Raw genomic sequence first — 56,987 nt, 5'->3', positions numbered from 1 at the left:
GTACGGCGAGGTGATGATCCGTCACGCGCGTATGGTGCTGTCGAATCTGAGCCAGGCGCACGACGAAATCTCGGCGCTGCGCTCGGGGCTCGCCGGGCAGGTGCGCATCGGCGTGATCGCCGCGGCGGCCGCGACGATGGTGCCGCGCGCGATCGCGAGCGTGAAGGAGCGCTATCCGCAGTTGCAGGTGTGGGCCGAGGTCGAAACCTCGGATGTGATGCTGCCGCGCCTCGCCGAGGGCGATCTCGACATCATGATCGGCCGGGTGCTGGAGCGGCAGAACCAGTTCAAGACCGACGTGCACTACGAGCCGCTTGCCGACGAGCCGCTGTGCGTGGTCGCGCGCCCCGGCCATCCGCTCGAAAATGAAACAGGTTTGACGCTGCGCGGGATTGTCAACGCAAGCTGGGTGCTGCATCCGCCGGGCAGCGTATTGCGGCATCGTTTCGATCTGATGTTTTCGCAGATCGGGCTCAATCCGCCGCAGAACGTCGTCAATACCAACAATTTCCTCGCGATTTCGAGCCTGCTGCTGCAAAGCGACATGTTGGCGGTTTTGCCTGACGAAGTGGCGCGTCAGTACCAACAGTACGGCGTATTGAAGCGTGTACCGATCGATTTACCGTGCAGGATGGATACATTCGGTATCATCACGCGCCAGTCGCATCTGCTGTCTCCGGCCGCCGCCGTCGTGCTCGACGCGTTGCGGGAGGCGGCTCGCGACGTGTACGGCACGGCCTTCGAGTCTGCCGTGGCGCGCTAAATGCTTGCTCTCACGTCATAAGGCACCGGCTGACGGCGCGGGAGGAGACAGGCGATGTACAGCAAACATGGAAAACGGCAACGCGCCGTCGATGATTCTTTTTCGATTCGCTCCGGTGGAGCGAGCGTCTGGTTCAGCAACGGAATGGCTCTTAAATCGACGATTTACAAGGCGGAACTGCAGATCGCGGACATGGACCGGCACTATTACGCCGACCATTCGCTGACGATCGCCCGTCACCCCTCTGAAACCGACGAACGGATGATGGTCCGCGTCGCCGCGTTCGCACTGTTCGCGCAGGAACGGCTCGAGTTCTGCAAAGGTTTGTCGGATGTGGACGAACCGGACCTGTGGCAGAAGGATCTGACCGGCGCGATCGAAACGTGGATCGAAGTCGGTCAGCCCGACGAGCGGCGCATCGCGAAGGCGAGCGGGCGCTCGAATCAGGTGGTCGTGATCGCGTACGGCGGGCGGACCTCGGAGATCTGGTGGCAGGGTGTGCGCAACAAGGTCGAGCGCATGCGCAATGTGACGGTATGGACGCTCGGCGAAGACGTCGCGGCATCGCTCGGCTCGCTCGCCGAACGGACGATGCGGCTGCAATGCACGGTGCAGGACGGCGAAGCGTGGCTCGGCAGCGCCGAAGCGGATGCGGTGAAAATCGACTGGACCGTGTTGAAGGCTCCTGCCGTCGCGTAATTCTCAGGTCTGAAACACTTTCGGCGCGTTGCGACTCTCTTTATAGCGACGTGACCCGCGCCGCCTCCGGGGGCCCCTTCAGTTCGACCATATTGCCCTCGGGGTCGAACAGATACAGCGACGGCCCGAAACCGTCGGCGCCATATCGCACTCCCTGTTCGCCGATGCGCGCGCCGTGCGCGCTCAGATGCGCCTTGAGCGCGTCCGCATCGAACGAGTCGACGCGCAGACACAGGTGATCCATATTGCGACCCGTGCCCGGCGCGCCGTTTTCCGGACGATCGATCTTCGCGCCAACCTGCAGCAGATCGATCAGCGAGCGGCCGGCGCGCAACTGCGTGAGCCCCAGCTCGCGTTGTTCCTTTTCGAGACTGCAGCCGAGCACGTCGCAGTAAAAGCGCGCGAGCGTGTCGACGCTCGTCGCCCGAATCACGACGTGGTCAATTTCGCGGATGTGGATTTTCATGTCGAACGCCTCTGGCCGAATCGAAAACCAATGATTAGCCAAGTGTAGAAGAAAGGGCGAGGGCGCGCGGAGGAGGGAAAGGAAGGACTGATTCCGGGGCCGCCAGGCGGAAACCGGCAAAACGCGGGCAAAAAAAAGCCCGCTCAAGTGGAGCGGGCTGAATCCATATCAGGAGGAGACATGGAGGAGACAGTTCCTAATATACACATCGGCTTGGTGCGACGCAATAACTTTTTAAGGGAAAACCCGATATCTTGCGAAATTGCCGCAGTTTGGGGCAAAACGCCCGGCCGGCGAGCCTTTCGCGGCGGTTTTGGTCGCTCGAATCGCGATTTTCCGGGTTTTGACCCCACGAAGAGTAGGGCCAAGCGAGGCGGAATGACAGAGCAAGAACCGGGGCGTAGTGTGTGGGCATCGGGCCTACATTGATGAGCATCGACATTGCTTGCCCCATGCGAGTCCATGCGGGGCCCACAGGATCATCATGAACGCCATCACCCGCCATTCCGCCGACCGTCATACCACGGTTACCACCGCCGACGCCGATGCGGCTTACTGGGGCAGCGACGACGACCGTTGGGACGCCGTCACGCGCCGCGACCGCGAGGCCGACGGCGCCTTCTTCTACGCCGTGAAGACGACCGGCGTGTTCTGCCGGCCGTCGTGCGCGTCGCGCCAGCCACACCGCGAGAACGTCGCGTTCTTTACCGACGCCGACGCCGCCCGCGCGGCCGGATTTCGCGACTGCAAGCGCTGCCAGCCTGGCGGCTTGCCGCGCGAGCTGGACATCGTCAATCGCGCATGCGCCGCGCTCGATGCCGACCCGCAGCAACGTCTGACGCTCGCTCAACTGGGCGACGCCGTGCACGTGAGCCCGTTTCATCTGCAACGCCTGTTCAAGCGGGTGGTCGGCGTGTCGCCGCGTCAGTACCAGGCCGCGCAGCGCGGCGCAGCGTTGCGCGACGCGCTGAAGGGCGGCGCCGACGTCACGCGCGCGACGCTCGACGCCGGCTTCGGCTCGCCGTCGCGGATGTACGACAGCGCGCCGGCCGAACTCGGCATGGCGCCGTCCGCGTACCGTCGCAAAGGGGCGGGGCTCATCGTGCGCTACGCCAGCGCGCCGACCTCGCTCGGCTTCGTGCTGGTTGCCGCCACCGACAAAGGCATCTGCAAGATCGGTTTCGGCGACGAGGCGACACCGCTGATCGACGAACTTCGCGGCGAGTTCGCGAACGCCGAGTTGCGCGAGGACGCCGGCCAACTCGCACCGTTCGTCGCGCAGATCGACGCGTATCTGCGCGGCACCCGCCAGGACTTCGATTTGCCGCTCGATATCGCGTCGACCGCTTTCAAGCAGCGCGTGTGGGATGCACTGCGGCGCATCCCGTACGGCGAGACACGCAGCTATTCGCAGATCGCCGAAGCCGTCGGCTCGCCACGCGCCGTGCGCGCGGTGGCGAGTGCGTGCGCGACGAATCCGGTTGCGCTGGCGATTCCCTGTCATCGCGTCGTGCAAAAAGGCGGAGCGCTCGCCGGGTATCGCTGGGGACTGCCGCGCAAAGCCGCGTTGCTCGACAATGAAGCGCAGCACGCTGGTGGCGGGTCGAGCGTTTCGCCCGGTCAAGCGGAGCGCCAGCCGGCATCCCGCGCCGATGCGGGCACCAACACCACCCATCACCCCACCCGACTGGATCACGCCGCGTGAGCACGCTTAACGACGTTGCAACACTTGAATTGCCGTTCAAACCACCGTTCGACTGGCCGCGCCTGCTGCGCTTTTTCAGCGGACGCGCGACGCCGGGCGTCGAGGCCGTCGAAGACGGCGCGTATCGCCGCGCGATCGACTGGCGCGGCGACAGCGGCACGCTGAGCGTGCGGCTGCATCCGCGCAAGCGCTGCATCGTCGCGAGCATCGAAGGGCCGGTGAGCCGTCATGCCGATGCACTCGCCGCACCGATCTCCAGGATGTTCGATCTGCATGCCGATCCGAAGAAGATCGGCGCCGGACTCGCCGTGGACCCATGGCTCGCGCCGCTCGTCGAGGCGGTGCCCGGCCTGCGCGTGCCGGGCGCGTGGTCAGGCTTCGAGCTGGTGGTGCGCGCGATCGTCGGGCAGCAGGTCAGCGTGAAGGCCGCGACGACGATCATCGGACGGCTCGTGCAGCGCGCGGGAGAGCGCATCGACGGACATCCACACGAGAACACCGCGTGGCGTTTTCCGACGCCCGCGGCACTTGCCGAAGTGGATCTGGCACAGATCGGCATGCCGGGTAAACGCGTAGCCGCGTTGCAAGGCTTCGCGCGCGCGGTCGCAACGGGCGACGTGCCGCTCGATAGCGACACCATCGACGCAACCGGTCTGCGCGCCGCGTTGCTCGCGCTTGCGGGCATCGGGCCGTGGACCGTCGAGTACGTCGCGATGCGTGCATGGCGTGACCCGGACGCGTGGCCCGCATCGGACCTCGTGTTGATGCAGTCGATCACCGCGCGTGATCCGTTGCTCGTGCGGCCCACGCAACAGCGCAGCCGCACCGATGCGTGGCGGCCGTATCGTGCGTATGCGGCGATGCATCTGTGGAACGAGATCGCGGATCGCGCGGGCGCGGCACGCGGCGGATGATTGCGGTTGTCACAATGCGCTGAACAATGAGTCGTCGCAGTTGATGCGCGCGACGACACATCCGACGAAACACCGAAGCGCACAAGGCACGGCATACGCCGAATCCGCGCAAACGATCACATCAAAAACGCAGCGCAAAGGCGCCCGGACAGACGAGTCGCCGCGCGGACAGAGCAGCGCCGACACCCCGCCGAAGCAGCCGCAAGCAGCGGTTCTGGCGAGATGTTAAAGTGCCCGCTACTGAAAATTCCGCCGAACGTTGTCGCCGAACCGTAGCATCGTATTGCCAGCGAAACATCAGGCGATACAGAGCGGCCGGCAACGCGCGACTCGCATCAATGCCAAACACCAAACCTTCCCGCACGACCGACGCGTTTTCGCACCGCCTGTCCGTGTTGACCTCGGGACCGCAGCGCGATGTGCTGACGCGCGGCCTGCGCGGCATCGAAAAGGAAAGCCTGCGCGTGACCCACGACGGGCAGCTTGCGATGACCTCGCATCCGCGCGCGCTCGGCTCGGCGCTCACGCATCCGTCGCTGACCACCGACTACTCCGAAGCGCTGCTCGAACTGATCACGCCGGCCGAGCAGGACGTCGCCGATACGCTCGCGCAACTCGACACATTGCATCGTTTCGTCTACGCAAAGCTCGGCGACGAGATCCTGTGGAACAACTCGATGCCGGGCCTGTTGCCCGCCGCCGACGACGGCATTCCGATCGCGACGTACGGCACGTCGAACATCGGCAAACTGAAGCACGTGTATCGGATCGGTCTCGCGCTGCGCTACGGCCGCACGATGCAGTGCATTGCCGGCATCCACTACAACTATTCGCTGAACGAAGAGGTGTGGCGCCTGCTGCACGCCGATCAGCAATCCACCGCGAACGCCGTCGATTTCCAGTCCGATCGCTACCTCGCGCTGATTCGCAATTTCCGCCGCACCAACTGGCTGCTGATGTATCTGTTCGGCGCATCGCCCGCGCTCGACCGGCGCTTCCTGCGCGATCGCCAGCACACGCTCGACACGCTCGATGCCGACACGCTGTATCGCCCGTACGCGACGAGCCTGCGCATGAGCGATCTCGGCTATTCGAACACCACCGCGCAAGCGGCGCTGCGCGCGGACTACGACACGCTGCCCGGTTATCTCGACGCACTCGCGAAAGCGGTAAGCCAGCCGTATCCGGCCTACGAGCAGATCGGCACGCAACGTAACGGCGAGTGGGTACAGATCAATACCAACGTGCTGCAGATCGAAAACGAGTTCTATTCGACGATCCGGCCGAAGCGCGTCACGTATCCGGGTGAACGGCCGTTGCATGCGCTCGCCGCGCGCGGCGTGCAATACGTCGAAGTGCGTTGCATGGACATCGACCCGTTCGAGCCGACCGGTATTTCGCTGGAGACGTCGCGCTTTCTCGACGCCTATCTGCTCGTCTGCGCACTCGACGACAGCGCGCTGCTGCCGCCGCCCGCGTGCGCCGAAGCGAACCAGAATTTCGGCCGCGTGACGATGGAAGGCCGTAAGCCTGGGCTTGAATTGATCCGCGATGGCAAGCCGATCGCGATGCTCGATTGGGCCAACGAACTGCTCGTCAAAATCGATGCGGCAGCCGCCGTGCTCGACAACCTGCATGGCGGTGACGAACATGCGCGTGCGGTTGCCGCGCAACGCGCGAAGCTCGCGGACGTATCGCTGACGCCGTCCGCGCGCGTGCTGCAAACGATGCGCGACAAGCAGCAAAGCTTCATCGCGTTCGCTCTCGCGCAAAGCGAAGCACACGCCGCGTATTTCCGCGCGAGTCCGCTCGATGCCGCGCAAACCCAGACGTTCACCGATCTCGCCACGCAATCGCTCGACGAACAGGCGAAGCTCGAACGCGAGGAAGTCGGTTCATTCGACGCATTCGTCGCCGCGTATCGCGCGTATACGCTGAATCGCTTCAGCGTCTGAGCGTTCGAACCGCGAGCGCATCGCAGTAGGAAAAGCGGCCCACGTGGCCGCTTTTTCTTTGCCGCGATCGTTCGTGAATAGAGCGCAGGTAAGCTCTACGCGCCGTATTGCCGATGCCCGCGAGAAATCGGCAAATTCTCCGCGCATTCTCGCGATTCTCTGACCTGGATGAAACACCGCTTCGACGCTGTGGTCCAAATTGATATGACACGCTCCACAGCGGGAGGTATCGACGTGAACAACAAAGCTCTGTTAGCTGCGCTGTGTCTGGCGGCGACGGCAGGGTGCGCGACCCAGGGGCAGGTCGATCCGGATGTCATGCAGGTCGCGACCAAACCGTTGACGTGTTCGAACAAAGCGGAATGCGATCTGTGGTGGCAACGCGCACAGTCGTGGGTGTCGAGTCATTCGAAGTACAAGATCGAAATCGCCACCGATTCGCTGATCCAGACTGCCGGCCCTGATGGCGGCAAGCGCGCGCTCGCGTATCAGATCACGCGCGCCGTGAATCCGGATGGCACCGCGACGATCGGCTTTTCCGCGCATTGCGATGGTTCGCTCGGCTGCAAACCGAATCCATGGGAGGCGGGCGCCGATTTCAAGCAGTATGTGAGAGGCGCGGGCGCCAGTACCGCGCAGGCCGGCGCCGTGCCATCGCAGGCCGCTCCCGATGCAACGCATCCGGAAGTGATGCCAGGCAAGCCGGCCACGACACCCAACAATGGCGAGGCGATGTCGCAGTAGTAGTTCGTGTGGATGCGAATGAAGCGCCGAGCTAACTCGGCGAACTAAAGCGCGGTGCTTGAGCACGTGCGCGTTCGTTCGCCACACCGCGCATCACGGATTCACGTCATCAATGCCCCATCGAAGGCCCCGCGCCCTTACGCGGCTTCGTGATCCACACCAGGACCGCGAGCACCACGAACGCCACGCACGAAATACGGAAGAAATCGTTGGTGGCCATCATATAAGCCTGACTGGTCACCACCTGATTCAACTGCGCGGTCAGGCTGTCGCCGGCGAATCCCGCACCAGAGAGTGCGTTCGTATACGCGTTGGTATTCGATGAATACGCGTTGACCGAATCGACGAGCATCGCGTGATGATAGATCGTGTCGTTCTCCCAGAACGTCGTGCTGATCGCGGTGCCGATCGCGCCGGACAGCGTGCGGAAAAAGTTCGACAAACCGGATGCGCTCGCGAGCCGCTCGTCGGGCACACTCGACAGCGTGATCGTCGTCATCGGCACGAAGAAACACGCGACGCCGATACCTTGCACGAGCCGCGGCAAAACCACCTGACCGAACGGCACATCGAGCGTAAACGTCGAGTTCCACAACGACACGATCGCGAACACGATGAACGCAAAGCTCGCGACCATGCGCAGATTCAACCGATGCATGTTCTTGCCGATCATCGGCGACAGGAACAATGCAAGCAGGCCGACTGGCGCAGTCGCTAAGCCCGCGAGTCCCGCGGTGTAGCCCATCACCGTTTGCAGCCACAACGGGAAAATCACCACAGAGCCGAAGAAGGCCATGAAGCCGAACGAGATGATCACGACGCCGAGCGCGAAATTGCGATCCTTGAACAACGACAGATCGACGATCGGCTCTTTCTCGGTCAACTCCCACACCAGCAGGAACGCAATCGCGACGAGCGCGATCACCGCGAGCGTCACGATGAAGGTCGAGTTGAACCAGTCGCGATCCTTGCCGAGGTCGAGCATCATCTGCAAACACGAAACGCCGGTCACGAGCAGCACGAGGCCGACCGCGTCGATGCGCTGCCGGGTCGTCCGTGTCTCGCGGCCGCGCAGCAGCAAATACGAGCAGAACGCCGAGAACAGGCCGATCGGTACGTTGATGTAGAAGATCCACGGCCACGTGAAGTTATCGGTGATGTAGCCGCCCATCACCGGGCCGAAAATCGGCGCGCAGATCACCGTCATCGCCCATAAGCCGAGTGCAAGCCCGCGTTTCGCGGGCGGGTAGGAGCGCATCAGGATCGTCTGCGACAGCGGCACCATCGGCCCGGACACGAGCCCTTGCGCGAGCCGGAACGCGATCAGCGATTCGAAGTTGTGCGCGAAGCCGCACAGCGCCGACGCGATCGTGAAGAGCAGCACCGACAACGTGAAAAGGCGCACCTCGCCGACACGCCGCGCGAGCCAGCCGGTCAGCGGCACGGCGATCGCCGACGCGACCGAGTACGACGAAATGACCCAGGTGCCCTGGCTCGACGCGACCCCGAGGCTGCCGGAAATGGTCGGCACCGCGACGTTCGCGATCGAGGTATCGAGCACCTCCATGAAGGTGCCGAGCGCGAGTCCGACGGTCAGTAGCGCGAGCGCACCGCCCTGCAGCGGCGCGGGCTCGGCCGCGGGCGGCGGGGCGTTGGGAGCGTTGGGAGCGTTGGGAGCGTTGGGAGCGTTGGGAGCGTTGGGAGCGTTGGGAGCGTTGGGAGCGTTGGGAGCGTTGGGAGCGGTGGCATCCATCTATTCTTCTCCTCGATTGGGAAAGCTTGTCGCGGCAGCTTTATCGCGTGTGGTTAGCATCGTGCTTATATGCCGAAACATCCTCTGCCCAGACAGATATCTGAAACCAATGGCGCCTTTGAATAACGCCCTCGTGTGCCGCTGTTCGTGTCTCGTCGTTAAGCGTCGTCGCCTTGTGCCGGCGGCAGCTTCACCGACGCTGCCTGCGCTTCGTCCAGTTGCCGCTCGAACCCGCCGCACATGCCGGCCTCGCCATCGAGACCGTTCGCGATGAAACGGCTGAGCAGTTGAATCAGCGTCGCATGGTCATCCGCGGTAAAGCCACGCAATTGCTCGTTCAGCACCGCCGCGCCCAGGGCCGGCAACTGCCGCGCCGCGTCGTGCCCTTGCTGCGTCAACTCCAGCTTCACCATGCGCCGGTCGTCATTGCTGCGCGAGCGCACGATAAAGCCCTTCTTTTCAAGGCGATCGAGCAGACGCGTCATCGAGCCGCTGTCGTATGACATCGCTCGCGACAACTCGAACGGCGTGCTCGCTCGCCGCGACGACAGCATCAGGATCACGCCGATCTGCTGCGCGGTCAGCCCGAGTGGTTTGACTGCTCGGTCGGTGCGCTCGACCAGCACGTTACGCGCTTTCGTCAGGTAGTAGCCGAGACTCGTCGTCAGCTCGATCTCGTCCGCTTTGTATGGACCATCGGCCATTTGGGTATCCGCCATCCACAAACAGGAACGAAGTGTAGCTGCCTAAGCAGGAAAATAAGCTGCCAAATAAACAGACAAGTCAAATTTCATTGCCACGACATATCGCTAGTTCAAAAAACAACAGTGAGGCCCTGAATGCGCGACAGTATCTTGAAATTTGATTGCATAGTCAATATTATCTTCGGCAATGAGTTTCGCGCGTGATGCGCCTTTCGAGACCATGTTCTGACCGATCATCCGCACGTCGCGCCCGCGACGCGCGAAAAAGGATTCTCCTCCGATGCTGTACCTCAAAAACACGCTTGGCGGCCTGAGCCGCTCACTGACCGATTCCGCTCTGAACAGTTTTCGCGGCCCGCACCGCTGGTGGAAGCTCGCATTGTTCGCCGGGCTGATCGTGCTGCCGGGTGGCTCGGTGGCGGTCGCGCTGTTCGCGTGGGTCGAGCATCGGCGGCAGACGAAGCGTGCGAAGAAGGCGGCAGCGGTAGTGGAAAGCAGTGCGATCGTGCGACCCCTCGCGCTGCCCGACGTGGTAGCCCAGCAAACCCTCACCGTTGCCGCGAAAAGTATCGCCATTGCGACAGTCAAAGCGGTTAGCGCGGTCAATGCAGACAACACGACTGGCACGTCCATCGCGATAGCCGGCACGGCCTGCCAGTCACGCGGCGGTGCGTCGTCCCGGGCAGGCGCCGGCAAGCTGGCACGCCGTCAGGGACAGCAGAGCAAGTGCGCCGATGCGCGGCATTAACGCGTGAATTCGACGGCGCACGCCTAACGAGCCGGTCTAACTCGCGGACTCAATCCAGGCACCGGATCCCCTCCGTGCCCTCAGCCATCTGACACCTGCAAGCCGCGGCGCCGCGCGGTAACAACGCGTAACCATCGCGTGGTCGCCAGTAACACACCTGCGTGCATCCGCACATTAACCTTTCACCTTTCAGTTTCCCGCGCTCGGGCGTTCGCGCGGGCTCATACGCTAACATTCCGGCAGACCAAGATCTCGCCCGGGCGATGGCGCCGCTATCGGCCGCATCGCGGCGTCCAGAAGGAATTCATTGCATGCAGTCTGATCGAATCTCGCGCGCGCGGCTGCTTGCGCCGCGCGCCCTGACCCTCGCCGTGAGCGCGGCCTGCGCGACGCTTATCGCCGCCTGCGCGGTCGGTCCCAACTATCAGCGGCCGGCCACCGAGATTCCCGCGTCGTTCAAGGAAGCCGCGCCCGGCTGGAAAGTCGCGCAACCCGCCGATCAGCACGATCGCGGCGACTGGTGGACGATCTACGAGGACCCGAAGCTCAACGAACTCGAAGACAAACTGAACACCGCGAACCAGACCGTTGCGCAATTCGCCGCGACCTACCGGCAGGCGCGCGCGCTCGTCAGTGAGGCACGCGCCGCGTACTTCCCGACGATCGGTGCTTCGGCGGGTGCGACGCGTTCCGGCAGCGGCGTGTCGTCCACGGGCAACTCGACCACCCCGACACGTCGCGCGGGCATTAGCAACAGTTTCAACCTCGAACTCGACGCGAGCTGGGAGCCCGACCTGTGGGGTTCGGTCACGCGCACGGTGAACGCGCAGAAAGCCGGCCAGCAGGGCGCGGCCGCCGACCTCGCAAACGCGCGCCTGTCCGCGCAGGCCACGCTCGCGCAGACCTACTTCGCGCTGCGCGCGCTCGATTCCACGCAAAAGCTGCTCGACGACACCCTCGAAGCCTATCAGCGCTCGCTGCAACTCACGCAGAACCAGTACGCGGCCGGCGTCGCCGCGCGTTCGGACGTGATTCAGGCGCAAACGCAACTGCAATCGGCGCAAGCCTCCGCGATCGACAACGGCGTGCAGCGCGCGCAGGACGAGCATGCGATCGCGGTGCTGATAGGCGTGCCAGCGTCGGTGTTCTCGCTGCCGCCGATGCCGCTCACCGCGACGCCGCCCGTCGTGCCCGCGCAGATGCCGTCCGCGCTGCTCGAGCGGCGTCCGGACATCGCGTCGGCGGAACGCAAGGCCGCGGCGGCGAACGAGCAGATCGGCGTGGCGATCGCCGCGTTCTTCCCATCGCTTACTTTGTCCGCCAACGGCGGCTTCGAAAACTCGGTGTTCTCGCAACTGCTGACCGCGCCGTCGCGCTTCTGGACGCTCGGCCCGCAACTCGCCGGAACGATCTTCGACGCTGGCCTGCGCAAGGCGCAAACCGACGCCGCTCGCGCCACCTACGACGCGGATGTCGCGGCCTATCGGCAAACCGTGCTCGCCGCGTTCCAGGACGTCGAGGACAACCTTGCTTCACTGCGTATCCTCGAACAGGAAATCGTCGTGCAGCGCCAGGCGGTCGACTCGGCGCGCCAGGCGCTCACGATCGTCACGAACGAGTACAAGGCCGGCACGGTGGGCTACGTCAATGTGCTGACCGCGCAGACTACCGCGTTCATCGCCGAGCAGAAGCTCGAAAGCATCGCGGGGCAGCGGATGGTGTCGTCGGTGGGTCTCGTGAAGGCGCTCGGCGGCGGCTGGGATGCGTCGCAGATGAATCGCGAGACGGGTGATGTGGCGGCTCCGGCGCCATTGCCAGCGTCCGCGCCTGCTGCTGCCGCAGTCCCTCCAGTGGTTGCCACCGCGGCGAATAGGAAGGAGGCGGCAATGGCAGCCACGCCGCTCGCGCAAAACCCGGTGCCGCAGTCGCAGTTGCTGCAATCGCAGAGTAAATAGCGCCACCACACTGGTCGCGAGCGAAAGCCGCACGCACGCAGAGCTGACGGGTGCGGCAGACAAAGCGGAGAAGGTCATCTCGCCAACGCCGGCATCCCCAGCAGCAACCACCGCAGTGCTCGCTGCAGCAATCGTCAAGCCGCCCACGCAAACGCGGCGCAAATCGAACCACAATCGAATCGAACCGCACCAGACAAAAGAGGCATGACCGCGAACCCGCGGCCATGCCTCTTTTTTCATCCACCCTACGCGTGCCACGCGCGCATCCGCGCGCCGCTCAATGCACGAACGTCAGCGTCACCGTATCCGGTCCGCTCGGCCGGCCCAGCAGATTCAGCAAGCCGGCGAGATTGTCGTGCTGCTCCGGCGCGGCGCTCGCGGTGCCATGAAACGACGTCGACGCGGAAGACACGGTGCCGTTGCCGTTCAGCATCAACGGTCCCTTGATCGTCGTCAGATCGAGCGCCGACGACGTCCCCTGCGCCTGAAATTTCACCCGGTACGAGCCGAGCGGCTTGACCAGCGAAACTCGCGAACTCACGTCGTCCAGCGTCATCGTCAGCTGACCGAACGCTTTGCCACTGAAGCTGCGCCAATCGGTCCACGACAGCAGCACGTTGCCCTGCAGATCGAGCGTATTGAACGGCGCACCGAGCCCGGCGAGCAGCGACGCGGGCACCGCGAGTGCACCCGGCGTGACCGTCGCGCCGCGCGGCGTCGCATCGACCGTGATCGGATCGGGCATCGCCTCGCTTTGCCGCATGACCATCCGCACGCGTCCGGTGAAAAGCGGCCAGAACGCGGTATGCCATTCGATCCGGCCAGGCAGCAGCGTCGCCGCGCTCATGTCGGAGCCGGCGGCCAGCATCAGCGTGGCCGAGCCGTGCCACAGCGAGCCTTCCGCATCGACGAGGTTCACGTGCCCGTTCGTTTGCCGCGCGAATTGCGGCGTAATCCATGCAGCCGGCAGCAACGCGAGCATCACGGCCGCGACCGACAACACCGCGACCACCAGCCACGGCAGCGCCACACGCAGGCGCCACATCCAGTAATTCATTCGAGATCCTGTAGCGAGCGGCGCGTTCTTATTTGGCGGTCGACGGCTGCAACGACACCGTCAGGTCCACCTGGCCGTCGTCTTTCAACGCGGTGATATGCGCCTCGGAAACCTGCACCTTGAACTGCCGGCGCACGTCGTCGACCCACGCGGTCCAGGCGGGAAACGACGCGTTCTTCATCTGCACCTGCACCGCGCTGCCGGCGAACTGCACCTGCGTCGCGGCGAGGCCATGCTCACCGAGCGACGCGGTGAGCGCGTCCTTCAGCGCCGCGCCGGTCGGCGCGACACCTTGCGCGGCCGCCGCCAGCGAGTGCGCCTCGTTCGCCTGCGCGGTCATTTGCGCGAGTTGCCGCTGCAGGCTCGGCAGCGATTCCTTCAGACGCGAGCGGGCGTCCTGCGCCGGCGCCCACAGCAGCGACCAAACGATCACCAACGCGAGCGCGCCGCCGCCCCATGTCAGCAGCCCCTTTTCGCGATCGGTGCGCTGGCCCCAGAAGGCAGCCCAGGTTTGAGCGAGTTCAGCTTTCATTGTCCGTTCCTGATGGTCCACTTGCCGGTGCTGCTATCGATCGCGCCGTTCAGGCCGTTGCGCGCGAGGCGCTTCGTGAAGTCGGCGTCGACCTTGACTTCCGGCTTGAAGGTCACGTCGAGCCGATGTTCGTGATAATCGAGCGCGGCGATACCGTTGACCGGCAGCGGCGACAGCGAGCGCGCGAGACCATCGGCAAGCGACAGGAAATCTTCCGGTGACAGTTCACCCGCCGCGACGCGCAGCTGCTGCAACTGGCGCGACATCTGATCCGGCGCATCGAGCACGACCGTGGTCTTCGGGAAGGTATTGAGAAACAGCTCCGTCATCTGCGTGTTGATCGCGTCGCGCTGACGCGCGAGCATCAGCCACTGCACGTTCGCGCCGATGACCGCGATGATCAGCGCGGCGGCCGCCAGTGCGATCGGCAGACGCAGACGCCGCAACGTCGCACGATCGAGCCGCCACGGTTGCGACGCGAATTCGAACTGGCACAGATCGAAGCGGCATTCGAGCGCGCGCCGCGCTAGCTGTTCGAACGGCAACGGACTCGCGCCGTGGACATGCGCGGCGAGCCGGCCGGGGCTCGTCGCGGCGAGGCTCGGCTCGTTACCGGGCACTTCGGTCAGCATATACAGCGACACCGGCGCCGCGCCCGCGAGCGCGGCGAGCGTCGCGTTCACCGCGTTGGCCGGCGCCGCGAAACCTTCGCCCTGCGCACCGCGTGCAATCGCGAGTTCGACACGCGGCACGCCACTTTCGACCGCGCTTTCTACCGCGCCTTCCAGCAGCAGCGCCGGCGCGGTCTGCACGACGGCGCCAAGCACTGCGGCCACCAGCGGCACGATCGACGGCACGTCGGGTGCGAGCACCGGCGCGTCGGCCGGCGGCGAAGCCGCAGCACTAGTCGCACCGGCCAGCGCCGGTTCGCGCACCTCGGCCGCAGCCGTCTCGGCAACATCGGCCAACGTCTCGACGACAGCCGCCTGCGGCAGACAACGCGTGACCGGCACCGCGCGCAAACTGCGATGGCCGGCCGCCGTGAACGCCTCGCAAATGAAGCGGAACCAGCCGCGATCGGCGATCGCGAGCAGTTGCCGGCCATCGGCGAGCGGCTGCGGATCGACCGCGATATGGCAGGTCTGCGGATCCTGGATCAGTTGATCCTCGACGATATTCGGCAGCGCCTGGCGCAGCTTCGGTCCGCGCAGCGGCGGCAGCATGGCCGGCATCAGCAGCAGGTCGCGCGCGGCGACCATCAGCACCGTCGTGCTCGCGCGCGGCAGCAGCGCGAGCGCCGAGCGGCCCGCTCGCTGCGTGCGCCCGCTCTTGTCGAGCAGGGTGAACGGCAGCTCGGGCAGTTGCCATTCCTGCGATGGCACCGCCGGATCACGTGGCGGCAGTAGAACGATCAGCGTGCTCAAAGGCCACTCTCTCTGTGAATTGCGTGGTTCAAAGTTGGTCTTGTACTCGCACGATACGCGTAGTGTGAGTCAGCGGATCGCGATACACGAGCGTCGTACGATCGACGACCGCGCGCTCGTGCTGCACGTTGCCATGGACCACGAAATAGCTCGAATTGACGTCGAACTGATTCGGATCGATCGACACCGATTGCACACCGGCGGCGGTCAGCGCGAGCTGCACGTCGCCGACATTGCGGAAAAACACGGTCTGGCGGCGCGCGACCAGCGCTTGCGCCTGCGACAGGCTCATACCCGGCACGGCGGCCGCGATCACCTCGGCCGACGCGGTGTTCATATTGATCGCGGTGGTGGTCGGCAGCACGGTGACGAACGGACGCAGCCGCGCGACCATTTCCGGCGTGTAGCCGGGAATGTCGAGCAGCGAATCGACACTCGTCATCAGCAGCGGCGCGACCTTCGGATTGTCGCCGTCCTCGCCGCCAATGCCAGGCTGGTTCGTGAAGCTGCCGCCCGTCGTATCGCCGCCGCCGCCGACCGCAGGCACGCCGCTCGCCGACGTCGCGCCGTTGGCCGACGTGCCGGTCTGGAAGCGCGTGGCCGATTGCGACAGGCTCGCGCGCACCTGCAGCGCGGTCACCTTGGCGAGCTGGCCGCTCAGTCCGAGCGAGATCAAAAGGCGCTGATACGCCGCGGTCTGCTCCGCGCTCAGCTGGATCACACCGGGCGCCGGGCTCGCGACGAGATTGCGCAGATTGAACTTCGCCTGCGCATCTTCGATCGACCCGGACAGATACGTAGCCGCGCCTTCCTCCGCGCGTACCTCGCCGATCTGGCCAAGAAAATCCGACAGGCGCGTCTTCGCGATCGGCACGCCCCACAGCCCGCCCAGATACGTGATGCCCGCCGACGTATCGCCTTCGGAGCGCAAGATCAGCCGCGTCCAGTCGAGCGCGCCGCGCGCGACCCATTGCGCCTGCGAAAGCAGGCGCTGATTTTCGATGCGGCGAATCTGCACCTGCTGGCGCCACAGCATCCCGGACACGAGAATCGCGGACAGCGCGACGACCAGCAGCGCGCTGATGATGGCGGCGCCGCGCTCATGAACACGCCCATGTACGTGCTTGCGGCGCGCGTTGCGCCCGGCAGTTCGGGCACCCGCCGCAATCCGCGATCTGAACAACGAGGAGAACGTCATCTCATTCCCCCACCAGAAAAACGCGCTTGATCGGCCGCGCGAGCGACGTCGCGCCGATGCTGACCTCGAGCCCGCTCACCGCGCGCGCGAGCGGCGCATTGCCGAGCTGCGGCACCTTCAGATTGTTGACACCCTCGATTATCGCGCTCTGCACGTCGTCCATCTGCGTAGTCCAGCCGACCTTCGGCACGTACAGGCGCGCCGTGATCGCGCCGACGCCGCCCATCAGCGGCACCACGCTCCAGCCTTCGTCGCTGCCGTGCAGCGCGCGCCGCAATTCGCCGGCATTGCCGAGCGGCGGCGACGCATAGCGCACCACATGCCCGGTCGAGATCTGATAGCGCACCACCTGCAGACGCGGCGCCGTGCCGGGCAGCACCATATGTCGCACGATCTGCAGCGTGTTGCCTGATACGGAAATCGCGGCCTCGCCGCCGGCTTCGTCGTCGCTGGCGGCCTGGCGCGCGTCGATACGCATCTGGTCGAACAGCTGCGCGAACACGCGCTCGTCTTCCATCGCGTTCGTGATTGTCGTGCGGCCGCGGATGATCTGATCGAGCCCGCGCCATGACAACACCGCGATCACCGCAAGGATCGCGATCGCGACCAGCAGTTCGATCAGCGTGAAGCCGCGTGCGCCGGAACGGCGGCGGCGCTCAGAGCGAGCGGTTGTTTTCATTCGCGACCACCGTGACCATCTGGGCGAGATTGGTGGAGCGCCCAGGCATCGTCACCACCACTTCAACGCGGCGAAACACCGGATTCGGCGTCGCCGTCACATGCTCGGTACAGAGCAATTGCAGATTGCCTTGCGAGCAATCGAAACTCGTGTCGCCGACGTTCGGCCATGAATGCGTCAGACGCAATTGCGCGAGCGTATTGTCCGCGCTCCAGCCGGCGAGCAGACGCCGGTGCAAATCGGCCTCGCCGGTCGCGAGACTGCCGACCGCGCGAAGCGAAGCGGCGAGCGCGACCGCGATGATCGCGAGCGCGACCAGCACTTCGATCATCGTGAAGCCGCGCTGCGAGCGACGCGAGATCCGATGCATCGGCAGGAGGGAAGGGGCTCGAGTAGTTCCGCGACGACGCATTCGCATGTCAGCGCACCTCGTAGCGGCCATTGCCGGTGCTGACGATCTTCACCTGGCCGGCCGCCGAAAACAGCGTGACTTCGACCGGTACGTCGATCGCCTCGGTGCCGAACACGATGCGATCGGCTTGCGAATCCGAGCCCGGGTAGCTGATTGCGACACTGGTCACACCGCCTTCCCACTGACGCGGGCCGAGCAGATCGTCGTGCAGCGGACGCCAGCCATCCTGCGTGTGCTGATCGAAACGGAAGCCGCCTTCGTACGGCTGCCACGCGATCGGCCGCGCGCGCACCTGCGCTTCGTCGCCGGCGGATTCGAACAGCAGCGCGAGACGCTGCGCTTCCTCGTTCAGATCGGTGCGCGGATTGCGGGTCATCGTCACCGCGGTCAGCGATACGAGCAGGCCCGCGATCACCAGCACGACCATCATTTCGAGCAGCGTGAAGCCGGCCGCGCGCCGACGACTGCGGCTTGCGCGCATCGCAGACGCCGGCGGCGATTGCCGCACGCCGGCGCACTCCATGCGCGGCCGCGAAGCCGTACACAGAGTGTCCACGGGGGACTTGCAAGCGGACATGCGCATAGTGCCGGCCATCGACGATCAACGAAAAATCAAACAGCAACGTATCGGTGAAGCACGCTCGCTTCGCCACACCGCGCGGCCGATGGCCATGCGGAAAATACGGGGAACGAAGCGCTCGCGTGCGGGAACATCAGGTGACTTCCAGGTATCCGATACGGACTTATTGCCAGGAGCCGACGTCGGCATCGTTGCCTTCGCCGCCCGGTTTGCCATCGGCGCCGTAGCTGAACACATCGATCTCGCCGTGCACGCCCGGATTCAGATACTGATAGGCATTGCCCCACGGATCGTTCGGCAGACGCTCGAGGTAGCCGCCGTCCTTCCAGTTGTTCGGCACCGGGTCGGTGCTCGGCTTTTCGATCAGCGCGCGCAGGCCTTGCTCCTGAGTCGGATAGCGGCCGTTGTCGAGACGATAAAGCTTCATCGCCTGCATCACGGTGCCGATGTCCTGCTTGGCGGCAACACGCCGCGCTTCGTCTGGACGGCTCATGATCTTCGGCACGATCAGCGCGGCGAGAATGCCGAGAATCGCGATCACGACCATGATTTCGATCAGCGTGAAACCGCGCTGACGACGGCTGCGCGAAGCCGCGTTGTCAGTGCGGCGAATGGTCGACAGTTGCATAGCTTACTTACCTCTTTTCAGGTGAAATTACTCGGCTCTGGCTGTAATTGAACACGCCGGGCCGATCATTTTAATGTCATGCAGTTGAAGGGTTTCAACCCACCGCAATTTTCACAATAGTCCGTACAATGTGCGCATGAACGCTATCCAAATCCGCCTCCTGTCCCTCGCGCTGTTCGCCGTTTTCTGCGCGACATTGACCTACTGGGTCATCACGCTCACCACGATGTCCGGCGCGCCGTTGCCGGCCGCCGCCGCGCGCCCGCAGCCCTCGACCGAACAGGCCGCGACGCTGTTCGGCGGGCAGCTGCAGCGCAACGTCAATCAGGACATCCATCTGTTCGGCATCCTCGCGTTGAGCGAAGGCGCCGCGGCGATCGTCAGCGTCGGCGGCGAACCGCCTCACGCGGTATCGCTCGGCAGCGCGCTGATGCAAGGCACCAAGCTCTCCGAAGTCCGCGCCCGCTCGATCATCATCGACCGCAACGGCGCGCATTCCGAAATCTTCCTGCCCCCCAACGCGGCCGGTCCTACCATCTACGTGCGCTGAAGCGGAGCGAACCCGGCGTTCAGCCGGTGTTTGCTTCGTCGTTGTTCGCCTGCACAGCCGCTGTTGCCTGATGGCTTCAGCGGCTTTTCTTTAGCGGCTTTGCTTCGCTGCTTCCGCCGCTTTGCCTCTGTCGCTTGCAGCCGCTGCTTTACTCACGACACTTCGCTGCAAAGCCCACTTCAGCAAATTCCACGAATCGTGCGGCCTCACCGACCCGCCGCGCAATCGCGGATGCCTTTCCCTTTCTTACCCGCACTTACCGCTTACCGCTTATTGCTTATCGCCTACTGCACGAGGTTGTTCAACTCGATGATCGGCATCATCACCGCCAGCACGATCACCAGCACCACACCGCCCATCGCCAGAATCAGCAGCGGTTCGAGCAGGCTCGTCAGGAACATCGTGCGGCGTTCGAGTTCGCGCGCTTCGCCGTCGGCCGCGCGATCGAGCATCGTCGTCACGTCACCGGTCGCCTCACCCGAACGGATCAGGTGCACGAGCACCGGCGGAAACGTCTTCGTATTGCCGAGCGCGCGCGACAGCGACGTGCCTTCGCGCACGCGCACGATCGCATCGTCGATGTTCTCGCGCATCGCGTTGTTGCTGAGCGTTTCGGCGGCGGCCTGCAGCGCGCGCAAAATCGGCACGCCGGCGGCCGTCAGAATACCGAGCGTGCTCGCGAAGCGCACGGTGTTGTAGCCGCGCACGAGCCTGCCGAGCAGAGGCGCGCCGAGCAGCCAGCGGTCGAACGCGAGACGCGGACCCGCCTGCTTCAATGTCGAGCGCACAAGGTACACGAGCACCGCGACGCCGATCAGCATCGCCCACCACCAATGCCGTACGAAGCCGGACAACGCCATCATCAGGATGGTCAGAAACGGCAATTGCTGCTTCGTGCTCGCGAATACGTTGACGACCTGCGGCACCACATAACTCAGCAGGAACGTCACGATGCCGAATGCGATCAGCGTGACGATCGCCGGATACGTGAACGCAAGCACGATCTTCTGCTTCAGCGCATTGCGTTGCTCGATGTAGTCGGCGAGACGCGACAGCACCAGACCGAGCTTGCCCGTGTGCTCGCCGGCCGCGACGAGCGCCCGATAAATCTCGGGGAAATCTTTCGGGTGCTGATGCAGCGCGTTGGCGAGCGAATGACCGCCGAGCACTTCGGCGCGAATCGACGCCATCAGTTCGCGAATGTAATCGCGCTCCGACTGCTCGGTGAGCACCGACAGCGCTTCGTCGAGCGGCAGACCCGCGATCAGCAGACTCGCGAGTTGCCGGGTCAGGATCGCCTGCTCGCGCTGCGACAGACGGCGCCCGAATGCGAGGCGCTGATTGCGCTCGCCGCGCGTGCGCGCGGCCGCCGGTTCGACGACGAGCGGCGTCAGCCCTTGCGAGCGCAGATTGGTACGCGCGCTGCGTGCGCTGTCCGCGTCGAGTACGCCTTTTTGCGCCTTGCCCGCCGCATCGATTGCTTCGAAACGAAATGCCGGCATGCGCTTATGCTCCGCCCGTCACGCGTATCACTTCTTCGAGCGACGTCAGTCCCGAATCGAGCCAGCGCTCCGAATCTTCACGCAACGTATGCATACCTTCCGCGCGGCCGGCTTCGAGAATTTCCGCGTCCGCCGCGTTGCGATGGATCAGCGTGCGAATCGTTTCGTCGATCAGCAGCAGTTCGTACACGCCGCGACGTCCTGCATAACCGGAATGACCGCAGCGATCGCAACCGACCGGATGCCAGCGCTTGCGACCGTCTTCCTCGGTACGTTCTTCCTTGCAGTGCGGACACAGACGCCGCACCAGCCGCTGCGCGAGCACGCCGAGCAGCGATGACGCGAGCAGATACGGCTCGACGCCCATATCGGTCAGACGCGTAACGGCCGAGGCCGCATCGTTCGTGTGCAGCGTCGCGAGCACCAGGTGACCGGTCAGCGACGCCTGCACCGCGATCTGCGCGGTTTCGAGGTCGCGGATTTCGCCGATCATGATCACGTCCGGGTCCTGACGCAGAATCGAGCGCAACGCGCGCGCGAAGGTCATGCCGATCCGCTCGTTGACCTGAGTCTGGCCAATGCCCGACAGGTCGTATTCGATCGGATCTTCGACCGTCATGATGTTGGTCGTTGCCGTTTCGAGCCGCGACATCGACGCGTATAGCGTGGTCGTTTTACCCGAGCCGGTCGGGCCTGTGACGAGCACGATGCCGTGCGGCTTGCCGATCAGCTTGTCGAACTTGCCGAGCGTGTCGGCGCCCATGCCGAGAGCTTCGAGATTGAGCCGCGTCGCATCCTTTTCCAACAGACGCAGCACCGCGCGCTCGCCGTGACCGGTCGGCAGTGTCGATACCCGCACGTCGACCGGACGGCCGCCGACGCGCAGCGTGATACGACCATCCTGCGGCAGACGCTTCTCCGCGATATCGAGCTGCGCCATGATCTTGATCCGCGAGATCAGCGCGCCGTGCAGTGCTTTTTTCGGCCGCACGACATCACGCAGCGTACCGTCGACACGGAAGCGCACCACCGACGCATTCTCGAACGGTTCGATATGAATATCCGATGCCTGCTCGCGCGCCGCTTGTGTGAGCAGCGCGTTGATCATGCGGATGATCGGCGCGTCGTCTTCCGATTCGAGCAGATCCTCGACCTCGGGGATGTCCTGCATCAGACGCGACAGATCGACTTCGCCTTCCACTTCGCCGACCACCTGCGCCGCGCTGCCATCCTGGCGCGCGTACGCAGTATTGATCGCCTGCGCGAGTTCGTCGGCGGGCACGCGCACGACCGATACCGCGCCGTAATTGCGCGCGACTTCGGCAAGCGCGGCATCACTCGTGCGCTCGCTGATCCAGACTTCGAGACTATCGGGGTGCTGATGCGCGACGAGAATCTGACCGCTGCGCGCAAAGCCGTACGGCACGAGCCGCGCGGCGAGCGGCGAGGGCGCGACGCGCTCGCCCGTCGCGGCGGCCCCATCGGCACCTTGCGTGTGCTGCGATTGCGCGGACGACTGCGTCACGGACGCGCTCCCGGTGAAACAGTGCTAGGCACCGTGCTGATAGCCGGGCCGACGGTGACCGCCTGCGGCATAGTCTGCGGCGTCACCTGCTGTTGCGGCTGCACCGTTTGCGGCACGGCCTGCTGAGCCGGTTCGACGGTCCGCGGCTGGATTTGCTGTGGTGCCTGCTGCGGTGCAGCCTGCTGACGACGCATCTGGTTCAGATCGAACAGATTCAGCGCCGGGTCCGCACCCTGGCTCGGGCCGAGCGGCATCGGCGGCACGACCGGATCGTCGCGATCCTTGATCAGATTGTTATCCGACTTGTACGCGCCCTGCACACCCTGGATGTAGTCGTAGCGGTTCGACGTGACGGCTTCAGCGGTGCCGCGGTCGCTGATGATGACCGGGCGCAGGAACACCATCAGGTTGGTCTTGGCGCGCGTCTTCTGTTCCGAGCGGAACAGCTGGCCGAGCCACGGAATGTCGCCGAGCAGTGGCACCTTGCTGTTGCTGACCTGATAGTTGTCCTGCATCAGGCCACCGAGCACGATGATTTCGCCGTTATCGCACAGCACGGTCGACTGGATCGAACGCGTCGTGAATTCAGGGCCCGACGGGTTCGTCGTCGCGTTGTTCGTACCGGTCACGATCGCCGAGTCTTCGGTATAGAGCTGCAGCTTCAGGATGCCGCCGTCGGTGATCTGCGGCTTCACGTGCAGCGTCAGACCGACATCGACGCGGTCGAACGTGTTGAACGCCGCGCTCGTGTTACCGCTCGCGAGGTTCGAGTACGAACCGGTCTGGATCGGCACGTTGGTACCGACGACGATCTTCGCCTCTTCGTTGTCCAGCGTAATCAGGTTAGGCGTGGACAGCACGTTCGCGTCGGAAGTCTGCGACAGCGCCTGCAGCAGCGCGCCGAGTCCCTGCACACCGAAAATGTTGTGAATCCAGCCGACGTTCAGGCCTTGTTGCAACGCCTGGCCGCCAGTCGCGCCCGCGAGTGCCCCGGCGAGGCCGGCGCCGCCGGTCGCGCTGCCAACCGCCGCCGCCGCAGTCAGATTGATGATGCTGTTGGCGGCACTGCCCGGTGCCTGCAGATTGGTGCCGGCAAACAGCGAGTTATTCGCGATCTGCCACTGGATACCAAGGTTCGCATTCGTGTTCGAATTCAGCTCGACGACCAGCGCCTCGATATAAACCTGTGCGCGACGCGCGTCGAGCTGGTCGATCACCGCGCGCAGATTGCGATAGACCGGTTCGGCCGCGGTGATGATCAGCGAGTTGGTCGCGGGGTCGGCGGTGATCATGCCGCCGCCCTGGTCGGTGTCGCTCTTGCCTTTGTCGTTGCCGAAGCCGTCGTTATTGCCGTTCGAGCCGCCGGATCCGCCGCTCAATGGCGAGGAAATCGACGAGCCGCCGCCAAGACCGCCCGACGGCAGCGGCGGCGTACCGGACGCGCCCGTCGAAGTGCCGCCACCCAGACCGCCACCGCCACCACTGCCATTCTGGTTGAACGAATTGGCGTCGTTCGAGCTGGCCGACGAGCCGCTGTCGCCACCGCCGCCCTTGCCGAGCATGCTGCGCAGCGTGCGCGCGAGCTTCGTCGCATCCGCGTTGCGCAACGGCACGACGTGGATATTGCCCGGCATCGTGGTCGGCATGTCGAGCTGCTTCGCGAGTTCCTTCGCGGACGCGAGACGCGCGGGATTCGACGCGCGGATCAATAGCGAGTTGGTGCGCGGATCGGACGAGATCGAGACCTTCAGCGTCGCGTCGGTGCTGCCGATCGAGCCCGGGTCGAGCATCTTGCCCATCTGCTGGGCGATATCGATCGCGTTCGCATTCTTCAGCGGCACGACCGCGACGGACTGACCCGCTGCGCTATCGACACCCGCGATGATCTGCGCGATTCGCCGCACGTTGTCGGCGTAATCGGTCACGATGATCGTGTTGTTGGCCGGGTAGGCCGCAACGGTATTGTTCGGAGAAATCAGCGGACGCAGGATCGGCAACAGGTTGTTGGCCGATTCGTTCCTTAGTGTGAAGACCTGCGTGACCACCTGGTCGCCGCGCGCGGTCGGCGTATTACCGACGTAGGTCGGCACGCCTTGCAGCTTGGCATCCGCCTCCGGCACGACCTTCAACACGCCATGATCCTGCACCAGCGCGAAGCCCTGCATGCGCAGCGCGGACTGCAAAGTCTTCAGAGCCTGATCTTCAGGGACACTGTTTTCGGAGACGAGGTTCAGCTGCCCCTTCACTCGCGGATCGACGATGATCGTCTTGCCGGTAGCAGCGCCGATCGCCTTGGCGACCTGGTCGATGTCAGCGTTCACGAAATTCAGTGTCACATCTGCCTGTGCTGTCTGCGCGGTGACCAGGCCAGCCACCAGCAGCGCCGTTGCCACGCGACGCAAAGCCATACAATTTCTTTTCATGGAATGTGATATCGATGCCGGTAGTTACGGCTACCAGCGGTCATGCGGTGCGGACTTCAGCGGCAAGCCACCGCTCAAATTAGCCCGCCAGACATCCTCAAAAAGCGAACTTCGCTTCGAGTGCCGGCGTCCTTGGCGTCCGAAAAGCACGAACACTAACAGCTTTTCATGTCGGAATTGAAACAAAACAAACGACCGCATGCGATTCTGGCTGAAGATCGCTTGAAAAGTTATGCAATTGAAAGCTAACTGCCATGGGGCGCGAACAACAGCCCCGAATTGTGCTGACTTATGTCGGTTAGCCAACTTGGACGCCAGTCGGACTGCCGGTATGATACGAGCCGTTCGCCTCCGTTGTTGCGGGTCCGCCGACGCGGTTTATCCTCGATGCGTGATAAATCCCCGCCCAGCAAGGCGTTCGCGGCCAAAAATCCGGCCAGAAAATTGCCTTACCTAACCTTACTTCGAGCTTCGTCCGGTTCCGCCGGTCGTCCTGGGTACTGCTAGTCCTAATAGTCCTATTAACTGATGAAACGCCAGTTCGTCACCGTCGCCGCCACCCTCGCGCTGCTCGCAGCAGCCGGGTCAGCACGCGCCGACTGTTTCGACGAAGCGGCGAAGTATCAGAAGGTCAATCCGCTGATCCTTCGCGCGATTGCCTGGCAGGAATCGCACAATCGGCCGGATGCGCAGCACAAGAACGCGAACGGTTCGATCGATTACGGCGTGATGCAGATCAACTCGATCCATCTACCGGTGCTCGCTCAATATGGGATCTCGCAGGGCACGCTGATGGAGCCGTGCAAGAACGTCTATATCGCCGCGTGGCATCTGCGTCGCCAGATGAACAAATATGGCAACACGTGGCAGGCGGTCGGTGCATACCACTCGGAAACACCGGCGCTGCGCGACAAGTACGCGCAGCAGATCGTCGCGATTCTGCGCAGCTGGAAACTGATGCCGGCGCGCTAGCCAGCGCAGCGGCTTTGCGGTTTTTTGCCTCAGCCTTTCTCCAGTTGTCGATCCTTTCCTTGTCGTTTTTCCCGCCGACCGGTTTGCGGCGCTGCCTTTGCGTCTGACGGGCTCGCGCGACGTGCCGCCGTTTTGATGCACAATGCGGCTTCATACTGCCGCCAGGCGCCGCTGAGCCTCATGCGGGTTTTCGCAGCGCGAAGGCCGCTCCGTTTCACGCGGTTCCGCGCCCGGCACGCCTTCCAATCTTCCTGTTTTTTCCGTACCGCGATGAACCAGCCGCTATTGCCCGTCACCGTGCTCTCCGGTTTTCTGGGCGCCGGCAAGACCACGCTCCTGAACCATATCCTCGCGAATCGCGGCGGCATGCGCGTCGCGGTGATCGTCAACGATCTCGCCTCCGTCAATATCGATTCGACGCTCGTGCGCAATGCCGCCGCGCTGTCGCATGTCGATGAGCAACTCGTCGAGCTGTCGAACGGTTGCATCTGCTGCACGCTGCGCGACGATCTGCTGAACGAGGTCCGCCGCCTCGCGAGTGAAAAGCGCTTCGACGCGCTGCTGATCGAATCGACCGGTGTCGCCGAGCCGATGCCGATCGCCGAGACCTTCGCTTTCGTCGACGACGACGGTGCGTCGCTCTCCGAACTCGCGCGGCTCGACACAATGGTCACCGTTGTCGACGCATTCAACTTCCTGCGCGATTACGGCTCGGCCGATGCGCTGGCTGAACGCGGCATCGCGGCAACCGAAGAAGACGATCGCACGATCGTCGAATTGCTGATTGAGCAGATCGAATTCTGCGACGTGCTCGTCGTGAACAAAGCCGACCTCGTCAGCGCCGATGAGCTCGCGCGTTTGCAACGCATCCTCGCGCGCATCAATCCGCGCGCGGTACAGGTGGTCAGCCGTTTCGGCGAGGTGCCGCTCGACCAGGTGCTCAACACCGGCCGCTTCGATATGGACGAAGCGTCGGGCGCGCCCGGCTGGCTCGCGTCGCTCGAACATGAGCACGAGCATGAAGATCAGCACGGTGAAGCCGGCAGCGGCGACGGTCACGCGCATCGCAGCGAAGCGGATGAATACGGGATCGGCAATTTCGTTTATCGCGCGCGCCGGCCGTTTCATCCGCAGCGATTGTGGGAATTGCTGCATCAGGAATGGAAGGGCGTGCTGCGCAGCAAGGGCTTTTTCTGGCTCGCGACGCGCAATGACATCGCCGGTTCGTTGTCGCAAGCGGGCGGTGCCTGCCGGCATGGTCCGGCGGGTATGTGGTGGGCCGCGCAGGATCGCAGCGAATGGCCGCAAGGCGATGACGAACTGACCGCCGAAATCGCCGCAGACTGGTACGGCGATCAGGACGATATGAGTATCGGCGACCGTCGCCAGGAACTCGTGCTGATCGGCGTCGATATCGATCCGGCGCTGTGGCGCGCGAAATTCGACGCATGCCTCGTCACCGACGCCGAATACGCGCTCGGCCCGCAAGGCTGGCAACAGCTCACCGACCCGTTCCCGGCGTGGGACTTCGACGAAGACGATCACGATCACGACCATGGTCATCATGATCACGATCACGGTGACGACTGCGAGCATTGCGGGCACGGTCATGGCGAGATCGTGCATCGTCACGACTAAACGCGGCGCTCGCTACTGCCGCCTCTATATATAGAGTGAGCCGCGGCTGCGATGACTACTCACTCATCCCGCGAGCGCCATCGCACGTCACGCATAGACGAAACAACGGACGAAAAAAAACCCGCCACTGGCGGGTTTTTCACGTGCCTACTGCCTGGCAGTAGGCCTCGCAACAGTCTGCTTAGCGCTTGTTGACGGAGTCCTTGAACGCCTTGCCTGCCGTGAACTTCACGGTCTTGGCTGCCGGGATCTTGATAGTTTCGCCGGTTTTCGGATTGCGACCCGTGCGCGCTGCGCGCTTGCCCGAACCAAAACTACCGAAGCCGATCAACTGGACCGCTTCACCCTTCGACACAGCCTTCTTGATCACTTCAAGCAACGTGTCCAGCGTTTCGCCGGTTTGAGCCTTGCTGGCGCCCGTCTGTCCTGCGACAGCGTCGATCAGTTCCTGTTTGTTCATTAAGGTTCCTTTCTGAGTTTAGGTTGATACGAACAGCGCGAACGCGCCGATTATACGTACGCGTACCGCGCCGTCGAGCAGCTGCGGCCCTGATCCCGGAGATCTGTCGCACCGGACGATTCTCTGTACGGCGGCCGTGCTGCCGCGCCCTTCGCGGCGCTTGCTATGATAGCGCAGCGCAAACCCAAGCAGGATAAGGGTTTCGAAGAATTGCGCGGTTCTCGGGCCATATTGAAAGGAAATCGAAATTTTCGCGCTCCAGAAGCCCGTTTTGAGGCCTGAAACCCAGTCCTGGCGGGGGTTAGCGTTGGTTTTTGCCAACGCAGCAAGCGTGCGTCGCCGGCTTTTGCGGCACGTTGCGAGCTGTGAGCACCCACGGCAACGACCTGAACCCGCTTTTTCAAGCGTCCTTTCTCTCCCCGCATGACCGATCCGCTGATCCCGGCTGTCGTCGCTTTTCGCGATAACGGTAGCCCGTTTTCGCCGCTGTACGACGATATCTATCACAGCGCCGTCGGCGCACTCGAACAGGCTCATTACGTTTTTCTGCGCGGCAACGGGCTGCCCGAACGATGGCAGGGACGGCGCGCGTTCACCGTGCTCGAAACCGGCTTCGGCATCGGCATCAACTTTCTCGTGACGTGGGCTGCGTGGCGCGCGGACCCGTCGCGCGGCGAGCGGCTGCATTTCGTCTCGACGGAGAAGCATCCGTTCAGCGCCACCGATCTGCGCCAACTCCATGCGGCGACGCTATCCGACCCACTGATCGCGTCACTCGCCGATACGCTCGCAACCGCGTGGCCGATGCTCGTGCCCGGCACCCATCGGCTCGAATTCGACGACGGCCGCGTCGTGCTCACGCTGATCTTCGGCGATGGGACCGAGACCTTGCCGACGTTGCGACTGCGTGCCGACGCGTTCTATCTGGATGGCTTCTCGCCGGCAAAGAATCCGGACTTGTGGAGCCCGACGATTTTCAAATCGCTCGCGCGTGTCGCGGGTGAGGACGCGACGTTTGCGACCTACAGCAGCGCCGGCGACGTGAAACGCGCGTTGACGCAATGCGGCTTCGAGTATCGCAAGGTCAATGGTTTCGGCTGGAAACGGGCGATGCTGGTCGGCCGCTTCGCACCGCGTTGGCGCGTGCGCCGCTACGAACCACCCGCGCCGTTCGCGCATGACGAACGGCATGCGGTCGTGATCGGTGCCGGGCTCGCCGGCTGCGCGATCATCGAGCGGCTTGCGGCGCGCGGCTGGCGGGTGACGTCGCTCGAACGGCATGCATCGGTCGCGCAGGATGCGTCGGGCAATCCGGCCGGCGTATTCCACCCGATGATTTCGCGCGACGACAGCGTTGCGTCGCGCGTCACGCGCGCGGGTTTCCTGTACGCGCTCAATCGCTGGGCCGCGCTCGAGCGAGCCGGCCATCGGCTGACGCGCGGCGCGGAAGGTTTGCTGCAGATCGCCGCGGACGATGACGAAGCGCGCGCAATCGGCGACGCCATCGCCACGTTCCGCTATCCATCCGACTATGTGTTACCCGTCACCGCCGAGCAAGCCAGTGCGCACGCCGGCATGCCGCTTGCGCATGGCGGCTGGTTCTTTCCACGCGGCGGCTGGATCGACCCGGCGTCGTTGTGCGCGGCGCAAATCGCGGCGGCAGGTGATCTGCTTGAACGGCGCTTCGGCGTCGAAGTCGCGCGGCTCGAACGTTCCGGTGATCAGTGGAGCGTCTTCGATGTCGCCGGCAATGTGGTTGCGCGGGCACCGGTCGTGATCGTCGCGAGCGCGCACGAAGCTGCCCGCATCGCCGGATTGCGCTACGCGCCGACGCGCAGTATTCGCGGCCAGTTGACGTTGCTGCCGCCCGGCGCGGTCGAACGCGTCGCGCTGCCGGTAATCGGCGAAGGCTATGCGGTGCCGCTCGCAAACGGCGTGACGCTCACGGGCGCGACCTATGAACTCGATGATCCCGACACGTCGTTGCGCGCCGACGGTCACCTGGAAAATATCGAGCGCGTCGCGCAGATGTTGCCGGCGTTCTGTCGCGCGATCGATACGGCACGGCCGGATCTGCCCAGCGGCTTCGAGGGCCGCGTCGCCTTCCGCTGCGTGACCAGCGACCGCATGCCGATGATTGGCCAGCTCGCCGACGAAACCGCGTCCGCTCGCGATGCCGCGCGCTTGCGTGGTGCGTGGCCGCTCGATCTGCCGCGCGTCGACGGTCTGTACGGCGCCTTCGCGTATGGATCGCGCGGTCTCGTGTGGGCCGCGCTCGGCGCCGAGCTGATTGCCTCGCAACTGGAAGGCGAGCCGTGGCCGCTCGAACGTGATCTTGCCGAGGACATCGACCCTGCACGTTTTCTGCTGCGGGCATTGCGGCAAGGCGCAGTCAGTTAACCCCGTCGCGTCGGTTAACCAGGCGGTCGTTCGGACGTCCAGTTTCACGTTAACCGCCCTCTGCAAACCGTTAACCCGCATGCGCGGTTGTCCACCGCAACCTGTGGATAACCGCGCAGTTAACCAGCGCAAGTCGTGTGGAACCGTTGTGGACGTAAACGGGGTAACTCGAGCGCCGCGAAAATCAGCAAAAAGTTACCCGCGTATACCGGCGCTTGCCGCACATGCTGTGCATCCTGTTATGCCGTCCGCAAACTGCTGATTTTTTTCGGTAAACCTCGGTTATCCACAGAAACGGAGGCACCTTGTTAACTGTTACTACGTATACATACGGTAAACCAGTAAACACCAAGACCCCGGGCTAACGCCCTCGCTATCAGCCCGCAGAAATTCCGTCAAAACCTCGCCGAACTCTGCTTGGCAGCGTGCGTAAACCCACATGAAAAACACACGGACGGCGCGCAAACTGCGGGGCCGGTTAACTCCATCGCGCGCACGAAACGGTCGCTTTTTCCGCTCATCATGAAGATGACGTACGTTTTTACCGTTTTGCCAGTGAGTTGGCCTCTTTTCGGTCAAGGCAGAAAAAGCTATGGCACAATCGCCGTTCTTTTCCGCGTCGTGCCCCCGTGTTGGGCGGCACGTGCAGCAACGGAACGGTGCCGACCAAACAGAATCTGATTCAAAGTCGACGTCGTTCTTCCCCGTTCCGGTTGCTGTGGCCAGCCCGCATCGGTAAATCCGCCGGCTCGTGAGCTTCTTTGCGGCCGCGGCGCATTCCGATCATCCGATCATTGAAACTCGCAACGCTGACTTCGCGAAGCGATTGCGACAGCGAACACGCTGATGGTTCGCTCGTTCGCCGGTGTGCGTGTGCGCCGGTTCGTGTCGTCTGCCGTTGCTGACAAGGAGAACCCATCACGATGAATTCGGCGTTTTCGTTTTTTCCAGCATGGCCGCTTTCACCCGACGCCATCTTCTGGGCGGGTCTTGCATTGCTTGCCGCCGGTCTGTGCGGCGAACTCTGTTATCGCGCGTGGCGTCTGCCGCGTATTTCCGGTTATGCGGTGATCGGCCTCGTGGCGGGCGCGGCCGGCTCCGGCGTGATCGATGCGGATTCCGCGAGCGCCGCGCGGCCGCTGCTCGATGTCGCGCTCGGTCTGCTGCTGTTCGAACTCGGCGGCCGGCTCGATCTGCGCTGGATTCGCCGTAATCCGTGGCTGATTCTGTCGAGCATTGCCGAATCGACGCTCACGTTCATACTCGTTTTGCCGGTTCTGCTGTTTCTGCATGTGCCGCTGATGGTAGCGATGGTGCTCGCGGCAATCGCAATGGCGACGTCGCCCGCGATGGTGATCCAGCTGAAAACCGAATTGCGCGCGGAAGGCCAGGTCACGCAACGTCTGCTAACGCTGACCGCGCTCAACAGCATGTACGCGGTGGTGATCGAAAAGCTCGTGTCGAGCTGGCTGCACCAGGAGGTTTACGGCAACGTATTCGCGACGATCCTGCAACCGCTGTATCTGCTGGTCGGTTCGCTGGTGCTCGCGTATCTGCTCGCGCGGACCTGCACGTTTTTCTATCGCCGTCTGAACATGCAGGACGAGCATTCGTTCGTCGCGCTGTTCGGTCTCGTGCTGCTCGCGATCGCGGTCGCGCATCTGTTCAAGCTGTCGACGATCCTCGCGCTGCTTGCCGCCGGCATCATCGTCAAGAATCTCGAAGCGCGTCCGCAGTTGTGGCCGCAACACTTCGGCACGGCCGGCTGGCTGCTCACGGTGATCCTGTTCGTGCTGACGCTGACTTCGTTCGAATGGCAGCACATCGCGCTCGGCGGAGTCGCGGCGCTGGGCCTGATTGTTGCGCGTCTCATCGCGAAACTGGTCGGCGTCCTCGCGTTCGCGAAGCCGAGTGGTCTGAACTGGAAGCAGGGGGTGGCGCTCGGCCTGTCGTTATCGCCGATGTCGGCGCTCGCCTATCTGCTGGTCGACGACACGTACAACCTGTATCCGAATTTCGATCCGCAATTGCGCGCGATCGTCATGTGTTCGATTGTCGTGCTGCAGATTCTCGCGCCGTGGCTCGTGTATCGCAGCCTCGCGCTTGTCGCCGAACGGCGCGAAGAGTAAGCGCGGTTCTCGCCGCGCGGGGTTGGTTGAGCAACCCGTTTTCAACGCTTTCGTTTTAAAAACGACCTGACTCAGGGGACGCCATGTCACTCGAACCCTTCATCAATTCGAAACCGTTCACCTTCGGTGTCGAACTGGAGATGCAGATCGTCAATACGCACGACTATGATCTGACCAAGGCCGGCACCGATCTGCTGCGCCTCATCAAGGACGAAAAAATCCCCGGCAATATCACGCCGGAAATCACCGAAAGCATGATCGAGCTGTCCACCGGCATCTGCACGTCGCACGAGCAGGCGGTCGCCGATCTGCGCAAGATTCGCGACACGCTGGTGTCCGCGGCCGACCACCTGAACGTCGGTTTGTGCGGCGGCGGCACGCATGCGTTCCAGCAATGGAGCGAGCGGCAGATCGTCGATACGCCGCGTTTTCAGTATCTTTCCGAGCTGTACGGCTATCTCGCGAAGCAGTTCACGGTGTTCGGCCAGCATGTGCATATCGGCTGCCCGGATCCGAACAGCGCGCTGTATCTGCTGCATTCGATGTCGCGCTTCATTCCGCATTTCATCGCGTTGTCCGCTTCGTCGCCGTTCGTGCAGGGTGTCGATACCGGTTTTCATTCGGCGCGGCTCAATTCGGTATTTGCTTTTCCGTTGTCCGGTCGCGCGCCGTTCGTGCTGACGTGGGACAGCTTCGAGGAATATTTCTCGAAGATGGTGCACACCGGCGTGGTCAACAGCATGAAGGATTTTTACTGGGACATCCGTCCGAAGCCCGGTTTCGGCACGATCGAAGTACGCGTGATGGACACGCCGTTTTCAGTGGACCGCGCTGCGGCGATTGCCTGCTACATTCAGACGCTCGCGCGCCATCTGCTGCTCGACAAGCCGATCACGCCGAAGGAAGACGACTATCTCGTCTATACCTTTAATCGCTTCGAAGCATGCCGTTTCGGGCTCGAGGGCACCTGCATCAATCCGCAAACGGGCGAGCGCAAGACGATTTCGGAAGACATCCTGGAGACGCTCGAACTGATCGCGCCGCATGCCGAGGCGCTGGGTTCGGCCAACGCGCTTGCCGAAATCGGCGCCATCGCGCGCGGTCAGGTCAACGACGCGACCTGGCTGCGCAGCGTGTTCGCGCAGGAAAAGTCCTTGCACGAAGCGGTGCGGCAGCAGTGTCTGCAGTGGCGCGCTTAGCGCGAAACTCGCCGCAAAGATCCGTTCGTGTGTAAAGACACATGACATTTCAACGAAACCCGCCTTGTGCGGGTTTTTTTTGGTAATGAAATTTTCAGAACTTTTTGAAAGCGTGGCATTTCAGGTCTTTTTGACCGTTTATGTTTTTGAGTGTCGTAACCGTTAACCAGTATTGTCCGAGCCTGTGGACAACTGAGTAATCTCTTGTAAAGTCAACGTACTGTGAGATTGATAACTGGGTGAATAAAAGGCTTGCCGGTAGCGTTTAAAAGGGCTGGTAAACAGGAATACGGTCCGTTTCACACACCGGTCGAAAACCCTTGCACAGGCTATTCCAGTGTTTTCCCCCGCTTATCCACAGCTTTCGTTGGGTAAGTTAGCTGAACGATTTGGCGCTCTCGCATAGAATGTCGTTTTTCGCGGTCTTGTCGCTTGCAAGATTGCATGTTTTTGAGATAAGTAGAAGCAACGGTTTCGCCGGTGGTTAGGTGAAGCTACCCCACACACGCAGCGGGCGCGGCCGGTAAGAAGATCGCCGGTATCGCACGAAAGCGACAAATAAACGAATTGAAGATCATGAGCGAAGGCGTATACGGTGAGCAGGCAAGCGGACGGGTGACCCACACCCTGCTGCGATTGAGCACGGCAATGCGGAGCCAGGCTTGGGAATGGGCGGAAGGCGCAGGCCTCACGCCGACGCAAGGTGAAATTCTGGTGCTGTTGATGCAGCGTAAAGGGCCGATGCGTCTCGGCGAAATTGCGCGCGAAACGGCCTTGACCGCCGCGACGACGAGCGATGCGGTCAGCACGCTCGAAACCAAGGGTCTGGTGGAAAAGCGCCGTGCACTCGACGACGGACGCGCGCTTGCTGTCCGTCTGACCGCGCGTGGCCGTACCGCCGCCAAGCGCGCCACGGCATGGCCGGACTTCCTGAGCAAGGCTGTCGGCACGCTGCGCGAAGACGAGCAGGCGGTTTTCTATCGCACGCTGCTCAAGACCATCCATCAGCTCGAAGCGCAGAACACGATTCCGCCGCATCGCATGTGCCTGAGCTGCATCCATTTCGAACCGAGCAAGAATCCGAAGAGGACGCCGCATCGCTGCACGCTGCTCGCCCAGAACATGTCGGATACCAATCTGCGTCTGGACTGCTCCGTGTATGAAACCGCGGACCTCGCCACCCAGAAGAAAAGCTGGAAAATCTTCGCGCAGTAAGCAGCGCGTTTTCCGGAACAATCCGCTACCATGGCCTGGCGGCTGTGGCGGCCGGCATGGGCCGTCCGTCAGCCGGCCGGCGCCATAGCGCGGCGAGTTGTTAATCAACCTGAAGGTGGGACAGGCCGATGAATCGCGAAGTACTGGCCATTCGCCATGTGCATTTCGAGGATCTGGGCAGTCTTGAACTCGAGCTCGGCGAGCGCGGGCGTCCGGTCCGTTATCTCGATGTGGGGCTTGCCCGGATCGAAGCGCCGGATCCGGTCGGCGCGTCGTTGATGGTGATACTCGGCGGACCGATCAGCGCGACCGACGATGCGCTGTATCCGACGCTCGTACCGTTGCTCGCGATGATCGAAAAGCGCATCGCCGCCGGTCTGCCGACGCTCGGCATCTGTCTCGGCGCGCAGCTGATCGCGCGGGCGCTCGGTGCGCGCGTTTATCCCGCGGCACAAGTCGAACTCGGCTGGACGCCGCTGACGCTGACCGATGCCGGCCGCGCATCGCCGCTGCGTCATCTGGATGGCGCGCATACGTCGATGCTGCATTGGCACGGCGACACCTTCGATCTGCCCGCCAACGCGACGCGGTTGGCGTCGACGCCGGCCTGCGAGAACCAGGCATTCGCGTGGGGCGATCATGTGCTGGGCTTGCAGTGTCATCCCGAGATTCGCACCGATCGTTTCGAGCCGTGGCTGATCGGCAATGCCAGTGAGCTGGCCAGTCATCATATCGATGCGCGCCAGTTGCGCGCCGATACCGCGCAATTCGGTCCGACGCTCGAAACCGCCGCGCGGCACATGTTCGGCGAATGGCTCGATCAGGTCGACCCGACCAGCTGAGCGGGCGCTTTCATGCAGTAAACCGCTTGCGGTGCTATGCTCGATCGCTCTCGGGTTTTCACTGGGCGTAATCCATGAGCGCGCTTTTCTCCCCGCTCACGCTGCGTAGCGTGACGCTTCCCAACCGCATCGTCGTCTCCCCCATGTGCCAATACTCCGCCGAACGTGGCGAGGCGACCGCATGGCACATGATCCACCTCGGCAGTCTCGCGTTGTCCGGCGCGGCGATGCTGTTTATCGAGGCCACCGCGGTCGAGCCGGATGGCCGTATCACACCGGGTGATCTCGGCTTGTGGGACGACGTGACCGAAGCCGCGCTCGTGCCGGTGCTGGCGGCGATCCGCAAGCACTCGTCGATCAAGGTGACGATGCAGTTGGCGCACGCAGGCCGCAAGGCATCGAGCCATGTACCTTGGGAAGGCGGTCAGCTGATTCCGGTGGCGCAAGGCGGATGGTTGCCGCACGCACCGTCGGCATTGCCGCATAAGGATGGCGAGGAGCCGCCGCTCGCGCTCGATGCCGCCGGCCTGAACCGGATTCGCGATGCGTTCGCCGCGTCGGCGCGACGTGCCGCGCGTCTTGGTATCGATGCGCTCGAAGTGCACGCGGCGCACGGCTATCTGCTGCATCAGTTCCTGTCGCCGATCGCTAATCAGCGCAGTGATGAATACGGCGGCTCGCTCGAAAACCGCATGCGTTTTCCGCTCGAAATCGTCGATATCGTGCGTGCCGCGTTTCCGGCCGACAAGCCGGTCGGAGTACGCGTGTCGGCGACCGATTGGGTCGAAGGCGGCTGGACGCTCGAAGACACGATCGCGTTCGCTCATGAACTGGAAAAGCGCGGCTGTGACTGGATCGATGTGTCGTCCGGCGGGGTGTCGCCGTTGCAGCGCATTCCGCTCGAACCCGGTTATCAGATTCCGTTTGCGAAGGCCGTCAAGCATGCAACCGGCCTCACGACCATCGGCGTCGGGCTCATTACCGACCCGCTGCACGCCGAGCAGCTGATCGAAGCGGGTGACGCTGACCTGATCGCGATAGCGCGCGGCCTGCTGTACAACCCGCGTTGGCCGTGGCACGCAGCCGCGCAACTCGGTGCTACGGTCGAAGCGCCGCCGCAGTACTGGCGCTCGCAACCGCGCGATCAGAAAGCGCTGTTCGGCGACATTTCGTTCGGTCAACGATGATTCGTGCCGCACGTTGAATGAACGCATCCTGTGACGGTTGAAGGAAGCCGTCTCCAGCGTGTAGGATGCCGGTTGTGACGCATTGTGCGTTGCAAGTCGACGCGGCGCTCGCAGGGCGCCGCGTTTGCTATGCGCGTCAGAAAACGCAGCGCGCAACACGCGTCTGACGATTGCCCACTTCATCTCCCAGTTATTCACAAGGATTCATTCAATGAATTCACGCAGGATCGTCGTGCGCCGTTCCGGTGTACACGGCAAAGGCGTGTTTGCAACCGAGCCGATTGCGGCCGGCGAACGGTTGATCGAATACAAGGGCGAGCGGATCTCCTGGAAGGAAGCGTTGCGCCGTCATCCGCACAATCCGGCTGAACCGAATCACACGTTCTACTTCGCGCTCGACAACGGCAAGGTGATCGACGGCAAGGTGAACGGCAATAGCGCGCGCTGGATCAATCATTCGTGCGCGCCGAACTGCGAAGCCGAGGAAATCGACGGCCACGTGTATGTGCATGCGCTGCGCGATATCGCGGAAGGCGAGGAAGTCTTTTACGACTATGGCCTCGTGATCGACGCGCGTCAGACCAAGAAGCTGAAGAAAGAATACGAATGCCGTTGTGGCGCGCGCAAGTGCCGCGGCACGATGCTGGCTCCGCCGGAGAAGGGCAAGGGCGGCGGCAAGTCGGATAAAGCCGGCAAGGGCGACAAGTCGGCGGACAAGCCGGGCAAGTCGGCGAAGAAATCTAAGAAGAAGTGACGTGGCGGGTGAGGGGCTTCGACTAGGCTGAGCGCTTGGTTGCAGCGTTCAGTCGAAGCCCTCAGGCGAACGGTTGAGTCGAAGCGAAGCGTTCAGCCGAGCTGCAATGAAGCCGAAGCCGAAGCAGCCCGTTAAGCCTTCACAGCGCGACAGCAGCGCTATAAATCCACCGGCGCCGAGTGCGCCGGTTTTTTTGCCGTCCGCCGTGTATCGGGAGCGGTGCTGATACCCGCCGTCGCACTGGCCGGCAGCAGCGGAATCCGCACGATGAAGCGTGCGCCGCCATCCGGCGCATCTTCGTAATGCACGCTGCCGTGATGCAGCACCATGATGTCGTGGACGATCGCGAGGCCGAGACCCGCGCCACCGTCGACACCGGCATCGCTCTGTCCGTCGCCGCGGAAAAACCGCTTGAACAGATCCGCCTGCTGCGAACACGGCACACCCGGCCCGTTGTCTTCGACGACGATCTCAGCGATGCGCACATCGTCGGCCAGTGTCTGCGAAACCGTCACCGTGATGCGTCCACCGTCCAGGCGCGATGGAGGCACATACTTGAGCGCGTTATCGAGCAGATTCGCGATCACCTCGCGCAACAGCACCGGGTTGCCGCGCGCCATCAACGGATGATCGTTCGACGGATCGTCGAGGCGCTGAAAACCGAGGTCGACACGCACGGCAAGCGCGCGCGGCACCCATTCAGCGCCGGTATCGAATGCGAGCGCGGCCATGTCGATGGTGACGAAGCGCGCGGCCTGCTCACCTGGCTCCGCGCGTGCGAGCGACAATAGCTGATTCGACAGCCGCACCGCGCGATCGGCCGCGGCGCGCAGCTCGCGTACGGCGACCAGCACCTGCTGCGGATCGCGCGCGACGACTGCCTGCTCCGCGTGCAACTTCACCGCGGTCAGCGGCGTGCGCAATTGATGCGCGGCATCGGCGATGAACTTGCGCTGTGCTTCGAGCGCGGTTTTCAGCCGGTCGAGCAGCGCGTTCAGCGCGCCGGTAAGCGGACGGATTTCGACCGGAACATAGGTTTCGTCGACCGGTTCGAGCGACGTGTGAGTTTGCCGGTTCAATGAATCCGCGAGTGCGGTCAGCGGATTGAGCTGCTGATTGACGACTCGCCACACGATCACCCAGCCGGCCAGCAGCAGCAACAGCAACGGCATCATGATCGCGACCAGAAACTCGGCGGCGATGCGAAAGCGGTGATGCACGGGCTGACCCACTTCGACGACGATCGGGTTGCCGGTCGGCTGATCGACCCGCACCTGAGCGACGCGCACGGTCACGCCCTGATGCTGCGTCTCGAATACGTACGCGTAGTGCATGCGGCGCACGTTGGTGCCTTGCAGCGGCAGCTCGTGGTCACCGGCGATTTCCTTGTCGCCGGTGCTGATCCGGTAGACCAGATGCTCGACCGGGTCCGAGAACATCGCCTGCGCGAGCGGCGGCACCGTGATCGGCGCTTCCGGTCCGGCAATCTGGATCTGTTTGGAGATCGCGGTCGCGAGGTCCGCAAGCGAACGGTCGACGACATGCTGCGTGTACTGCCAGGCGAGCCAGTAGGCGATCAGGCCGCTCATCAGCGCGAGCAGCGAAAGGGGAGCAGCGAGGCGCCGCAGCAGCGTGCGGCGCAGACTATTAGCGGCCGGCTGGGGCATGGTCGTACGCGCGGGAAGATGGCAACTGCGTTAGCAGTTGCGGTGACGACGGCGCGAAGCGCCGCGAAATATGCCGGATGCCAGCCGATCGCGTACCGCGCGTCATGCACGCAGCGGATACGCGGCGCCGGTCCGGCGCCGTCAGGCCGCGACGCGATGCGCGGCCTTCATGGCAATCACGCGGCCTGGCGGATTTCCTGCAACAGATAGCCAAAGCCACGCACGGTGACGATTTCGACACGGCAGCTCTCGAGTTTCTTGCGCACGCGATGCACGTAGACTTCGATCGCGGTATCGCCGAGATCGCCGCCGAAGTGCGTCAGGTGATCCTGCAGTTGCGCCTTGCTGACCACGCGGCCATGACGCAGCAACAGCATTTCGAGCACCGCGAATTCGCGCGGCGACAGTTCGAGCGGCTTGTCGTCGTTGAAGATGCGGCGATCGACGCCCGACAGGCGCACCCCGCCTAGGGACACTTCCGGACGCGGCATGTCGCCATGCGGTCCGCTGCGGCGCATCACCGCGCGAATGCGCGCTTCGAGTTCGGCGGGTTCGAACGGCTTCAGCATGTAGTCGTCGGCGCCCGAATTAAGGCCCTGCACGCGGTCGTTCAATTCGTCGCGCGCGGTCAGGATGATCACCGGTGTGTGGCGGTTGCTCTGGCGAAAGCGCGAGAGCAGCGTCATGCCGTCGATACCGGGCAGACCCAGGTCGAGGATCACCAGCTCGTGGCGGTTTTGCGTGAGGGCCTGTTCGGCAAAGATGCCGTCATGGACCATGTCGACGGTGAAGCCGGCTTGTTCGAGACTGCTTTGGATGCCGCGTGCGATGGGGCGGTCATCTTCGATCAGAAGGAGTCGCATGGATTTCGCTCAAGTACAATGGGTTAGGCGTCTGGGCAAGCGGTTCGCCGGGGCGCCTGCTGCACAACACAGCGTGCGGCGTGACCGTGCCGCATCGGCGGAAACGTGCCACGAAGCAGCCATCGAGCCGTCCTGAAGCGCCTTCCCGGCGATCACGAAGTCATGTCCGAAATAAGCATTCACGAACTGGAAGCCGCAATCAACTTCTGGCGCGCCCGCTCACCTTCGAGCGGCGACGAACTCGTACTGTGCAAGGAGGCAAGCGCGCTCTCCAAGCCGTATGCGCTGCTGATTGTACAGCGTCAGCAGTCGCTATCGCCGGATCGTTTGGACCCTCTCGCAAAGCAGGCGTGGGAGTCTTACGTTCGACTTAATACTAGCCTGTAGAACTGAAGGTTTGCAGGGGAAATTGCCTGCATTGGCCTTTCATTCCGATTCGATTGCACGCTGCGCGACATATAAACCCGCACAAAACGCCGCGGATATTTTGTATTACACGGTAATACGGTCATTACGCGGTAATACTGTCGATGAACGTCGCAAGTTCGATATCACGTTCGGTGACGCCGCTCGCTTCGTGCGTGGACAGCGTGATGTCCACCTTGCTGTAGACGTTGAACCACTCGGGGTGGTGATCCATTTCCTGCGCCTTGATCGCCACGCGCGTCATGAAGCCAAAAGCCTCGTTGAAATCGGCGAACTGGAAGCTGCGCTGGATCGCGTCGCGGTTCGCGACGGCCTGCCAGCCGTTGAGCTTCGCCAACTGCTGCACACGTTCGTCGGACGTGAGTTTCTGAATCATCGGATTACCTCGCTGAGCGGACACGCGCGCCGGTGGGCGTGCGTATCCGTCATTTTTTCACGTATGTCGCGCGGGCGCTGGCTGGCGGGCGACCGGCTCCGATTGCTTGCGATGGGGCCCGTGCTCAAATATCGCCGTCGGTTTGCCAGCCTTCGCGCGAGCCACGCGTGATCACGCGATCGGTATCTAATACATCGCCGGCCGCGAAGGCAGGCGCTGCGGCGAGCTTCGCCAGCAGCGGCGCGAAATCGGTTTGCGCGACACCAAATAGCTGCGCGAAATCATCGATGACGAAGTAGGTCTGCTGGAACGTGTCGATCCGATAACGCGTGCGCATCACGCGTTCGAGATCGAAGCCAACGCGGTTCGGCGCCGCGCTGTGCTGGCTGAACAGCGTCTCACCCTTGCTCGATACGATGCCCGCGCCATAGATCTTGACGCCGTTCGGACTGGCGGCGTCGCGGATCAGGCCGAACTCCACTGTGTACCAATAAAGCCGCGCGAGCAGCGGTAGCGCGCCGGCGTCGCTTGCCGCGAGCGCGGCGCGGCCATACGCGTGCATGTAGTCGGCGAAAACCGGATTGATCAGCAGCGGCACGTGGCCGAACAGGTCGTGGAAGCAGTCCGGTTCCTGCAGATAATCGAGCTGATCCGGGCGGCGCATCCACCATGTCACCGGGAAGCGGCGGTTCGCGAGATGCTCGAAGAACACCTGATCCGGCACGAGGCCGGGCACCGCGACGATGCGCCAGCCGGTCGCGGGCATCAGCTTCGCGTTGATGTCGTCGAACGAGGGCACCCGGTCGGCCGGCATGCCGATGCATGTCAGCCCGGCAAGAAACTCGTCGCACACGCGGCCTTCGAGCAACGCGGTTTGCCGCGTGTATAGCTGCTGCCAGACGGCGTGATCGACCGCGCCGTAGCGTTCGAGCGGCTGGTCGATCGTGAAATCGGCACGGATTTCGAGGCCGGCGTCGAACTGCTCTTTCAGCCGGGCGGTATTGGCGGTGCTGGCGATGGACATAGGAAAGCTGCGCTAAACGTGAATCGCGTGAAATCTATGGATGCGAGTGTAGAGCGGCAGCCGCGCGGGATGGGCGCAATATGAGTGTCGTAAAGCTTATATATGCAATAATCACGCATCAAATGCTTATTCAATGCGGTATTAAATCATGCTGGAACTCGATCACTTCGATCTCGCGCTGCTCGACGTGCTGCAGCGCTTCGGCCGCGCCACGCATCAACAGTTGGCCGAGCAGGTGCCGTTGTCGCCGTCGCAGATCGGGCGGCGCTTGCAGCGGCTGGAGCAGGTGGGTGTCGTGGACGGCTATCGGGTTGTGCTGCGGCCGGAAAAGCTCGGCCTCGGCGTCACCGCTTTCACGAGCCTGAAGTTGAAGCATCACGGCGATTCGATCATCGAGCAGTTCCAGCAGCAGATCGACGTGCTGCCTGAAGTGCTCGAGTGTCATGCGGTGGTCGGCGACGCCGATTATCTGTTGCGTATCGTCGCGCCGGATCTGAATTACCTGTCCACCTTCGTGATGAAAAAGCTGATGCGCGTGCCGGGTGTCGACAGCGTGCGCTCGAATATCGTGCTGACCACGTTCAAACGCAACGGGCCGTTGCCGCTGGGGCATCTTGCGCCGGGAACGGCGGCGGGTTGATTTGATGCCGCCTCGCCCGGTTCCGCGTTGATTCGACGGCCGCGCTGCGTGTTCGGGAACAGCGCGGCTTATCCTGGCCGCTTATGCCGCCTGCTTCGGCTCGCCTTGCTGATTCAGCAGATCCACATAGGCAACCGGCACCAGGTCCGCTTCCGAGACGCCGAGGCTCTCGAACATCGCATGCGCTTCGGCGTGGCCGCCTTCTTCGTCGTCGTCCTGCGCCAGCACGACTTCGAGTTCAACGAAATCGCCGAGACCGTCGACCCGATCCAGATGAATCCGCGTGCGCCCGATCAGATACACATGGCGCTCCTTCGTCACGATGCCGCGCGTGGTCAGCGCGGTCGCGAGCAGCGAGTGCATCGCTTCCGGGTTCGTCACCGGGCTGCGCGTGTAATACGACGCCTTCGGGCCGTCGCGATCGTCGCGCTGATAGAAGATCAGTTCGGCCGGCGTGCCGTCGTCGAACTGGCGCAACTTCAGACGGCCACGCGGCACGTCGTAGAAAAAGTCCTGCTGGCGGAAGATCATCGGCGCCTCGGTCGCGAGTTGCGCCGCGCGCTCGCGCAGTTGCTCGAAATGCTGGGCGCGGGCTTTGATTTCGATGTTGCGTGCCATGTCAGGCTCCTGTCGATAGATGGACGGATCGGCGGCTTCCGGGGTTGCCGGGAGAAGCTGCAGGGAAGGACAAAGTCAGGCGGAACGGAAAATGGTGCGAGGCGGGTGCGCGAGCGCAAAACCGTCAATCTAGCAAAAACTTCGTGACGGGGAGGTTTCAGATTGGGCGGCGGGTGACCACGCTTGGACAGTCGGCAGGTAGCTACGAGGACTTGTCGAGTCGCAACGTTGGCCGTGTGCAGATGGCATTAGCGCGGCTCATATCGCGAAGCGCCGCGCGGGGTGAGCTGATCGCGCCTGCTGCAAGCCCCGAAAGCACGCTTTCCGCTCAAATCGCCCACTGCTGCTCGATCAGTTTCAACGCGGCGGCAACCGCCGGCTCGTCCTTGCGTTCGTCGAGCGTGATAAAGCTGAGCTGGGTCGGCACCGTGATCCCCTCGACGATCGTCAGCGCGTGCGCATGCGCCTCGGCGATCGCGGTGGCATCGCGCGCCAGCGTCAAACCGACGCCCGACTTGACCAGATCGAGCATCGACGGCTCCTGATCCACCTCGGCGACCTTGACCGGTTTCACGCCCGCCTCGCCGAAGCAGCGCGACAGCAGCCGGTTGTGCGCGGACGCGGGCGGCGTCCAGATCCACGGCAGCGCGGCGAGCGCGCGCCAGTCGCGCGCGGCCTTCACGCGATCTTTCCAGCCCGCCGGAGCGAGCACGCGGTACTGGAACTGGGTGAGCGTGACGGCGTGGAACGCGGCGCCGTCGCGCGTTTCGTCGTCGGATGGCAGGCCGATGTAGTAGCCGACATCGAGCTCGCCCGCGCGGATCTGCTCGAGCACCCAGCCCGACATGCCATGGCGCAGCGCGGTTTCGATCTGCGGCCAGGTCTCGACGAGCTGCTTCAGGAAGCCGCCGAGCCGCAGAAATTCGGGGTCGAGAATCGTGCCGATGCGCAGCCGTCCGCGCACTTCCTGGCGCAGCGATTGCGCGGCGCGTTCGACATCGGCCGCCGCGCCGAGTGCGCGTTCGGCGTGCGGCAGCAGTGCCTGGCCGTCGCGGGTCAGCGCGAGTCCGTGCGAGGTCCGCGTGAACAGCGTCACGCCGAGCGTCTCCTGCAAGTGCTTGATTTGCAGGCTGACGGCGGGTTGAGTCAGGTGCAGCTGCACCGCCGCGCGCGTGAGGTTGCCCTCGCGTGCGACGGTGATGAAGGCCCGGAGCAGAATCAGATCCATAGCAGTGATATTAGCTCGCCTTATATCGCAGTTGAGCAATACTCATTGGATTTGTCGCGCTGAAGCGCCGTACGCTTGGCGTTGACAGGCACTTCGGCGGCTATTGCGTCGCGCAACGCGACGGATTTCACAGGAAGAAGAGGAAGAGATGAGCGAGACACATCAGGACGACACCGTGCAGAACGAAACCGCGCGCGGCGCGACGGGCGCGCGTGCGCTGAGTCATTTCATCAACGGTCGCGCGATCGAAGGCACGAGCAATCGTTTCGGCGACGTGTTCAATCCGGCGCTCGGCAGCGTCAGTACCCGCGTGCCGTTGGCGAGCGTCGCCGAAGTGGACGCCGCGGTCGCCGCCGCCAGAGCCGCCTTTCCCGCATGGAGCGAAACCGCGCCGATCAAACGGGCGCGCGTGCTGTTCAAGTTCAAGGAACTGCTCGACCGTCATCACGACGAACTCGCGGAGCTGATCACGCGCGAGCACGGCAAGGTGTTTTCCGATGCGAAGGGCGAGGTGATGCGCGGCATCGAAGTCGTCGAATTCGCGTGCGGCATTCCGAACCTGCTGAAGACCGATTTCACCGATCAGATCGGCGGCGGCATCGACAACTGGAATCTGCGTCAGCCGCTCGGCGTGGTCGCTGGTATCACGCCGTTCAATTTCCCGATGATGGTGCCGTGCTGGATGTTCCCGGTTGCGATCGCATGCGGCAACACGTTCGTGCTGAAGCCGTCCGAACGCGACCCGTCGGCGGCGAACCGGCTCGCCGAACTGCTGAAGGAAGCGGGTCTGCCGGACGGCGTGTTCAACGTCGTGCACGGCGACAAGGTCGCGGTCGATGCGCTGCTCGCGCATCCGGACGTCAGCGCGCTGTCGTTCGTCGGCTCGACGCCGATTGCCGAATACATCTATACGGAGGGCACCAAACACGGCAAGCGCGTGCAGGCGCTGGGCGGGGCGAAGAATCACCTCGTCGTGATGCCCGATGCCGATCTCGACCAGGCCGTCGATGCATTGATCGGCGCCGCCTACGGTTCGGCCGGCGAGCGCTGCATGGCGATTTCGGTCGCGGTCGCGGTCGGTCATATCGCCGATGAACTGATCGAGCGTCTGACGCCGCGCGTGAAGAGCCTGAAAATCCTGAACGGCATGGAAGCGGCGGCGGAAATGGGACCGCTCGTCACGGGCGCGCATCGCGACAAGGTGGTCGGCTATATCGATGCCGGTATCGAGGCGGGCGCGAAGCTCGTCGTCGATGGGCGCGGTCATCAGGTGGCCGGGCACGAGAAAGGCTTTTTCCTTGGCGGCACGCTGTTCGATGACGTATCGACCGATATGAAGATCTATCGCGAGGAGATTTTCGGGCCGGTGCTATGCGTGGTGCGCGTGCCGGATTTCGCGTCCGCGGTCGAGCTGATCAACAGGAATCAGTTTGCGAACGGCGTATCGCTGTTCACGTCCGATGGCGGCGTCGCGCGCGCGTTTTCGCGTCAGATCGAAATCGGCATGGTCGGCATCAATGTGCCGATTCCGGTGCCGATGGCATGGCATTCATTTGGCGGCTGGAAGAAGTCGCTATTCGGCGACCACCACGCGTACGGCGAAGAAGGCGTGCGCTTCTATACGCGCTACAAGAGCATCATGCAGCGCTGGCCGGACAGCATCGCGAAGGGCGCCGAATTCACGATGCCGGTCGCCAAATAATCGGGCGATGCGCGCGGCCGGCTGCGACAACCCGCACGCGCGGATAAACGCGGTTAAACGCGGATAAAAATAAAAGCTCGTTGCCACACGCGTGCCGATGCAATGCCTTCGCACGCGTGCGGAAAAAAATGCTTAGGAGACTGGATGATGAGTCAAACCGAAACGACGCATGCGGCCGCGCGGCGGCTCGAAGGCGAATTCGACTACATCATTGTCGGCGCGGGCACTGCGGGTTGCGTGCTGGCGAACCGACTCACCGAAGATCCGCAGATGCGCGTGCTGCTGCTCGAAGCGGGCGGCAAGGACGACTACCACTGGATTCACGTGCCGGTCGGCTACCTGTACTGCATCGGCAATCCGCGCACGGACTGGCTGTACAAAACGCAAGCCGAACCGGGGCTCAACGGCCGCGCATTATCGTATCCGCGTGGCCGGGTATTGGGTGGCAGTTCGTCGATCAACGGCATGATCTATATGCGTGGTCAGCGCGAAGACTACGACGAATGGGCGCGCGTGACGAACGACAGTAGCTGGTCGTGGAACGCGGTGCTGCCGGTCTTCAAACGCAGCGAGGATCATCACGGCGGTGCCAACGAATCGCATGGCGCGGGCGGACCGTGGCGCGTCGAGAAGCAGCGCCTCAAATGGAAGATTCTCGAAGAGTTCGCACAGGCCGCACAGCAAAGCGGCATTCCCGCAACCGACGACTTCAATCGCGGCGACAACACCGGTGTCGGTTACTTCGACGTCAATCAGAAACGCGGCATTCGCTGGAATGCATCGAAGGCGTTTTTGCGGCCCGCGTTGCAGCGGCCGAATCTGACGATCATTACCGGTGCGCACACGCAGCGTGTCGTGTTCGAAGGACGCCGTTGCACCGGTGTCGAATATCGTGGCGGCGACGTCGACTATCTCGCGAAGGCGCGTTGCGAAGTGATTCTCTCCGCAGGCGCGGTCAACTCGCCGCAGCTGCTTGAGTTGTCCGGCATCGGCAACGGCGCGCGCCTGCAGAATCTCGGCATCGAGGTCGTCAACGATCTGCGTGGTGTCGGCGAGAATCTGCAAGACCATCTGCAACTACGCATGGCGTATCAGGTGCAGGGCGTGCGCACGCTGAACACGATGAGCGCGCACTGGTGGGGCAAGCTGATGATTGGCCTGCAATACGCGCTGTTTCAGAGCGGGCCGATGTCGATGTCGCCGTCGCAACTCGGCGCATTCGCGAAGTCCGATCCCGATGATCGTTCGCTTACGCGACCCGATCTCGAGTATCACGTGCAGCCGCTTTCACTCGATCGCTTCGGTGAACCACTGCACCGCTTCAATGCATTCACTGCATCGGTATGTCAGTTGCGGCCGACTTCGCGAGGCAGCATCCATATCGCTTCGGCCGATGCATCGGCGCCGCCGTTGATCGCGCCGAACTATCTGTCGACCGATTACGACCGCCACGTCGCCGCGAATGCATTGCGGCTCACGCGCCGTATTGCCGCGGCCCCGGCGCTCGCGCGCTACCAGCCCAACGAGATTCTGCCGGGCATCCAGTATCAGAGCGAAGAGGAATTGCAGCAGGCCGCGGGCGCGGTCGGCACGACGATCTTCCATCCGGTCGGCACCTGCCGCATGGGCACGACCGACGATCCCGCCGCGGTGGTCGACAACCGGCTGCGAGTGATCGGCGTCGAAGGGCTGCGTGTCGTCGATGCATCGGTGATGCCGAACATCACGTCGGGTAACACCAACTCGCCGACGCTGATGATCGCCGAGCGCGCGAGCGACATGATCCGCGAAGATCGTCGCGCGCGCGTGAGTGGCAGCGTGTCCGCGCAAACCGGCACGGCTGCGTCGATGTCCGCTGTGTGACCATCGAGGTCGACATCAAGCGCGGAACGAGGCGAGCACGAGCGAACACACGTCGCGCCGCATCGGTCAGCTTTGCCGCAGTGCATTATTGCGCGCGCTGCATACGCACGGCCCGGGCCTCATCCACTAAGTGCAAATCCCAATGAATGCGCTGCATCATTGGCGCGACAATGGCAACCATCTGCGTGCCGCGCCATGGACTACCGTCCGCATTGGTGCAGCACGCTAACGAGCGGCAAGGGGTGCCGCCGTCATAAAAAGTCGCGCGGAGTTTTGCGCGAAAAGATCGTAATGCTTCGCCTTACTCCGCATGGAAGGGAACATGATTCTCGGCGATACGATTCTCGAAACGCGCGGTCTCACCCGTGAGTTCAAAGGCTTTGTCGCCGTGAACGGTGTGAACCTGCGCGTGCGCCGTGGCTCGATCCATGCGTTGATCGGCCCCAACGGGGCAGGCAAGACCACTTGCTTCAATCTGCTTACCAAATTTCTTGAACCCACCGCGGGTCAGATCGTCTTCAACGGTGTCGATATCACCAGTGAACGTCCCGCGCAGATTGCGCGGCGCGGCATCATCCGTTCGTTCCAGATTTCCGCGGTGTTTCCGCATCTGACGGCATTGCAGAACGTGCGCATCGGTTTGCAGCGCTCGCTCGGCACCGCGTTTCACTTCTGGAAAAGCGAGCGTACGCTGCGCAGTCTCGACGATCGCGCGATGGATCTGTTGACCCAGGTCGGCCTGACCGATTTCGCCGATACGTTGACCGTCGAACTCGCCTACGGTCGCAAGCGCGCGCTCGAAATCGCCACCACGCTTGCGATGGAACCGGAGCTGATGCTGCTCGACGAGCCGACCCAAGGCATGGGCCATGAAGATGTCGATCGCGTGACCGCGCTGATCAAAAAAGTATCGGCGGGCCGCACGATTCTGATGGTCGAACACAATATGAACGTGATCGCCGGTATCTCCGACACGATCACCGTACTGCAACGGGGTGAAGTGCTGGCCGAAGGCAGTTACGCGGACGTGTCGAAGAATCCGCTCGTGATGCAAGCCTATATGGGCAGCGCCGACGCGGCGCTGGCCGGAGCCCACGCATGAATACGACTGTCGAGCGCGAAGGCCTCGAAGCGAACCAAACGAAAAACGGCGCAGCCGCGCTGGAAATCTCGGGACTGCAAGCCTGGTACGGGGAATCCCACATCCTGCACGGCGTCGATCTGACGGTCGGCCGCGGCGAGGTCGTCACGCTGCTCGGGCGCAACGGCGCGGGACGCACCACGACGCTACGCGCGATCATGGGTCTGACGGGGCGGCGCACCGGCTCGATTCGCATTGCCGGACGCGAGACGATCGATCTGCCCACGCATCGCATCGCGCATTGCGGCATTGGCTATTGCCCGGAGGAGCGCGGTATTTTTTCGAGCCTGTCGTGTGAGGAAAATCTGCTGCTGCCGCCGCCCGTCGGCGACAAGGCGCACATGATGTCGCTCGAAGAAATCTACGCGATGTTCCCGAATCTGCACGAACGCCGCATGAGCCAGGGCACACGTCTGTCGGGCGGCGAACAGCAGATGCTCGCGGTCGCGCGGATTCTGCGTACCGGCGCGAATCTGCTGCTGCTCGACGAAATCTCGGAAGGCCTCGCGCCGGTGATCGTGCAAGCGCTCGCGCGCATGATCGTCACGTTGAAGGGACGTGGCTACACGATCGTGATGGTCGAGCAGAACTTCCGCTTCGCCGCGCCGCTCGCCGATCGTTTCTATGTGATGGAGCACGGCACGATCGTCGAGCACTTCGAGGCGCACGAACTCGAAGGCAAGATGCCGGTGCTGCACGATTTGCTGGGCGTATAAACACACTTTCGGACCCGTATGCGCAAGGACGCGCAGGCGCCCGATTGCCTCTGATAATCACAAGCGATGAACCACAGGAGACACGCATGAAAATGAATCCACTCGCACGGTTTGCCTCACTCTGCTTCGCGGTTGCCGCCGGCACCGCACTGACGCTCGGTGGCGCGAAAGCGGCCGACGATAGCGTGAAGATCGGCTTCATCACCGACTTGTCGGGGCTGTACGCGGATATCGACGGGCAGGGCGGTCTCGAAGCGATCCGCATGGCGGTTGCCGACTTCGGCGGCAAGGTCAACGGCAAGCCGATTACCGTGCTGTACGCGGATCACCAGAACAAGGCGGACATCGCCGCGTCGCGCGCGCGCGAATGGTTCGACCGCGACGGCGTCGACATGCTGATCGGCGGCACGAACTCGGCGACCGGTCTGTCGATGAACACGGTCGCGGGCGAGAAGCACAAGGTCTATATCAACGTCGGCGCCGGCGCCGATACGCTGACCAACGAGCAATGCACGCCGTACACGATTCACTACGCGTACGACACGACCGCGCTCGCAAACGGCACCGGCTCGGCGGTGACCAAGCAGGGCGGCAAGACGTGGTACTTCCTGACGGCAGACTACGCGTTCGGCAAGGCGCTCGAAAAAGCGACTTCCGACGTCGTGAAGGCGAACGGCGGCCAGGTGCTCGGCGCGGTGCGTCATCCGCTGTCGGCATCGGACTTCTCGTCGTTCCTGCTGCAGGCGCAGGCATCGAAGGCACAGATCCTCGGCCTCGCGAACGCGGGCGGCGATACGGTCAATTCGATCAAGGCCGCGAAAGAGTTCGGCATTCCGAAGACGATGAAAATCGCCGCGCTGCTGATGTTCATCGACGACGTGCACAGCCTCGGGCTGGAAACCACGCAAGGTCTCGTGCTGACCGACAGCTGGTACTGGAACAAGGACGCCGAGACGCGCAAGTGGTCGCAGCGCTACTTCGAGAAGACGAAGAAGATGCCGTCGAGCCTGCAGGCGGCTGACTACTCGGCGACGATGAACTATCTGAAGGCGGTGCAGGCGGTCGGCTCGACCGATCCGGACAAGGTGATGGCGCAGCTGCGCAAGACCAAGATCGACGACTTCTATGCGAAGGGCTACATCCGTCAGGACGGCAGCATGATCCACGACATGTACCTGATGCAGGTGAAGACGCCGGCCGAATCGAAGGAGCCGTGGGACTACTACAAGATCATGGCGACGATTCCGGGCGAGCAGGCGTTCACGACCAAGGCGCAGACTCGCTGCGCGTTGTGGAAGTAAGCGCGGGGCTGGAAAGGGCGGTCGCGTAGCGCGACCGTTCGAAACATCCGCCGGGCGTTTGCCGCTAATGGTCACGCGTTGTCATGCATCTCGTTGCCGCCGTATCGCAACGTGATGCATGGCGGCGCAATGAAGGAGCCAAGGCGGCGAACCGTTTCATCTGACGGGCACGGCGCTATGACTGCCCGCCGTGCGTCTGCCGGATGCATGCTTGACCGATCTATCTTGACGATGGCTTGAAGGGCTAAGGGCTTCAATGGACATCTTTGGCGTTCCGCTACCGGCGATGCTGAGCCAGCTTCTGCTCGGGCTCGTGAACGGTTCGTTCTACGCGATTCTGAGCCTTGGGCTGGCGGTCATTTTCGGCCTGCTCAACGTGATCAATTTCGCGCACGGCGCGCTATTCATGCTCGGCGCAATGCTCGCATGGATGGGGCTGTCGTATTTCAATCTGCCGTACTGGGTGATGCTCGTGCTGGCGCCGCTGCTCGTGGGGCTGGTCGGCGTCGTGATCGAGCGCACGATGCTGCGCTGGCTCTACAAGCTCGATCATCTGTATGGGCTGCTGCTGACGTTCGGCCTCACACTCGTGATCGAAGGTGTGTTCCATTCGATCTACGGTTCGTCAGGCCAGCCGTACGACGTGCCGTCGGTGCTCTCCGGCGCAACCAATCTCGGCTTCATGTTCCTGCCGAACTATCGCGCATGGGTCGTCGTCGCGTCGCTCGTCGTGTGTTTCGCGACGTGGTTCGTGATCGAGAAGACGCGCCTCGGTGCCTATCTGCGCGCGGGCACTGAAAACCCGAAACTGGTCGAGGCGTTCGGCGTCAACGTACCGTTGATGATCACGCTGACCTACGGCTTCGGCGTCGCGCTCGCGGCGTTTGCCGGCGTGCTCGCTGCGCCGGTCATCCAGGTGTCGCCGCTGATGGGGCAGTCGATGATCATCACCGTGTTCGCGGTGGTCGTGATCGGCGGCATGGGTTCGATCATGGGCTCGATTCTCACCGGTCTGATGCTTGGCGTCATCGAAGGGCTCACGCGCGTGTTCTACCCGGAAGCGTCGGCGACCGTCGTTTTCGTGATCATGGCGCTCGTGTTGCTCGTGCGCCCGGCGGGTCTTTTCGGCAGGGAAAAATGATGCAGAGAAAAATTCTCTACGGTCTGCTGCTGGTCTTTCTGCTCGCGGTGCCGGTCATCGGCATCTATCCGCTCTTCGTGATGAAAGTGATGTGCTTCGCGCTGTTCGCGGCCGCGTTCAATCTGCTGATCGGCTATACCGGGCTGCTGTCGTTCGGTCATGCGATGTTTCTGGCGTCGGCTGGCTACGTGACCGGCTATGCGATGCAGACGCTCGGCTTTTCGCCGGAACTCGGCGTGCTGGCCGGTACTGCGGCGGCGACGCTGCTCGGGCTCGTCGTCGGCTTCTTCGCGATCCGCCGGCAAGGCATCTACTTCGCGATGGTGACGCTCGCGCTCGCGCAGATGGTCTACTTCGTGTTCCTGCAAGCGCCGTTCACGCATGGCGAGGACGGCCTGCAAGGCGTGCCGCGCGGCAAACTGTTCGGGTTGCTCGATCTGTCGTCGGATATCGCGCTCTATTTCGTCGTGCTGTTCGTGATCGTCGTGGCATTCCTGCTGATCGTGCGGATCGTGCATTCGCCGTTCGGACAGGTGCTGGTCGCGATCAAGGAGAACGAGCCGCGCGCGGTGTCGCTCGGCTACGACACCGATCGCTTCAAGCTGCTCGCGTTCATTCTGTCGGCCGGCATCGCGGGTCTGGCGGGCTCGCTCAAGGTGCTCGTGCAGGGCTTCGAAACCCTGAGCGATGCGTACTGGACCATGTCCGGTCTGGTGATCCTGATGACGCTGGTGGGCGGCATGGGCACGCTGTTCGGCCCGTTGCTCGGCGCCGCGCTGATCGTTTCGCTCGAAGACCGGCTTGGCGATATCGGCTCCGCGCTCGCGTCGGTCACCGGCGTCGACTGGTTCCGCTCGCTCGGCGAATCGGTGACGATCGTCACGGGGCTGATCTTCATCGCGTGCGTGCTGGCTTTCCGGCGCGGGATTGTCGGTGAGATCGTCGCGCGAGTGCGGCCTCTGCGGGCGTAGCGGGGCCTGACAGGCGGTTCTTGGTGCGCTGCGATATCGATCGATCCGAGATCGAATCCGATGCGCCGACGCTAAAAGCCCCGTTAAAATAGGCACCTTCGCGAACGGCCCGTAGCACGCCGCACCGGCTCGCACGACCTCGCCCCAATTTAGTGCCGCATTGCACCACTAGGGTAATTGCTAGTTGTGACTACCTGGGTGGTCGTTTAATCTTCATGCAGTTCTGATGCACCACGAATTTGCAGGTGGAGAACGAGGAGACAATTGAGGCACTCAGTGCCCAGACGAAAGCGCCGTTGGATTGATATCCAACGGCGCTTTTTCTTTGTACTTTTCGAAACGCATCGGCCAAATTTTTTGCTAATCCGGTGGCTATTTTTTATTGGCCGGATAACGCTGCATTTGCGCGTCACGACCCTGCAAAACGCTTGCGGCACGGTGCAAGCGTCCGCTAAACTCGTCATTCACCGACCACTGGGTCGGCATTTAAATCCGCGGATTTAAAGTCAATTGAATAACGGGGTTAATAGAGGAGCAGGATGAAGTCGGCATTGCGTTGGATTAGCGCGGCATTGGTAGCCGCCGGGGTATCGGCCGCGTGGAGCGGCCCAGCATTCGCGGACGTGAAAATCGGCGTTACCGTGTCGGCGACCGGGCCGGCGGCGTCGCTCGGTATTCCGGAAAAGAACACGATTGCGTTGCTGCCGAAGGAAATCGCCGGCCAGAAAGTCGACTACATCCTGCTCGACGACGCGACCGATTCCACCCAGGCGGTCAAGAATGCCCGCAAGCTCACCAGCGAAGACCATGTCGACGCGCTGATCGGCTCGACCGTCGTGCCGAACTCGCTCGCGATGATCGACGTCGCCGCCGAAACCTCCACGCCGGTGATTTCGATGGCTGCGGCCGCCGGTATCGTCGAGCCGATGGACGCGAAGCGCGCGTGGGTCTTCAAGACGCCGCAGAACGACATCCTGATGGCCACTGCGATCGCGCAGCACATGGCAAATCATGGCGTGAAGAGCGTCGCGTTCATCGGCTTTTCCGACGCATACGGCGAGAGCTGGTTCAAGGAGTTCAGCAAGGCCGCCGATCTCGCGAAGATCAAGATCGTTGCAAACGAACGTTTCGCGCGCAACGACGCATCGGTCACGGGCCAGGTGCTGAAGATGATGTCGCAGAACCCGGACGCGGTGCTGATCGCCGGCGCGGGTACGCCGGCCGCGTTGCCGCAAAAAACACTCAAGGAGCGTGGCTACAAGGGCAAGTACTATCAGACGCACGGCGTCGCGAACAATGACTTCCTGCGCGTGTGCGGCAAGGATTGCGACGGCACGTGGCTGCCTGCCGGGCCGCTTTTGGTCGCCGATCAACTGCCTGATTCGAACCCTGTGAAGAAGACCTCGCTCGCGTACAAGCACGCGTATGAAGCGGCTTATGGCGCGGGCTCGATCTCGACGTTCGGCGGTCACGCGTGGGACGCGGGCCAGCTGTTGCAACAGGCGATTCCGCTTGCGCTGAAGAAGGGGCAGCCGGGTACGCCAGCATTCCGCGAGGCGCTGCGCGCCGCGCTCGAAGGCACCAAAGATCTGCCTGCGTCGCACGGCATCTTCAACATGAGCGCGAACGACCACGCTGGTCTCGATCAGCGAGCGCGTGTCATGGTGCAGATCGTCGACGGCAAGTGGAAGCTTGCTGATAACTGAGCAGGCAAAGCGCCACGAGAACTCATCGAAAAAGACGCGTGCAGTTGACGCGTCTTTTTTATTATCCGTGCGTCGAAGAGTGTGGTTTCACGGCTTCAGGACAAACCCGCATTCGGCGCACGCTTGCTTGACCGTCGATAATGCAAAACGCAAACTACTAATATATTAGTGGTTCGCAAGCTTGATCAAAACAAAGCCGGGGCAAAGAGACTTCGGCACTTCGCGGGAATGAGGCAGCTCATCGCGCTCATTCACCGTCGCGACACGCAAGAGGAGCGGTATCCAACAGAACGGGGCAGGTATTCGCGTCGAGCAGGGAAAACCATGCTTGGCACACACGTACCCAAACCCGATAACTGGATTCAAACACCCGGCTCTGAAGCCGGTTTACAAGGTAGGCGCTTTTCAAGGCGTTTGGAGACTCGCAATGAAAATGACTAGGCAATGGGTACGCACCGGTATCGCGATGGCATTGATGTGCGGTGCGGGTGCGGCGTTCGCGCAGGTGAAAATCGGCGTGACGCTATCCACGACGGGGCCGGCCGCATCGCTGGGAATTCCCGAGAAGAACACGATCGCATTGTTGCCGAAGGAGATCGGCGGCAAGACGGTGCAGTACATCGTGCTCGATGATGGGTCCGACACGAGCAAGGCCGTGCAGAACACGCACAAGCTGATCGACGAAGACCACGTCGACGCGATCATCGGCTCGACCGTCACGCCGAATGCGCTCGCGATGCTCGACCCGGCCGCCGAAGGCAAGACGCCGGTCATCTCGCTAGCAGCCTCGGCCGCGATCATCGCGCCGATGGATGCGAAGCGCGCATGGGCATTCAAACCGCCGCAGAACGACAGCCTGATGGCCGACGCCATCGCCGATTACATGGCGCGCCATGGCGTGAAGACGGTCGGTTTCATCGGCTTCTCGGATGCATACGGCGATAGCTGGAATACGACGTTCGCCGCGTCGGCGAAGGCCCAAAACCTGAAGGTCGTATCGAACGAGCGCTTCAACCGCACCGACGCATCGGTGACGGGCCAGGTGCTGAAGACGATGGCCGCGAATCCCGATGCGGTGCTGATCGCTGGCTCGGGCACGCCGTCGGCGCTGCCGGCCAAGACGCTGAAGGAGCGCGGCTACAAGGGCAAGATCTATCAGACGCACGGCGTTGCGAACAACGACTTCCTGCGTGTTTGCGGCAAGGATTGCGACGGCGAATTGCTGCCGGCCGGCCCGATTCTGGTCGTCGATCAACTGCCGGATTCGAACCCGGTGAAGAAGTCGTCGGAAGCCTATAAGAACGCTTATGAGAAGGCGTACGGCGTCGGTTCGGTCGCGACCTTTGGCGGTCATGCATGGGATGCCGGCCAGATGCTGCAGGCCGCGATTCCGGTCGCGCTGAAGACCGCGCAACCGGGCACGCCCGCGTTCCGCGAAGCACTGCGCAGCGCGCTCGAAAACCTGAAGGAACTGCCGGTATCGCACGGCATCATGAACACCACGCCGACCAATCACAACGGCCTCGACCAGCGCGCACGCGTGATCGTCGAGATCGTCGACGGCAAGTGGAAGCTGCAAAACGATTGAACGCGGTAGACAACAACCAGCCATAAAAAGCGGTACGCGCCTCTCGCGCAATCATGCGGTGCATAACGCCGCATTGCCATTGAGTTCGATGACAATGGCATCGACCGCCGCGCCGTAATCCGGCGCGGCGGTTGCCTTTTCAGACATGGCAGGTTGATGGGCGGACATGAGCCGCGCCATCGCGACCGTATCCCGGTTTTTCGATTTCGACGCTTCAGGACGAGGAAGTATGGATCTATCAATTGCGGCGATCCTCGCGCAGGACGGCATCACTACCGGCGCGATTTACGCGCTGCTCGCGCTT

General features: G+C 63.0%; 52 protein-coding genes (2 of these 52 only partly in view). 30 read left to right on the top strand and 22 right to left on the bottom strand.

Features of this window, described 5'->3' with window-relative positions:
• On the top strand, positions 1-763 hold the 3' portion of the coding sequence (locus L0U82_RS18725; protein ID WP_233833013.1) for a LysR family transcriptional regulator. Its footprint begins 215 nt before the window's first position; only the last 763 of its 978 coding nucleotides appear in the window; the start codon falls outside the window, past its left edge; the stop codon is at positions 761-763.
• Between the two features lie 144 nt (positions 764-907).
• The gene (locus L0U82_RS18720) at positions 908-1,462 is read left to right on the top strand and encodes a YaeQ family protein (RefSeq protein ID WP_233833011.1); all 555 of its coding nucleotides are present in this window, start codon (positions 908-910) and stop codon (positions 1,460-1,462) included.
• Between the two features lie 40 nt (positions 1,463-1,502).
• Here the strand turns inward: L0U82_RS18720 and L0U82_RS18715 are convergent, their stop codons facing one another.
• Positions 1,503-1,928: a VOC family protein gene (locus tag L0U82_RS18715; RefSeq protein WP_233833009.1), complete on the bottom strand. Its 426-nt coding sequence runs from the start codon at positions 1,926-1,928 to the stop codon at positions 1,503-1,505.
• 484 nt (positions 1,929-2,412) lie between these two features.
• On the opposite strand from L0U82_RS18715, the gene ada reads away from it, so the two are divergent.
• The 4 genes from ada to L0U82_RS18695 all read left to right on the top strand — a co-directional run bounded on the left by ada (position 2,413) and on the right by L0U82_RS18695 (position 7,246).
• A complete protein-coding gene (gene ada / locus L0U82_RS18710; RefSeq protein ID WP_233833007.1) occupies positions 2,413-3,633 on the top strand; it encodes a bifunctional DNA-binding transcriptional regulator/O6-methylguanine-DNA methyltransferase Ada in 1,221 nt (406 codons plus the stop codon).
• Positions 3,630-4,547 (top strand): DNA-3-methyladenine glycosylase family protein, encoded by a 918-nt coding sequence (locus tag L0U82_RS18705; RefSeq protein ID WP_233833005.1) that lies wholly within the window; start codon positions 3,630-3,632, stop codon positions 4,545-4,547. Before ada ends, L0U82_RS18705 begins: the two co-directional genes overlap by 4 nt.
• A gap of 338 nt (positions 4,548-4,885) precedes the next feature.
• Positions 4,886-6,502, top strand: a complete 1,617-nt coding sequence (gene gshA, locus L0U82_RS18700) for a glutamate--cysteine ligase (RefSeq protein WP_233833003.1) — start codon at positions 4,886-4,888, stop codon at positions 6,500-6,502.
• Positions 6,503-6,736: 234 nt separating this feature from the next.
• Positions 6,737-7,246, top strand: a complete 510-nt coding sequence (locus L0U82_RS18695) for a hypothetical protein (RefSeq protein ID WP_233833001.1) — start codon at positions 6,737-6,739, stop codon at positions 7,244-7,246.
• 109 nt (positions 7,247-7,355) lie between these two features.
• On the opposite strand, the gene L0U82_RS18690 is transcribed toward L0U82_RS18695, so the two are convergent.
• The gene (locus L0U82_RS18690; protein WP_233832999.1) at positions 7,356-8,999 is read right to left on the bottom strand and encodes a DHA2 family efflux MFS transporter permease subunit; all 1,644 of its coding nucleotides are present in this window, start codon (positions 8,997-8,999) and stop codon (positions 7,356-7,358) included.
• A gap of 158 nt (positions 9,000-9,157) precedes the next feature.
• On the bottom strand, positions 9,158-9,703 hold the full coding sequence (locus L0U82_RS18685; protein ID WP_233832997.1) for a MarR family winged helix-turn-helix transcriptional regulator: 546 nt from the start codon (positions 9,701-9,703) through the stop codon (positions 9,158-9,160).
• A gap of 280 nt (positions 9,704-9,983) precedes the next feature.
• On the opposite strand from L0U82_RS18685, the gene L0U82_RS18680 reads away from it, so the two are divergent.
• Together L0U82_RS18680 and L0U82_RS18675 are read left to right on the top strand one after the other, a co-directional pair.
• On the top strand, positions 9,984-10,451 hold the full coding sequence (locus tag L0U82_RS18680; protein WP_233832995.1) for a hypothetical protein: 468 nt from the start codon (positions 9,984-9,986) through the stop codon (positions 10,449-10,451).
• A gap of 311 nt (positions 10,452-10,762) precedes the next feature.
• On the top strand, positions 10,763-12,406 hold the full coding sequence (locus L0U82_RS18675; RefSeq protein WP_233832993.1) for an efflux transporter outer membrane subunit: 1,644 nt from the start codon (positions 10,763-10,765) through the stop codon (positions 12,404-12,406).
• 277 nt (positions 12,407-12,683) lie between these two features.
• Here L0U82_RS18675 and L0U82_RS18670 read toward each other — a convergent pair whose 3' ends face one another.
• From L0U82_RS18670 to gspG, 8 genes are all read right to left on the bottom strand, one after another.
• On the bottom strand, positions 12,684-13,463 hold the full coding sequence (locus L0U82_RS18670; RefSeq protein WP_233832991.1) for a type II secretion system protein N: 780 nt from the start codon (positions 13,461-13,463) through the stop codon (positions 12,684-12,686).
• Positions 13,464-13,491: 28 nt separating this feature from the next.
• The gene (gene gspM, locus L0U82_RS18665; protein WP_233832989.1) at positions 13,492-13,995 is read right to left on the bottom strand and encodes a type II secretion system protein GspM; all 504 of its coding nucleotides are present in this window, start codon (positions 13,993-13,995) and stop codon (positions 13,492-13,494) included.
• Positions 13,992-15,419, bottom strand: a complete 1,428-nt coding sequence (gspL, locus tag L0U82_RS18660; protein ID WP_233832987.1) for a type II secretion system protein GspL — start codon at positions 15,417-15,419, stop codon at positions 13,992-13,994. The genes gspM and gspL overlap by 4 nt, the downstream gene beginning before the upstream one ends.
• Before the next feature lie 28 nt (positions 15,420-15,447).
• Positions 15,448-16,617, bottom strand: coding sequence for a type II secretion system minor pseudopilin GspK (gene gspK, locus L0U82_RS18655; protein WP_233832985.1), 1,170 nt, complete (start codon positions 16,615-16,617; stop codon positions 15,448-15,450).
• Position 16,618: 1 nt separating this feature from the next.
• Complete coding sequence (locus L0U82_RS18650; protein ID WP_233832982.1) at positions 16,619-17,296, bottom strand: PulJ/GspJ family protein; 678 nt, start codon at positions 17,294-17,296, stop codon at positions 16,619-16,621.
• On the bottom strand, positions 17,274-17,666 hold the full coding sequence (gene gspI / locus L0U82_RS18645) for a type II secretion system minor pseudopilin GspI (protein WP_233832980.1): 393 nt from the start codon (positions 17,664-17,666) through the stop codon (positions 17,274-17,276). Before gspI ends, L0U82_RS18650 begins: the two co-directional genes overlap by 23 nt.
• Positions 17,667-17,715: 49 nt before the next feature.
• Complete coding sequence (locus tag L0U82_RS18640; RefSeq protein WP_233832978.1) at positions 17,716-18,303, bottom strand: GspH/FimT family pseudopilin; 588 nt, start codon at positions 18,301-18,303, stop codon at positions 17,716-17,718.
• A gap of 148 nt (positions 18,304-18,451) precedes the next feature.
• Positions 18,452-18,916, bottom strand: coding sequence for a type II secretion system major pseudopilin GspG (gspG, locus tag L0U82_RS18635; RefSeq protein WP_233832976.1), 465 nt, complete (start codon positions 18,914-18,916; stop codon positions 18,452-18,454).
• A gap of 136 nt (positions 18,917-19,052) precedes the next feature.
• Here gspG and L0U82_RS18630 point away from each other — a divergent pair, with 136 nt between their 5' ends.
• On the top strand, positions 19,053-19,466 hold the full coding sequence (locus L0U82_RS18630; protein ID WP_233832974.1) for a type II secretion system protein N: 414 nt from the start codon (positions 19,053-19,055) through the stop codon (positions 19,464-19,466).
• Positions 19,467-19,750: 284 nt separating this feature from the next.
• Here the strand turns inward: L0U82_RS18630 and gspF are convergent, their stop codons facing one another.
• Genes gspF through gspD form a run of 3 tightly spaced genes read right to left on the bottom strand, consistent with a single transcriptional unit; the run spans position 19,751 to position 24,901 of the window.
• The gene (gene gspF, locus L0U82_RS18625) at positions 19,751-20,968 is read right to left on the bottom strand and encodes a type II secretion system inner membrane protein GspF (RefSeq protein WP_233832972.1); all 1,218 of its coding nucleotides are present in this window, start codon (positions 20,966-20,968) and stop codon (positions 19,751-19,753) included.
• A 4-nt stretch (positions 20,969-20,972) separates the two neighbouring features.
• The gene (gspE, locus tag L0U82_RS18620) at positions 20,973-22,493 is read right to left on the bottom strand and encodes a type II secretion system ATPase GspE (protein WP_326489735.1); all 1,521 of its coding nucleotides are present in this window, start codon (positions 22,491-22,493) and stop codon (positions 20,973-20,975) included.
• Positions 22,490-24,901: a type II secretion system secretin GspD gene (gspD, locus tag L0U82_RS18615; protein WP_233832970.1), complete on the bottom strand. Its 2,412-nt coding sequence runs from the start codon at positions 24,899-24,901 to the stop codon at positions 22,490-22,492. Before gspD ends, gspE begins: the two co-directional genes overlap by 4 nt.
• A 543-nt stretch (positions 24,902-25,444) precedes the next feature.
• Here gspD and L0U82_RS18610 point away from each other — a divergent pair.
• Both L0U82_RS18610 and L0U82_RS18605 read left to right on the top strand, forming a co-directional pair.
• Positions 25,445-25,888 (top strand): lytic transglycosylase domain-containing protein, encoded by a 444-nt coding sequence (locus L0U82_RS18610; protein ID WP_233832969.1) that lies wholly within the window; start codon positions 25,445-25,447, stop codon positions 25,886-25,888.
• Between the two features lie 270 nt (positions 25,889-26,158).
• Positions 26,159-27,526 carry a GTP-binding protein gene (locus tag L0U82_RS18605; protein ID WP_233832967.1) on the top strand — a complete coding sequence of 456 codons (1,368 nt, stop codon included), beginning with the start codon at positions 26,159-26,161 and terminating at the stop codon, positions 27,524-27,526.
• Between the two features lie 181 nt (positions 27,527-27,707).
• On the opposite strand, the gene L0U82_RS18600 is transcribed toward L0U82_RS18605, so the two are convergent.
• The gene (locus tag L0U82_RS18600) at positions 27,708-27,986 is read right to left on the bottom strand and encodes an HU family DNA-binding protein (RefSeq protein ID WP_075303500.1); all 279 of its coding nucleotides are present in this window, start codon (positions 27,984-27,986) and stop codon (positions 27,708-27,710) included.
• A gap of 18 nt (positions 27,987-28,004) precedes the next feature.
• The gene (locus tag L0U82_RS18595; RefSeq protein ID WP_233832965.1) at positions 28,005-28,307 is read right to left on the bottom strand and encodes a hypothetical protein; all 303 of its coding nucleotides are present in this window, start codon (positions 28,305-28,307) and stop codon (positions 28,005-28,007) included.
• Positions 28,308-28,409: 102 nt separating this feature from the next.
• On the opposite strand from L0U82_RS18595, the gene mnmC reads away from it, so the two are divergent.
• The 7 genes from mnmC to L0U82_RS18560 all read left to right on the top strand — a co-directional run bounded on the left by mnmC (position 28,410) and on the right by L0U82_RS18560 (position 37,712).
• Complete coding sequence (gene mnmC / locus L0U82_RS18590; protein ID WP_233832963.1) at positions 28,410-30,386, top strand: bifunctional tRNA (5-methylaminomethyl-2-thiouridine)(34)-methyltransferase MnmD/FAD-dependent 5-carboxymethylaminomethyl-2-thiouridine(34) oxidoreductase MnmC; 1,977 nt, start codon at positions 28,410-28,412, stop codon at positions 30,384-30,386.
• Between the two features lie 923 nt (positions 30,387-31,309).
• Entirely contained in the window at positions 31,310-32,515 is a 1,206-nt protein-coding gene (locus tag L0U82_RS18585; RefSeq protein WP_233832961.1) for a cation:proton antiporter, read from the top strand.
• An 83-nt stretch (positions 32,516-32,598) separates the two neighbouring features.
• Entirely contained in the window at positions 32,599-33,714 is a 1,116-nt protein-coding gene (locus L0U82_RS18580) for a YbdK family carboxylate-amine ligase (RefSeq protein ID WP_233832959.1), read from the top strand.
• A 576-nt stretch (positions 33,715-34,290) separates the two neighbouring features.
• Positions 34,291-34,929, top strand: coding sequence for a MarR family winged helix-turn-helix transcriptional regulator (locus L0U82_RS18575; RefSeq protein WP_233832956.1), 639 nt, complete (start codon positions 34,291-34,293; stop codon positions 34,927-34,929).
• A 128-nt stretch (positions 34,930-35,057) separates the two neighbouring features.
• A complete protein-coding gene (locus tag L0U82_RS18570) occupies positions 35,058-35,771 on the top strand; it encodes a glutamine amidotransferase (protein ID WP_233832954.1) in 714 nt (237 codons plus the stop codon).
• A 74-nt stretch (positions 35,772-35,845) separates the two neighbouring features.
• Positions 35,846-36,958, top strand: coding sequence for an NADH:flavin oxidoreductase/NADH oxidase (locus L0U82_RS18565; RefSeq protein WP_233832952.1), 1,113 nt, complete (start codon positions 35,846-35,848; stop codon positions 36,956-36,958).
• Between the two features lie 211 nt (positions 36,959-37,169).
• Entirely contained in the window at positions 37,170-37,712 is a 543-nt protein-coding gene (locus L0U82_RS18560) for an SET domain-containing protein (protein ID WP_233832949.1), read from the top strand.
• Positions 37,713-37,870: 158 nt separating this feature from the next.
• Here L0U82_RS18560 and L0U82_RS18555 read toward each other — a convergent pair whose 3' ends face one another.
• Both L0U82_RS18555 and L0U82_RS18550 read right to left on the bottom strand, forming a co-directional pair.
• Entirely contained in the window at positions 37,871-39,379 is a 1,509-nt protein-coding gene (locus tag L0U82_RS18555) for a sensor histidine kinase (RefSeq protein WP_233832947.1), read from the bottom strand.
• Positions 39,380-39,555: 176 nt separating this feature from the next.
• Positions 39,556-40,242 carry a response regulator gene (locus L0U82_RS18550; protein WP_184003058.1) on the bottom strand — a complete coding sequence of 229 codons (687 nt, stop codon included), beginning with the start codon at positions 40,240-40,242 and terminating at the stop codon, positions 39,556-39,558.
• A 162-nt stretch (positions 40,243-40,404) separates the two neighbouring features.
• Here L0U82_RS18550 and L0U82_RS18545 point away from each other — a divergent pair, with 162 nt between their 5' ends.
• The gene (locus tag L0U82_RS18545) at positions 40,405-40,629 is read left to right on the top strand and encodes a DUF3717 domain-containing protein (RefSeq protein WP_233832945.1); all 225 of its coding nucleotides are present in this window, start codon (positions 40,405-40,407) and stop codon (positions 40,627-40,629) included.
• 124 nt (positions 40,630-40,753) lie between these two features.
• On the opposite strand, the gene L0U82_RS18540 is transcribed toward L0U82_RS18545, so the two are convergent.
• Positions 40,754-41,068: a 4a-hydroxytetrahydrobiopterin dehydratase gene (locus tag L0U82_RS18540; protein ID WP_326489734.1), complete on the bottom strand. Its 315-nt coding sequence runs from the start codon at positions 41,066-41,068 to the stop codon at positions 40,754-40,756.
• Between the two features lie 100 nt (positions 41,069-41,168).
• Positions 41,169-42,068 (bottom strand): phenylalanine 4-monooxygenase, encoded by a 900-nt coding sequence (gene phhA, locus L0U82_RS18535; protein WP_233832941.1) that lies wholly within the window; start codon positions 42,066-42,068, stop codon positions 41,169-41,171.
• Between the two features lie 148 nt (positions 42,069-42,216).
• Between phhA and L0U82_RS18530 the strand changes: the two genes are divergently transcribed.
• A complete protein-coding gene (locus L0U82_RS18530; RefSeq protein ID WP_233832939.1) occupies positions 42,217-42,708 on the top strand; it encodes an Lrp/AsnC family transcriptional regulator in 492 nt (163 codons plus the stop codon).
• Positions 42,709-42,789: 81 nt separating this feature from the next.
• On the opposite strand, the gene L0U82_RS18525 is transcribed toward L0U82_RS18530, so the two are convergent.
• Together L0U82_RS18525 and L0U82_RS18520 are read right to left on the bottom strand one after the other, a co-directional pair.
• Positions 42,790-43,326 (bottom strand): class IV adenylate cyclase, encoded by a 537-nt coding sequence (locus L0U82_RS18525; protein ID WP_233832937.1) that lies wholly within the window; start codon positions 43,324-43,326, stop codon positions 42,790-42,792.
• A 328-nt stretch (positions 43,327-43,654) separates the two neighbouring features.
• Positions 43,655-44,554: a LysR family transcriptional regulator gene (locus L0U82_RS18520; RefSeq protein ID WP_233832935.1), complete on the bottom strand. Its 900-nt coding sequence runs from the start codon at positions 44,552-44,554 to the stop codon at positions 43,655-43,657.
• A 148-nt stretch (positions 44,555-44,702) separates the two neighbouring features.
• Between L0U82_RS18520 and L0U82_RS18515 the strand changes: the two genes are divergently transcribed.
• The 10 genes from L0U82_RS18515 to L0U82_RS18470 form a co-directional block, all read left to right on the top strand.
• Positions 44,703-46,256: a CoA-acylating methylmalonate-semialdehyde dehydrogenase gene (locus L0U82_RS18515; RefSeq protein ID WP_233832933.1), complete on the top strand. Its 1,554-nt coding sequence runs from the start codon at positions 44,703-44,705 to the stop codon at positions 46,254-46,256.
• Positions 46,257-46,403: 147 nt separating this feature from the next.
• Positions 46,404-48,119, top strand: coding sequence for a GMC family oxidoreductase (locus tag L0U82_RS18510; protein ID WP_233832931.1), 1,716 nt, complete (start codon positions 46,404-46,406; stop codon positions 48,117-48,119).
• Positions 48,120-48,441: 322 nt separating this feature from the next.
• The gene (locus L0U82_RS18505) at positions 48,442-49,221 is read left to right on the top strand and encodes an ABC transporter ATP-binding protein (protein WP_233832929.1); all 780 of its coding nucleotides are present in this window, start codon (positions 48,442-48,444) and stop codon (positions 49,219-49,221) included.
• Positions 49,218-49,976 (top strand): ABC transporter ATP-binding protein, encoded by a 759-nt coding sequence (locus L0U82_RS18500; RefSeq protein WP_233832927.1) that lies wholly within the window; start codon positions 49,218-49,220, stop codon positions 49,974-49,976. Before L0U82_RS18505 ends, L0U82_RS18500 begins: the two co-directional genes overlap by 4 nt.
• Positions 49,977-50,062: 86 nt before the next feature.
• A complete protein-coding gene (locus tag L0U82_RS18495; RefSeq protein ID WP_233832925.1) occupies positions 50,063-51,277 on the top strand; it encodes an ABC transporter substrate-binding protein in 1,215 nt (404 codons plus the stop codon).
• 256 nt (positions 51,278-51,533) lie between these two features.
• Entirely contained in the window at positions 51,534-52,418 is an 885-nt protein-coding gene (locus L0U82_RS18490) for a branched-chain amino acid ABC transporter permease (protein ID WP_233832923.1), read from the top strand.
• Positions 52,418-53,389, top strand: a complete 972-nt coding sequence (locus tag L0U82_RS18485; RefSeq protein WP_233833348.1) for a branched-chain amino acid ABC transporter permease — start codon at positions 52,418-52,420, stop codon at positions 53,387-53,389. Before L0U82_RS18490 ends, L0U82_RS18485 begins: the two co-directional genes overlap by 1 nt.
• Before the next feature lie 539 nt (positions 53,390-53,928).
• Complete coding sequence (locus L0U82_RS18480; protein ID WP_233832921.1) at positions 53,929-55,095, top strand: ABC transporter substrate-binding protein; 1,167 nt, start codon at positions 53,929-53,931, stop codon at positions 55,093-55,095.
• A 427-nt stretch (positions 55,096-55,522) separates the two neighbouring features.
• Positions 55,523-56,683: an ABC transporter substrate-binding protein gene (locus L0U82_RS18475; RefSeq protein WP_233832919.1), complete on the top strand. Its 1,161-nt coding sequence runs from the start codon at positions 55,523-55,525 to the stop codon at positions 56,681-56,683.
• Between the two features lie 229 nt (positions 56,684-56,912).
• Positions 56,913-56,987: the 5' portion of a branched-chain amino acid ABC transporter permease gene (locus L0U82_RS18470; protein ID WP_233832917.1), read on the top strand. 981 nt of this gene lie beyond the right edge of the window; only the first 75 of its 1,056 coding nucleotides appear in the window; its start codon is at positions 56,913-56,915; its stop codon lies beyond the right edge, outside the window.

The sequence above is a fragment of the Paraburkholderia sp. ZP32-5 genome, assembly GCF_021390495.1.
Lineage (GTDB): Bacteria > Pseudomonadota > Gammaproteobacteria > Burkholderiales > Burkholderiaceae > Paraburkholderia.
Note: the sequence above shows the minus strand (reverse complement) of the source record. Positions and strands in the feature narration are given on the sequence as shown.

Excerpts from the sequence above, each read along its gene's own strand:
- L0U82_RS18720 (WP_233833011.1), top strand. The coding sequence starts at position 908 with ATGGCTCTTAAATCGACGATTTACAAGGCGGAACTGCAGATCGCGGAC.
- L0U82_RS18715 (WP_233833009.1), bottom strand. The coding sequence starts at position 1,928 with ATGAAAATCCACATCCGCGAAATTGACCACGTCGTGATTCGGGCGACG.
- ada (WP_233833007.1), top strand. The coding sequence starts at position 2,413 with ATGAACGCCATCACCCGCCATTCCGCCGACCGTCATACCACGGTTACC.
- gshA (WP_233833003.1), top strand. The coding sequence starts at position 4,886 with ATGCCAAACACCAAACCTTCCCGCACGACCGACGCGTTTTCGCACCGC.
- L0U82_RS18690 (WP_233832999.1), bottom strand. The coding sequence starts at position 8,999 with ATGGATGCCACCGCTCCCAACGCTCCCAACGCTCCCAACGCTCCCAAC.
- L0U82_RS18685 (WP_233832997.1), bottom strand. The coding sequence starts at position 9,703 with ATGGCCGATGGTCCATACAAAGCGGACGAGATCGAGCTGACGACGAGT.
- L0U82_RS18680 (WP_233832995.1), top strand. The coding sequence starts at position 9,984 with ATGCTGTACCTCAAAAACACGCTTGGCGGCCTGAGCCGCTCACTGACC.
- L0U82_RS18675 (WP_233832993.1), top strand. The coding sequence starts at position 10,763 with ATGCAGTCTGATCGAATCTCGCGCGCGCGGCTGCTTGCGCCGCGCGCC.
- L0U82_RS18670 (WP_233832991.1), bottom strand. The coding sequence starts at position 13,463 with ATGAATTACTGGATGTGGCGCCTGCGTGTGGCGCTGCCGTGGCTGGTG.
- gspM (WP_233832989.1), bottom strand. The coding sequence starts at position 13,995 with ATGAAAGCTGAACTCGCTCAAACCTGGGCTGCCTTCTGGGGCCAGCGC.
- gspK (WP_233832985.1), bottom strand. The coding sequence starts at position 16,617 with ATGACGTTCTCCTCGTTGTTCAGATCGCGGATTGCGGCGGGTGCCCGA.
- L0U82_RS18650 (WP_233832982.1), bottom strand. The coding sequence starts at position 17,296 with ATGAAAACAACCGCTCGCTCTGAGCGCCGCCGCCGTTCCGGCGCACGC.
- gspI (WP_233832980.1), bottom strand. The coding sequence starts at position 17,666 with ATGCATCGGATCTCGCGTCGCTCGCAGCGCGGCTTCACGATGATCGAA.
- L0U82_RS18640 (WP_233832978.1), bottom strand. The coding sequence starts at position 18,303 with ATGGCCGGCACTATGCGCATGTCCGCTTGCAAGTCCCCCGTGGACACT.
- gspG (WP_233832976.1), bottom strand. The coding sequence starts at position 18,916 with ATGCAACTGTCGACCATTCGCCGCACTGACAACGCGGCTTCGCGCAGC.
- L0U82_RS18630 (WP_233832974.1), top strand. The coding sequence starts at position 19,053 with ATGAACGCTATCCAAATCCGCCTCCTGTCCCTCGCGCTGTTCGCCGTT.
- gspF (WP_233832972.1), bottom strand. The coding sequence starts at position 20,968 with ATGCCGGCATTTCGTTTCGAAGCAATCGATGCGGCGGGCAAGGCGCAA.
- gspD (WP_233832970.1), bottom strand. The coding sequence starts at position 24,901 with ATGGCTTTGCGTCGCGTGGCAACGGCGCTGCTGGTGGCTGGCCTGGTC.
- L0U82_RS18610 (WP_233832969.1), top strand. The coding sequence starts at position 25,445 with ATGAAACGCCAGTTCGTCACCGTCGCCGCCACCCTCGCGCTGCTCGCA.
- L0U82_RS18605 (WP_233832967.1), top strand. The coding sequence starts at position 26,159 with ATGAACCAGCCGCTATTGCCCGTCACCGTGCTCTCCGGTTTTCTGGGC.
- L0U82_RS18600 (WP_075303500.1), bottom strand. The coding sequence starts at position 27,986 with ATGAACAAACAGGAACTGATCGACGCTGTCGCAGGACAGACGGGCGCC.
- mnmC (WP_233832963.1), top strand. The coding sequence starts at position 28,410 with ATGACCGATCCGCTGATCCCGGCTGTCGTCGCTTTTCGCGATAACGGT.
- L0U82_RS18585 (WP_233832961.1), top strand. The coding sequence starts at position 31,310 with ATGAATTCGGCGTTTTCGTTTTTTCCAGCATGGCCGCTTTCACCCGAC.
- L0U82_RS18580 (WP_233832959.1), top strand. The coding sequence starts at position 32,599 with ATGTCACTCGAACCCTTCATCAATTCGAAACCGTTCACCTTCGGTGTC.
- L0U82_RS18575 (WP_233832956.1), top strand. The coding sequence starts at position 34,291 with ATGAGCGAAGGCGTATACGGTGAGCAGGCAAGCGGACGGGTGACCCAC.
- L0U82_RS18570 (WP_233832954.1), top strand. The coding sequence starts at position 35,058 with ATGAATCGCGAAGTACTGGCCATTCGCCATGTGCATTTCGAGGATCTG.
- L0U82_RS18565 (WP_233832952.1), top strand. The coding sequence starts at position 35,846 with ATGAGCGCGCTTTTCTCCCCGCTCACGCTGCGTAGCGTGACGCTTCCC.
- L0U82_RS18560 (WP_233832949.1), top strand. The coding sequence starts at position 37,170 with ATGAATTCACGCAGGATCGTCGTGCGCCGTTCCGGTGTACACGGCAAA.
- L0U82_RS18555 (WP_233832947.1), bottom strand. The coding sequence starts at position 39,379 with ATGCCCCAGCCGGCCGCTAATAGTCTGCGCCGCACGCTGCTGCGGCGC.
- L0U82_RS18550 (WP_184003058.1), bottom strand. The coding sequence starts at position 40,242 with ATGCGACTCCTTCTGATCGAAGATGACCGCCCCATCGCACGCGGCATC.
- L0U82_RS18545 (WP_233832945.1), top strand. The coding sequence starts at position 40,405 with ATGTCCGAAATAAGCATTCACGAACTGGAAGCCGCAATCAACTTCTGG.
- phhA (WP_233832941.1), bottom strand. The coding sequence starts at position 42,068 with ATGTCCATCGCCAGCACCGCCAATACCGCCCGGCTGAAAGAGCAGTTC.
- L0U82_RS18530 (WP_233832939.1), top strand. The coding sequence starts at position 42,217 with ATGCTGGAACTCGATCACTTCGATCTCGCGCTGCTCGACGTGCTGCAG.
- L0U82_RS18525 (WP_233832937.1), bottom strand. The coding sequence starts at position 43,326 with ATGGCACGCAACATCGAAATCAAAGCCCGCGCCCAGCATTTCGAGCAA.
- L0U82_RS18520 (WP_233832935.1), bottom strand. The coding sequence starts at position 44,554 with ATGGATCTGATTCTGCTCCGGGCCTTCATCACCGTCGCACGCGAGGGC.
- L0U82_RS18515 (WP_233832933.1), top strand. The coding sequence starts at position 44,703 with ATGAGCGAGACACATCAGGACGACACCGTGCAGAACGAAACCGCGCGC.
- L0U82_RS18510 (WP_233832931.1), top strand. The coding sequence starts at position 46,404 with ATGAGTCAAACCGAAACGACGCATGCGGCCGCGCGGCGGCTCGAAGGC.
- L0U82_RS18505 (WP_233832929.1), top strand. The coding sequence starts at position 48,442 with ATGATTCTCGGCGATACGATTCTCGAAACGCGCGGTCTCACCCGTGAG.
- L0U82_RS18500 (WP_233832927.1), top strand. The coding sequence starts at position 49,218 with ATGAATACGACTGTCGAGCGCGAAGGCCTCGAAGCGAACCAAACGAAA.
- L0U82_RS18495 (WP_233832925.1), top strand. The coding sequence starts at position 50,063 with ATGAAAATGAATCCACTCGCACGGTTTGCCTCACTCTGCTTCGCGGTT.
- L0U82_RS18490 (WP_233832923.1), top strand. The coding sequence starts at position 51,534 with ATGGACATCTTTGGCGTTCCGCTACCGGCGATGCTGAGCCAGCTTCTG.
- L0U82_RS18485 (WP_233833348.1), top strand. The coding sequence starts at position 52,418 with ATGCAGAGAAAAATTCTCTACGGTCTGCTGCTGGTCTTTCTGCTCGCG.
- L0U82_RS18480 (WP_233832921.1), top strand. The coding sequence starts at position 53,929 with ATGAAGTCGGCATTGCGTTGGATTAGCGCGGCATTGGTAGCCGCCGGG.
- L0U82_RS18475 (WP_233832919.1), top strand. The coding sequence starts at position 55,523 with ATGAAAATGACTAGGCAATGGGTACGCACCGGTATCGCGATGGCATTG.